General features: G+C 30.6%; 53 protein-coding genes, 7 tRNA genes and 1 riboswitch (1 of these 61 running past the window's edge). Of the genes, 56 read left to right on the top strand and 4 right to left on the bottom strand.

The window, feature by feature from the left end; translation table 11 throughout:
- From spoIIR to rho, 5 genes are all read left to right on the top strand, one after another.
- Nucleotides 1-21: the end of a stage II sporulation protein R gene (spoIIR, locus tag CLCHR_RS06710; RefSeq protein ID WP_079438927.1), read on the top strand. The gene continues 714 nt to the left of window position 1, outside the view; 21 of the gene's 735 nt are visible here — the last part of the coding sequence; its start codon lies off the left edge, out of view; the stop codon is at nucleotides 19-21.
- Between the two features lie 167 nt (nucleotides 22-188).
- The gene (locus CLCHR_RS06705) at nucleotides 189-605 is read left to right on the top strand and encodes a YwiB family protein (protein ID WP_079438926.1); all 417 of its coding nucleotides are present in this window, start codon (nucleotides 189-191) and stop codon (nucleotides 603-605) included.
- A 103-nt stretch (nucleotides 606-708) separates the two neighbouring features.
- Nucleotides 709-1,014, top strand: coding sequence for a hypothetical protein (locus tag CLCHR_RS06700; RefSeq protein WP_079438925.1), 306 nt, complete (start codon nucleotides 709-711; stop codon nucleotides 1,012-1,014).
- Between the two features lie 165 nt (nucleotides 1,015-1,179).
- Nucleotides 1,180-2,790 carry a CTP synthase gene (locus CLCHR_RS06695; protein WP_079438924.1) on the top strand — a complete coding sequence of 537 codons (1,611 nt, stop codon included), beginning with the start codon at nucleotides 1,180-1,182 and terminating at the stop codon, nucleotides 2,788-2,790.
- Between the two features lie 304 nt (nucleotides 2,791-3,094).
- Nucleotides 3,095-4,534, top strand: a complete 1,440-nt coding sequence (rho, locus tag CLCHR_RS06690) for a transcription termination factor Rho (RefSeq protein WP_079438923.1) — start codon at nucleotides 3,095-3,097, stop codon at nucleotides 4,532-4,534.
- A 46-nt stretch (nucleotides 4,535-4,580) separates the two neighbouring features.
- On the opposite strand, the gene CLCHR_RS06685 is transcribed toward rho, so the two are convergent.
- Together CLCHR_RS06685 and rpmE are read right to left on the bottom strand one after the other, a co-directional pair.
- Nucleotides 4,581-5,687, bottom strand: coding sequence for an MGDG synthase family glycosyltransferase (locus CLCHR_RS06685; protein ID WP_079438922.1), 1,107 nt, complete (start codon nucleotides 5,685-5,687; stop codon nucleotides 4,581-4,583).
- A gap of 211 nt (nucleotides 5,688-5,898) precedes the next feature.
- On the bottom strand, nucleotides 5,899-6,108 hold the full coding sequence (gene rpmE / locus CLCHR_RS06680) for a 50S ribosomal protein L31 (RefSeq protein WP_079438921.1): 210 nt from the start codon (nucleotides 6,106-6,108) through the stop codon (nucleotides 5,899-5,901).
- 330 nt (nucleotides 6,109-6,438) lie between these two features.
- Here rpmE and CLCHR_RS06675 point away from each other — a divergent pair, with 330 nt between their 5' ends.
- From CLCHR_RS06675 to mreB, 25 genes are all read left to right on the top strand, one after another.
- On the top strand, nucleotides 6,439-7,023 hold the full coding sequence (locus tag CLCHR_RS06675; protein WP_079438920.1) for a thymidine kinase: 585 nt from the start codon (nucleotides 6,439-6,441) through the stop codon (nucleotides 7,021-7,023).
- A gap of 25 nt (nucleotides 7,024-7,048) precedes the next feature.
- Nucleotides 7,049-8,809: a peptide chain release factor N(5)-glutamine methyltransferase gene (gene prmC / locus CLCHR_RS06670; RefSeq protein ID WP_079438919.1), complete on the top strand. Its 1,761-nt coding sequence runs from the start codon at nucleotides 7,049-7,051 to the stop codon at nucleotides 8,807-8,809.
- Between the two features lie 99 nt (nucleotides 8,810-8,908).
- Nucleotides 8,909-9,991 (top strand): peptide chain release factor 1, encoded by a 1,083-nt coding sequence (prfA, locus tag CLCHR_RS06665; protein WP_079438918.1) that lies wholly within the window; start codon nucleotides 8,909-8,911, stop codon nucleotides 9,989-9,991.
- Between the two features lie 64 nt (nucleotides 9,992-10,055).
- The gene (locus CLCHR_RS06660; RefSeq protein ID WP_079438917.1) at nucleotides 10,056-10,643 is read left to right on the top strand and encodes a hypothetical protein; all 588 of its coding nucleotides are present in this window, start codon (nucleotides 10,056-10,058) and stop codon (nucleotides 10,641-10,643) included.
- Between the two features lie 39 nt (nucleotides 10,644-10,682).
- A complete protein-coding gene (locus CLCHR_RS06655) occupies nucleotides 10,683-11,732 on the top strand; it encodes an L-threonylcarbamoyladenylate synthase (RefSeq protein WP_079438916.1) in 1,050 nt (349 codons plus the stop codon).
- Nucleotides 11,733-11,801: 69 nt separating this feature from the next.
- Entirely contained in the window at nucleotides 11,802-12,251 is a 450-nt protein-coding gene (gene rpiB, locus CLCHR_RS06650; RefSeq protein ID WP_079438915.1) for a ribose 5-phosphate isomerase B, read from the top strand.
- A 175-nt stretch (nucleotides 12,252-12,426) separates the two neighbouring features.
- Complete coding sequence (upp, locus tag CLCHR_RS06645) at nucleotides 12,427-13,056, top strand: uracil phosphoribosyltransferase (protein WP_079438914.1); 630 nt, start codon at nucleotides 12,427-12,429, stop codon at nucleotides 13,054-13,056.
- Between the two features lie 154 nt (nucleotides 13,057-13,210).
- The gene (locus CLCHR_RS06640) at nucleotides 13,211-13,705 is read left to right on the top strand and encodes a deaminase (RefSeq protein WP_079438913.1); all 495 of its coding nucleotides are present in this window, start codon (nucleotides 13,211-13,213) and stop codon (nucleotides 13,703-13,705) included.
- A gap of 156 nt (nucleotides 13,706-13,861) precedes the next feature.
- Nucleotides 13,862-15,010, top strand: a complete 1,149-nt coding sequence (wecB, locus tag CLCHR_RS06635) for a non-hydrolyzing UDP-N-acetylglucosamine 2-epimerase (RefSeq protein ID WP_079438912.1) — start codon at nucleotides 13,862-13,864, stop codon at nucleotides 15,008-15,010.
- 119 nt (nucleotides 15,011-15,129) lie between these two features.
- Nucleotides 15,130-16,311 carry an acetyl-CoA C-acetyltransferase gene (locus tag CLCHR_RS06630; protein WP_079438911.1) on the top strand — a complete coding sequence of 394 codons (1,182 nt, stop codon included), beginning with the start codon at nucleotides 15,130-15,132 and terminating at the stop codon, nucleotides 16,309-16,311.
- Between the two features lie 724 nt (nucleotides 16,312-17,035).
- Complete coding sequence (locus CLCHR_RS06625; RefSeq protein ID WP_079438910.1) at nucleotides 17,036-17,401, top strand: hypothetical protein; 366 nt, start codon at nucleotides 17,036-17,038, stop codon at nucleotides 17,399-17,401.
- A gap of 1 nt (nucleotide 17,402) precedes the next feature.
- A complete protein-coding gene (locus tag CLCHR_RS06620; protein ID WP_182629443.1) occupies nucleotides 17,403-18,083 on the top strand; it encodes a F0F1 ATP synthase subunit A in 681 nt (226 codons plus the stop codon).
- A gap of 38 nt (nucleotides 18,084-18,121) precedes the next feature.
- A complete protein-coding gene (atpE, locus tag CLCHR_RS06615) occupies nucleotides 18,122-18,337 on the top strand; it encodes an ATP synthase F0 subunit C (protein ID WP_079438908.1) in 216 nt (71 codons plus the stop codon).
- Between the two features lie 52 nt (nucleotides 18,338-18,389).
- Nucleotides 18,390-18,869, top strand: coding sequence for a F0F1 ATP synthase subunit B (locus CLCHR_RS06610; protein WP_079438907.1), 480 nt, complete (start codon nucleotides 18,390-18,392; stop codon nucleotides 18,867-18,869).
- A gap of 2 nt (nucleotides 18,870-18,871) precedes the next feature.
- Complete coding sequence (locus CLCHR_RS06605; RefSeq protein ID WP_079438906.1) at nucleotides 18,872-19,411, top strand: F0F1 ATP synthase subunit delta; 540 nt, start codon at nucleotides 18,872-18,874, stop codon at nucleotides 19,409-19,411.
- 10 nt (nucleotides 19,412-19,421) lie between these two features.
- Nucleotides 19,422-20,936, top strand: coding sequence for a F0F1 ATP synthase subunit alpha (gene atpA / locus CLCHR_RS06600; protein WP_079438905.1), 1,515 nt, complete (start codon nucleotides 19,422-19,424; stop codon nucleotides 20,934-20,936).
- 39 nt (nucleotides 20,937-20,975) lie between these two features.
- A complete protein-coding gene (gene atpG, locus CLCHR_RS06595) occupies nucleotides 20,976-21,830 on the top strand; it encodes an ATP synthase F1 subunit gamma (RefSeq protein WP_079438904.1) in 855 nt (284 codons plus the stop codon).
- A gap of 11 nt (nucleotides 21,831-21,841) precedes the next feature.
- Nucleotides 21,842-23,233 carry a F0F1 ATP synthase subunit beta gene (gene atpD, locus CLCHR_RS06590; RefSeq protein WP_079438903.1) on the top strand — a complete coding sequence of 464 codons (1,392 nt, stop codon included), beginning with the start codon at nucleotides 21,842-21,844 and terminating at the stop codon, nucleotides 23,231-23,233.
- Nucleotides 23,234-23,248: 15 nt separating this feature from the next.
- A complete protein-coding gene (atpC, locus tag CLCHR_RS06585) occupies nucleotides 23,249-23,656 on the top strand; it encodes an ATP synthase F1 subunit epsilon (protein WP_079438902.1) in 408 nt (135 codons plus the stop codon).
- 311 nt (nucleotides 23,657-23,967) lie between these two features.
- The gene (locus CLCHR_RS06580; protein ID WP_079438901.1) at nucleotides 23,968-24,618 is read left to right on the top strand and encodes a hypothetical protein; all 651 of its coding nucleotides are present in this window, start codon (nucleotides 23,968-23,970) and stop codon (nucleotides 24,616-24,618) included.
- A gap of 168 nt (nucleotides 24,619-24,786) precedes the next feature.
- Entirely contained in the window at nucleotides 24,787-26,049 is a 1,263-nt protein-coding gene (gene murA, locus CLCHR_RS06575; protein WP_079438900.1) for a UDP-N-acetylglucosamine 1-carboxyvinyltransferase, read from the top strand.
- Nucleotides 26,050-26,192: 143 nt separating this feature from the next.
- Nucleotides 26,193-27,251 (top strand): stage II sporulation protein D, encoded by a 1,059-nt coding sequence (gene spoIID / locus CLCHR_RS06570; RefSeq protein WP_079438899.1) that lies wholly within the window; start codon nucleotides 26,193-26,195, stop codon nucleotides 27,249-27,251.
- Between the two features lie 420 nt (nucleotides 27,252-27,671).
- The gene (locus CLCHR_RS06565; protein WP_079438898.1) at nucleotides 27,672-28,403 is read left to right on the top strand and encodes a M23 family metallopeptidase; all 732 of its coding nucleotides are present in this window, start codon (nucleotides 27,672-27,674) and stop codon (nucleotides 28,401-28,403) included.
- A gap of 109 nt (nucleotides 28,404-28,512) precedes the next feature.
- On the top strand, nucleotides 28,513-28,767 hold the full coding sequence (gene spoIIID / locus CLCHR_RS06560) for a sporulation transcriptional regulator SpoIIID (protein ID WP_079438897.1): 255 nt from the start codon (nucleotides 28,513-28,515) through the stop codon (nucleotides 28,765-28,767).
- Between the two features lie 79 nt (nucleotides 28,768-28,846).
- A complete protein-coding gene (gene mreB, locus CLCHR_RS06555; RefSeq protein ID WP_079438896.1) occupies nucleotides 28,847-29,881 on the top strand; it encodes a rod shape-determining protein in 1,035 nt (344 codons plus the stop codon).
- A 53-nt stretch (nucleotides 29,882-29,934) separates the two neighbouring features.
- Here the strand turns inward: mreB and yyaC are convergent, their stop codons facing one another.
- Nucleotides 29,935-30,465, bottom strand: coding sequence for a spore protease YyaC (gene yyaC, locus CLCHR_RS06550; protein WP_079438895.1), 531 nt, complete (start codon nucleotides 30,463-30,465; stop codon nucleotides 29,935-29,937).
- Nucleotides 30,466-30,561: 96 nt separating this feature from the next.
- Between yyaC and CLCHR_RS06545 the strand changes: the two genes are divergently transcribed.
- The 26 genes from CLCHR_RS06545 to CLCHR_RS06420 all read left to right on the top strand — a co-directional run bounded on the left by CLCHR_RS06545 (nucleotide 30,562) and on the right by CLCHR_RS06420 (nucleotide 54,949).
- Nucleotides 30,562-30,963 (top strand): hypothetical protein, encoded by a 402-nt coding sequence (locus tag CLCHR_RS06545; RefSeq protein ID WP_079438894.1) that lies wholly within the window; start codon nucleotides 30,562-30,564, stop codon nucleotides 30,961-30,963.
- A gap of 161 nt (nucleotides 30,964-31,124) precedes the next feature.
- Nucleotides 31,125-31,209, top strand: a tRNA-Tyr gene (locus CLCHR_RS06540).
- A 7-nt stretch (nucleotides 31,210-31,216) separates the two neighbouring features.
- A tRNA-Val gene (locus tag CLCHR_RS06535) sits at nucleotides 31,217-31,292 on the top strand.
- 27 nt (nucleotides 31,293-31,319) lie between these two features.
- A tRNA-Thr gene (locus CLCHR_RS06530) sits at nucleotides 31,320-31,394 on the top strand.
- A gap of 12 nt (nucleotides 31,395-31,406) precedes the next feature.
- Nucleotides 31,407-31,491, top strand: a tRNA-Tyr gene (locus CLCHR_RS06525).
- Nucleotides 31,492-31,498: 7 nt separating this feature from the next.
- A tRNA-Val gene (locus CLCHR_RS06520) sits at nucleotides 31,499-31,574 on the top strand.
- A gap of 28 nt (nucleotides 31,575-31,602) precedes the next feature.
- Nucleotides 31,603-31,677 (top strand) — tRNA-Thr (locus tag CLCHR_RS06515).
- A gap of 12 nt (nucleotides 31,678-31,689) precedes the next feature.
- Nucleotides 31,690-31,774, top strand: a tRNA-Tyr gene (locus CLCHR_RS06510).
- A 117-nt stretch (nucleotides 31,775-31,891) separates the two neighbouring features.
- Nucleotides 31,892-31,990: riboswitch (SAM riboswitch) on the top strand.
- A 378-nt stretch (nucleotides 31,991-32,368) separates the two neighbouring features.
- Complete coding sequence (gene metK / locus CLCHR_RS06505) at nucleotides 32,369-33,544, top strand: methionine adenosyltransferase (protein ID WP_079438893.1); 1,176 nt, start codon at nucleotides 32,369-32,371, stop codon at nucleotides 33,542-33,544.
- Between the two features lie 351 nt (nucleotides 33,545-33,895).
- On the top strand, nucleotides 33,896-36,124 hold the full coding sequence (gene recD2 / locus CLCHR_RS06500) for an SF1B family DNA helicase RecD2 (RefSeq protein WP_079438892.1): 2,229 nt from the start codon (nucleotides 33,896-33,898) through the stop codon (nucleotides 36,122-36,124).
- Between the two features lie 18 nt (nucleotides 36,125-36,142).
- Entirely contained in the window at nucleotides 36,143-37,159 is a 1,017-nt protein-coding gene (locus tag CLCHR_RS06495; RefSeq protein ID WP_079438891.1) for a hypothetical protein, read from the top strand.
- Entirely contained in the window at nucleotides 37,132-37,788 is a 657-nt protein-coding gene (locus tag CLCHR_RS06490) for a ComF family protein (RefSeq protein ID WP_079438890.1), read from the top strand. The genes CLCHR_RS06495 and CLCHR_RS06490 overlap by 28 nt, the downstream gene beginning before the upstream one ends.
- 415 nt (nucleotides 37,789-38,203) lie before the next feature.
- A complete protein-coding gene (hpf, locus tag CLCHR_RS06485) occupies nucleotides 38,204-38,737 on the top strand; it encodes a ribosome hibernation-promoting factor, HPF/YfiA family (protein WP_079438889.1) in 534 nt (177 codons plus the stop codon).
- Nucleotides 38,738-39,075: 338 nt separating this feature from the next.
- Nucleotides 39,076-41,634 carry a preprotein translocase subunit SecA gene (gene secA, locus CLCHR_RS06480; RefSeq protein ID WP_079438888.1) on the top strand — a complete coding sequence of 853 codons (2,559 nt, stop codon included), beginning with the start codon at nucleotides 39,076-39,078 and terminating at the stop codon, nucleotides 41,632-41,634.
- Between the two features lie 204 nt (nucleotides 41,635-41,838).
- A protein-coding gene (gene prfB / locus CLCHR_RS06475) for a peptide chain release factor 2 (RefSeq protein ID WP_119367975.1) occupies nucleotides 41,839-42,934 on the top strand; the annotation gives its coding sequence in 2 pieces (ribosomal slippage) (nucleotides 41,839-41,916 and nucleotides 41,918-42,934; 1,095 coding nt in all).
- Between the two features lie 807 nt (nucleotides 42,935-43,741).
- Entirely contained in the window at nucleotides 43,742-43,918 is a 177-nt protein-coding gene (locus CLCHR_RS25085; RefSeq protein WP_202117334.1) for a hypothetical protein, read from the top strand.
- 303 nt (nucleotides 43,919-44,221) lie between these two features.
- Nucleotides 44,222-44,917 (top strand): response regulator transcription factor, encoded by a 696-nt coding sequence (locus tag CLCHR_RS06465; protein ID WP_079438885.1) that lies wholly within the window; start codon nucleotides 44,222-44,224, stop codon nucleotides 44,915-44,917.
- On the top strand, nucleotides 44,907-46,406 hold the full coding sequence (locus CLCHR_RS06460) for a sensor histidine kinase (RefSeq protein ID WP_079438884.1): 1,500 nt from the start codon (nucleotides 44,907-44,909) through the stop codon (nucleotides 46,404-46,406). The genes CLCHR_RS06465 and CLCHR_RS06460 overlap by 11 nt, the downstream gene beginning before the upstream one ends.
- A gap of 201 nt (nucleotides 46,407-46,607) precedes the next feature.
- Nucleotides 46,608-47,465, top strand: coding sequence for a CPBP family intramembrane glutamic endopeptidase (locus tag CLCHR_RS06455; protein ID WP_079438950.1), 858 nt, complete (start codon nucleotides 46,608-46,610; stop codon nucleotides 47,463-47,465).
- Between the two features lie 52 nt (nucleotides 47,466-47,517).
- Complete coding sequence (locus CLCHR_RS06450) at nucleotides 47,518-48,444, top strand: site-2 protease family protein (protein ID WP_079438883.1); 927 nt, start codon at nucleotides 47,518-47,520, stop codon at nucleotides 48,442-48,444.
- Nucleotides 48,445-48,462: 18 nt separating this feature from the next.
- The gene (locus CLCHR_RS06445) at nucleotides 48,463-48,798 is read left to right on the top strand and encodes a hypothetical protein (protein WP_079438882.1); all 336 of its coding nucleotides are present in this window, start codon (nucleotides 48,463-48,465) and stop codon (nucleotides 48,796-48,798) included.
- A 157-nt stretch (nucleotides 48,799-48,955) separates the two neighbouring features.
- Complete coding sequence (locus CLCHR_RS06440; protein WP_079438881.1) at nucleotides 48,956-51,133, top strand: Tex family protein; 2,178 nt, start codon at nucleotides 48,956-48,958, stop codon at nucleotides 51,131-51,133.
- A gap of 241 nt (nucleotides 51,134-51,374) precedes the next feature.
- Entirely contained in the window at nucleotides 51,375-52,337 is a 963-nt protein-coding gene (locus CLCHR_RS06435; RefSeq protein WP_079438880.1) for a Gfo/Idh/MocA family protein, read from the top strand.
- A gap of 48 nt (nucleotides 52,338-52,385) precedes the next feature.
- Nucleotides 52,386-53,309: a DMT family transporter gene (locus tag CLCHR_RS06430; RefSeq protein ID WP_079438879.1), complete on the top strand. Its 924-nt coding sequence runs from the start codon at nucleotides 52,386-52,388 to the stop codon at nucleotides 53,307-53,309.
- 221 nt (nucleotides 53,310-53,530) lie between these two features.
- Complete coding sequence (locus CLCHR_RS06425) at nucleotides 53,531-53,836, top strand: hypothetical protein (protein WP_079438878.1); 306 nt, start codon at nucleotides 53,531-53,533, stop codon at nucleotides 53,834-53,836.
- A 222-nt stretch (nucleotides 53,837-54,058) separates the two neighbouring features.
- Nucleotides 54,059-54,949, top strand: a complete 891-nt coding sequence (locus CLCHR_RS06420; RefSeq protein WP_079438877.1) for an ROK family protein — start codon at nucleotides 54,059-54,061, stop codon at nucleotides 54,947-54,949.
- A gap of 386 nt (nucleotides 54,950-55,335) precedes the next feature.
- On the opposite strand, the gene CLCHR_RS06415 is transcribed toward CLCHR_RS06420, so the two are convergent.
- Nucleotides 55,336-57,429, bottom strand: coding sequence for a glutamine synthetase III family protein (locus CLCHR_RS06415; RefSeq protein ID WP_079438876.1), 2,094 nt, complete (start codon nucleotides 57,427-57,429; stop codon nucleotides 55,336-55,338).
- Between the last annotated feature and the right edge of the window lie 242 nt (nucleotides 57,430-57,671).

Here is a 57,671-nt window from a genome sequence, read left to right as displayed (position 1 = left end):
CTTAAAGAGATATTTAATTAAATGGAATAAGAAGACGAAAGAGTTCAATATAAAAAACTGGACAAGTTTTTGTACTATGTGTAATAGTACAAAATAAATTAATAGAATAATGTGAAATAAGATTGAAATGTCAGTTTAAGTATTATGCTAATGAAAAATATATGTATAAAAAATCGGAGGCCGAGTATATGAATAAAAAAGCAATTATAACTGTTGATAGTGCTGTTTTAAATGATGAAGAAGATTTAATAGGAGTAGTGACGCCTGGGGAATTTTATGAAACAGAAGACGGATTTAGAGTAGAATATGAGGAGACAAAATTATCAGGTATGGAAGGTACCAAAACTATTATAATAATAAGAGAAGATTCCTTCGATTTAATAAGAGAAGGGACGACAGAAACTAAGATGGAATTTAAAGATAGGCAAAAGACTGTATCTTTATACAAAACACCTTATGGGGTAATGGAAATAAAAATAGATACTAAAAAATTAGAGATTAATGTTGATGAAGAAGGTGGAATAATAAATACAATGTATGCCTTAGAAATTGGTGGACAACCTGCATTAAAGACTAATTTATCAATTGAAATAAAAGTACAGTAAATTATAGGATACTTAATAACCTCCTTTTCAATATAATAAAAAGATATATTTAAACTGATTAGTTTACAACTATAAGGATATAATTTGAAATGGAGGGATAATTATGGAAAATAGATTGAAATATTTAAGTATTTTAAGAAATATATGCAATTACTATGAAATTAGTGAAGAAAAGTTTATAGAACTGTTAAAGGATAGAGATAATAAATATATATTACTTTTATTATTAAAAAATAATAATTGCTTAGAAACTAGTAGGATAAAAGAAATGCTTAAGATCAAAACATCTAGAAGCATAAATAGTAATTTGAAAATAGCAGAGGAAAAATTACTTGTGAATAGATTTTTTAGAGAAAAGTATTTTGAACTGGAGAATACTATAGAAAAGAGTGACATAACGAATTTATAAAAAAAGACTAGATATTGATATAAATATGTGATATTATAATACCTATGTTATTAAGCAACACAAATACCCCATAGTATATTTTATGGGGTGATTTACATTATAGCATTACTTTACGAATAAGTCAACATCAAGTTGTTGGCATATTTTAACATAGGGAGGATAAAAATGAATACAAAATACATTTTTGTTACAGGTGGAGTTGTTTCAGGTATTGGAAAAGGAATAACGGCAGCATCTCTTGGGAGATTGTTAAAGAATAGAGGAGTGAAAATTTCTATTCAAAAATTTGATCCATATTTAAATGTAGATCCAGGAACAATGAGTCCATATCAACACGGAGAAGTTTTTGTAACGGATGATGGTGCTGAAACGGATTTGGATCTAGGTCATTATGAAAGATTTATAGATGAGAACTTGACTTTAAACTCAAATGTTACAACTGGTAAAATATACAGTTCGGTTATAGAAAAGGAAAGAAGAGGAGAATATCTTGGAGCTACAGTTCAAGTAATTCCTCATATAACAAATGCAATAAAGGATAAGGTTTATCAAGTAGCAAATGAAAGAGATGTTGATGTAGTAATAACTGAAATTGGTGGAACTGTTGGTGATATAGAATCTCAACCATTTTTAGAAGCTATTAGACAAATAAAAAGTGAAGTTGGAGCTGAAAATGTTTGTTACATCCACGTTACCTTAGTACCATACTTAGGAAAAGCAGGAGAATTGAAAACAAAACCAACTCAGCACTCTGTAAAAGAATTAAGAATGATAGGTATTCAACCAGATATAATAGTTTGTAGAGCTGAAAAAGAATTGACAGATGATATTAAAGCTAAAATAGGTTTGTTCTGTAATATAGATGGAAGATCAGTAATTCAAAATCTTGATGCAGAGCATTTATATGAAGTACCATTAATGTTACATTCAGAAGGATTAGATAACCTTGTATGTGAGAAATTACATTTAGGATGTAGAGACATAGATAATTCTGAATGGATCGAAATGGTAGATAGGATAAAGAATCTTAAGAATAACGTAAGAATAGCTTTAGTTGGTAAATATGTTGAATTACATGATGCATACATATCAGTAGTTGAAGCATTAAGTCATGGTGGATTTGCTAATGATTCTAAGGTAGAAATAAAATGGGTCAATGCTGAAAATATTGAAAGCAGCAGTGCTGATGAAATGCTTAATGATGTTGATGGTGTTCTAGTACCAGGCGGATTCGGAGATAGAGGAATAGAAGGAAAGATTGAAGCTATAAAGTGGGCAAGAGAGAACAAGAAACCTTTCCTAGGGATTTGTTTAGGAATGCAATGTGCTGTTATTGAATATTCAAGAAATGTACTAGGATTTGAAGATGCTAATAGCTCAGAAATAAATCCGGATACAAAACATCCTGTTATAGATCTTATGCTAGATCAAAAGGATATAGAGAATCTTGGAGGTACAATGAGATTAGGTCAATACCCTTGTAAATTAGATGAAAATAGTAATTCTTATAAAGTTTATAAGAAGGAAACTATAAATGAAAGACACAGACATAGATATGAATTCAATAATGAATTTAGAAAACAAATAACTGAAGCAGGAATGAAAATTGTGGGAACTAGTCCTGATGAAAGGTTAGTTGAAATTGTTGAGGTTGAAGATCATCCTTGGTATGTTGCAGTTCAATTCCATCCAGAATTGAAATCAAGACCAAATAAACCACATAAATTATTTGTAGGCTTTATTGAAGCGGCAGTAAAAGAAAAATTAGTAAAGTAAATTTGTTTTATATGCATGTTTAATATATAATAATTTTAGGCATAATAATTATATGAACTGGTAAACTTATTTTATAGCTTACCAGTTCAAAATTATATATAATATATTTAACTTAATAAAGTTATAACATTAGTAAATTTATAGAACATCAAAAATGATATCGTATAATATTTAATATTATTCTAAAATATTTCTAAAGCGTTGTATCACATCTGATTATCTTATTATTAAATTTTCCAATACAACTATAATTAAAATGAATTGATTTTTATAGATTAATAATCTATAAATTGGAGGTGCGAATTTGACAAAACAAGATTATGAAAGCATGACTTTAACTAGTTTAAAAGAAATTGCTAAAGATTTAGGTGTTAAAAATATATCTAAATATAAAAAGAATGAACTTATAGAGGAAATATTAAAGAGTTCTAATAATTTTATAAAAAAAGATGGAACAATATTAAGAGAGAATATAGCTCCTAAAGTTGGAGAAAAAACTCAAGATAATACTGAAAAAAATAGCGCTAGGGAAGTTGAAAAAGTTAATAGAATTTCAGAATCAAGAGAAGAAGTAAATAAAATTGAAGCTGCAGAGAAAAAAGAAAATTTGAAAGAGATGATAGATGAATCTAATGTGGCAAAAGGGATTTTGGAAATTTTAGAAAATAATAGTTTTGGTTTCTTAAGATGCAAAAATTATTTGACCAGTAGTGATGATATTTATGTATCTCCATCTCAAATTAGAAGATTTAATCTAAGAACAGGGGATGAAGTTGAAGGAAAAGTAAGAGAAGCTAAAGAAACTGAAAAATTTAAAGCACTTTTGTTTGTTCAAAAGGTTAATGGGGAGCATCCAGAGAAGGCAATAGGTAGAAAATCGTTTGAAACTTTAACTCCTATATATCCAAAAGAAAGATTGAGATTAGAGACTTCCGACAAAAATGATTTGTCATCTAGATTAATGGATATAATTTGCCCAATAGGTAAAGGGCAAAGAGGAATAATAGTAGCACCACCTAAAGCAGGAAAGACTACTTTGCTAAAAAAGGTGGCGCAAAACATATCTAAAAATTATCCGGAAGTTAAACTGATAGTACTACTTATAGATGAAAGACCAGAAGAGGTTACGGATATGAAGCGGTCTATAAATGGAGATGTCGTTTATTCAACTTTTGATGAAGAACCACAAAATCATGCAAAAGTAGCTCAAATGGTTCTGGAAAGAGCAAAGAGGATGGTTGAGCAAGGAAAAGATGTTGTCATACTTATGGATAGTATAACTAGATTATCAAGAGCTTATAATTTGACAATAAATCCTACTGGTAGAACTTTGTCGGGTGGTCTTGATCCAGGGGCTCTTATAATGCCTAAGAAATTCTTTGGAGCTGCAAGAAAAATTGAAGAGGGAGGAAGCTTGACAATACTTGCAACTGCGCTTGTTGAGACAGGTTCTAGAATGGATGATATGATTTTTGAAGAGTTTAAAGGTACAGGAAATATGGAAGTTCATCTTGATAGAAGATTACAAGAAAGAAGAATTTTCCCTGCTATTGATATATATAAATCAGGAACTAGGAAAGAAGATTTAATTTTATCCAAAGAGGAGTTAGATGTAGCATTTTCTATAAGAAAGACAATGTATAAGGATGGTAATTCGGACGGTGTTACAGAAAATCTTATCAATATGTTATCTAAGACTAATGATAATAAAGAATTTGTAAATGTTTTTCAAAAGAAGAGTTAATAACATAATGAAAAAGGATGACCAGTTAGATTTACGGTCACCCTTTTTATTTATTTGAAATTAAATCGTTTGCTATGTCGACTATTTTGGTTAAAGAATATGTTGAAGATAATTCTTTTAATTTAAGTCTTAAGTTAATTAATTCGTCTGGATTATCTATTAAGCGATTCACTGTATCGTTAATTTTATTTAAATCTTTTATATAAATTGAATATCCCTCGGTTGTAAGAAAATCTATATTCTCACTTTCTTGTCCGGGTATAGCAAAAGGAATCACTAATGGTATATTTTTAACTATAGATTCTGTAACTGTTAAACCACCAGGTTTTGATACAATTATATCGCAATAATCCATAAGGTAAGAAATATCTTGAGTAAAACCTAGTATATGAAGTTTTTTATTCGTAAAATTATTTTCCTGACAGTATTTAACCAACTTATTCTTTAGGTGATTATTTTTGCCACAGACAACAGTAATTCTTAATTTCTTTGGATTCTTTAATAATTCTTTTAGCACTTTAAATATGGTATTTAGCCCGAGGCTACCACCCATAAGTAATATATTAAAATATTCATCATCCTTTAGAGTGTCGGCAGAAGTAACTTCTGTGTAAAACCTATTGCTTATTGGAATACCTATAGGATAAATCTTGTTAGGACTCACAGTTCTATTCATTAATGATTGCTTTGTATAGTTACTGCCAGTTATATAAGCATCAACACAGGAATCTACATATAGATAATGAGCTTTAAAATCTGTAACCACTAAAATGAATGGAGTTTTTAATCCTTGTTTTTTTAAGTCTGAGATAACACTGATGTTTATAGAGTGAGTGGCTATAATTATATCAGGCCGTATCTCATCTATTACTTTTGAAACTTTCTTTCTAGTCATAAAGAAAATAATTTTTAAAAAATTATTAATATATTTGTTGTCGGTTAAGTTGTAAAATAAGCCATAAGTTCTAGGGAATTTTGCGGCGGAAATTTCATATGCCATTACAATAATATCATTAAGAAATTTACTATTCTTAGCTAGAAAATCAAGTTTTGTAATTTCGTAACCAGCATTTTTAAAAGATTCTGCTACAGAAGTGGCAGCCTGATTATGTCCTTGGCCCGTAGATGTTGTTAAAATTAAAACTTTTTTCACGAAAGTCACTCATTTCAATAGTATTATATTACATAGTTTACCATATCTATTGTGCAATTTAAATACTAAATTATACATGGTAATATATTAAAAGTTAGTTAATTAACCTAATTAATGCAAAAGTTCAGGTTTTAATTAGCCTTATTTAAATTTTTTACATATTTATAAAATGCAACAAAAAAAGGAAAGACATTGTCTTTCCGTAAGGATATTACTTGCTGCCAAGGTTGAATCTCTTGTTGAATTTATCAACTCTTCCACCAACGTCAACAATTTTTTGTTTACCAGTGAAGAATGGGTGGCATTTAGAGCATATTTCAACTTTTAGTTCTTCTTTAACAGAACCAGTAGTGAAAGTGTTTCCACATGCACACTTAACCACTGTTTCGTGGTGGTATTCTGGATGTATGCCTTCTCTCATTATTTTTCACCTCTTTCAATTATATAAACTTATGTTAATTATTCAATAACAACCATTAGATTATAGCATAGTGGAAATTTAGCGTCAATAATAAAGTGAAACTTTTCAGATGGAGTCTTAACTCCAGCTGAATTTAGTTGAGCTTATACCCTCGGAGGGCACCTTGTCCAGGAGTTTGTAGCTGTTATTTCCTACTTGAAAAAGAGTAATTGTTTCAGGTGCTATCTATAGGATAAAATATAGATGCAAATAATATAAAAATGTCTTTTTATGATGAGTATTAAATGATATAATCGTGTATGATACCTTTAAAAGGAGAGTACTTTAAAGATGAGCAAATTATATTTTAGATACGGAGCTATGAATTCAGGTAAGTCAACCCATTTAATGCAAGTTGCTTATAATTATGAAGAACGCGGGATGAAAGTGATTATTATAAAACCTAAAGTTGACAATAAGGGTGGAAATACACTTGTATCTAGACTTGGGGTAAATAGACAAGTTGATTTATTGATTTCGGAGAACGACAATATTTTAGAGATAATACATAAGTATTTAAACGAAGGTGAAAACATAGATTGTATATTAGTAGATGAAGTTCAATTTATGAAACATGAACAAATAGACCAATTATTTGAAATAGCAGTGAGAATTAATATACCTATAATATGCTATGGACTTAGGACGGATTTCAAAATGGATGGGTTTGAGGGGAGTAAAAGATTGCTATTATTAGCACACAGCATAGAAGAAATGAAAACAATATGTGCGTGTGGAAAGAAAGCTATATTTAATGGTAGAAAGGTAAGTAATAGATTTGTGTTTGAAGGTGAACAGATTGCTATAGATGAACAAAATAATGTTGAATATGAATCATTATGTGGAGAATGTTATTATAAATATAAAGAAAAATAATAAAAGAGAGTAAGTGATTTTATTAATGAGAAGATGTGATGTTGGAGGTCAAGCTGTTATAGAAGGCGTTATGATGAGAGGTAGTAAAAGCTTAGCAACAGCTGTTAGAACTCCTAATGGAAAGATAGAAATAGATTTTAAAGATAATAGGCCAGTAACAAAGAAATATCCGTTTTTAAATATACCATTTCTTAGAGGTTTTTTTGTGCTAATAGAATCTATGAAAGTGGGTATGGAATCTTTAAATTATTCTGCCACATTTTTAGAAGATGAAAATGAGGAGCCATCAAAATTTGAAAAGTGGTTAGAGAATAAATTAGGGAAAAGTGCTAACGACGTATTAATGGGAATAACGATGTTTATTTCATTCATTTTTGCTATAGGACTTTTTGTTGCGTTACCAACAGGGATTGCATCATTTTTTAAAGAAACAGGAATTTCAAATATAATGCTTCATTTAATAGAAGCAGGCATAAGAATTACTATTCTTTTGCTATATATGTTTTTTATCAGTAAACTTAGTGATATTTATAGGGTATTTCAGTATCATGGAGCAGAACATAAAACTATATTCTGCTATGAAGCAATGGAAGAATTAACAGTTGAAAATGTTAGAAAACAGCCAAGGCTGCATCCAAGATGTGGAACTAATTTCTTGTTCTTAGTAATGCTTGTTAGTATAATAGTCTTTTCATTTACAGGATGGGGAGGTATTGTTGAAAGATTATTATTTAGAATTGTGCTTATACCGGTTGTTACGGGAATTAGTTATGAACTAATAAAATGGCTTGGTAAAGATGATGGTCTTTTATCGAAGATAATAGCTTATCCTGGTCTTAAATTACAGTTGCTAACGACTAAGGAACCTGATGATTCTCAAATAGAAGTCGCTATAGCGTCTTTAAAAGCGGCAGAAGGAATTAAAGATCCAAATAAAAGTATAGAGGAATTAATAAATGCTGGAGCCTCTACTCTAAAGGAAAGTGGAATTGATACAGCAAGATTAGATACTGAACTGCTATTAGGTAACATAATAGAAGAGAGCAGAATTTATTTAATTACCCACAAAGAAGAAGAAGTTAGTGCAGATAAGGCGGAAAGATATTTTAAATTTATAGAAAAACGTAGAAATAAAATGCCTGTTAAATATATTTTAAATAAGTGTGAGTTTATGGGGATTGACTATCATGTTGAGGAAGGTGTTCTAATTCCAAGAGATGATACAGAGATACTAGTTGATGAGGTGTTAAAAAGTATAGGAGAAAATGAAGAAAAGCAAGTGTGTGATTTGTGTTGTGGATCAGGGGCAATTGGTATAGCATTAGCTCATTATAGACAAAATATAAAGGTGGATTTAATTGATTACTATCCAATTCCGGAAAAAGTATCATTAATAAATATAAAGAAAAACAAAATGGAAGATAGAGCAGCGTTTATAAAGAGTGATCTGTTAGAAAAACCTATAGAAGATAAAAAGATGTATGATATCATAGTCTCTAATCCCCCATATATAGAGGCAGAAGAGATTGATAAACTTATGGATGATGTTAAAAATTATGAGCCTCATACTGCTTTGGATGGTGGAACAGATGGGTTAGATTTTTATAGGAAGATAATTGACCAAAGTCAATATGTACTGAAACAATCTGGAATATTAGCATTTGAAATAGGATATAATCAAGGAGAAGCAGTAAAATTATTAATGGAAGAACATAACTTCGAGGATATAAAAGTTATTAAAGATTTTGCGAGCCTTGATAGAATAGTAATTGGAATTAGAATATAATTAAATATAAAAACTCAAATTAAAAAAATGGCTAGTTGGTTAACCACATAAAATATGATATAATGTAGAAATGTGAAAAAAAAAGTACGGAGTGATTAAATGTTATTAGATAGATTAGACTTTATAGAAAATAAATATGATGAATTATCAGTTAAAATTAGTGATCCATCAATTATGCAAAACCAAAATGAATGGAGAAAACTTTGTAAGGAACATGCAGATTTAGAGATTATCGTAAATGCCTACAGAGATTATAAAAAAGTAACTGAAGATTTAAAAGCTAACAAGGAAATGCTAAGTGGTGAAAGTGATAAAGAAATGAGAGAGATGTTAAATGAAGAAATATCTGATCTCACAAATAGGGAATCTGAATTAGAAAGAGAAATTCAAATTTTATTACTTCCAAAAGACCCTAACGATGATAAAAATGTATTTGTTGAAATCAGAGGGGGCGCAGGTGGAGAAGAGGCCGCACTATTTGCATATAACTTATTTAGAATGTACACTAGATATGCGGAAACTCAAAGATGGTCTACAGAAATTATGAGTTTAAACGAAACAGATCTTGGTGGGTTTAAAGAAGTTGTATTTATGATTAAAGGTAACGGAGCGTACTCTAAATTGAAATATGAAAGTGGCGTTCATAGAGTACAAAGAGTTCCAGATACTGAATCAAGTGGAAGAATTCATACATCAACTGCTACAGTAGCAGTTCTGCCAGAAGTAGATGATGTTGAAATAGAAGTAGCAGATAAAGATGTTAGAATTGACGTGTTCAGAGCTTCGGGAAATGGGGGACAGTGCGTTAATACTACAGATTCAGCTGTAAGAATTACTCACTTACCAACAGGTCTTGTAGTTTCATGCCAAGATGAAAAATCACAATTGAAAAATAAAGAAAAGGCTATGAAGGTTTTAAAATCAAGGCTTTATGAACAAGCAGAGAGAGAAAGAGCAGAAGGAATAGCTGAAGATAGAAAAAGTCAAGTTGGTACAGGGGATAGAAGTGAAAGAATAAGGACATATAATTATCCACAAGGAAGAGTTACTGACCACAGAATAGGATTAACTTTATATAAATTAGACGCATTCTTAAGTGGAGATCTTGACGAAATGATAAATGCACTTATTACAGAAGATCAGGCTGAGAAAATGAAGTTAATGGGAAATACACAAATGTAATAATTACTCAATAAAGCCTTGCATTGTATATGTAGGGCTTTAAAAGTAATTTGGGGGACTAAATATGGATATATATAAAGCTATAAAAAAGGAAAGATTACATTTGAAGATGTTTTTAATTATTATGGTTATTATTGGGAGTGTTCTTCCGCTAATATTAATAGTGACTGGATTAACTACTATATTTTACACAAGTTATGTTGTTTTTATTGAAATTTTGATTATTATATCTATCATAATTAAAATGAATGCTTACAAAGTGGAATATAGATATTCTAGTAATAGATTGATTTTTAAAGTTGGAATTTTATCTAAGGAATCATTAATTATATGTGATAAAGTTATTTTAGTACATACAAACAAATCAGACTATGATTTAGAAATTGTTTTGGTAACAAGTGTAAAGTTTAAAAACAGAGGGTTGAGGTTAATTGACCCGAATGTCCTTAAAAGATACCCACAAATTGCAGAAGAGTACAATGTCGTTAAACAAATTAATCCTCAGAGAGATTATTATTTGCAGGTAATCAAGAGAGGTGGATTGAAGAAGTATTTACTATTGGATTCTATATACAGGAATTGTGTTAAAGCTACTTATACTGATGATAGTATACAAAATATAAAAATAGCCAGGGGACAGCTCATAGTTTAAGAAATAAGACATATAAAAAGAAGAAAGGAGGTAGAAAAGGTGGAAACTAAGTTTAGTATAATTAAGGATGTTAAGGAAGATGAGGAAAAGATAAGAGAAGCGGCAGAATTTATTAAAAATGGAGGGACAGTCGTTTTTCCGACAGAAACAGTTTATGGGCTAGGGGCAGATGCTCTTAATGAAACTGCGGTTGAAAAGATATTTAAAGCAAAAGGTAGGCCTCAAGATAATCCGTTAATAATCCATGTGGCATCAAAAAATATAGAGCCATATGTTATGGAAATTCCAGAAGTGGCTAATAAACTTATAAATAAGTTTTGGCCAGGACCGCTTACAATAATTTTAAGAAAAAAGGGCATAATACCCAATGTGACTAGTGCAGATTTGAATTCTATTGGTATCAGAATGCCGGATAATGAAATAGCTAGAAAGCTAATTGAATTATCAAATACCACAATTGCCGCTCCTTCAGCTAATATAAGTGGAAGACCAAGTCCTACAGATTTTCAAAGATGTGTTGAGGATTTAGATGGAAAAGTAGACTGTATTCTAGGAGGAGCGCAAAGTGATGTAGGAGTAGAGTCTACAATTGTTGATTGCACTGTGGTCCCTCCTATAGTTCTGCGTCCGGGCGGTATTACGTTGGAAATGCTTAAAGAAATAGATTCATCAATTGAAATAGATAAAGCTATAATGGAGAAACCCAGGGAGGGATTGAAACCGAAGGCCCCAGGAATGAAATATAAACATTATGCACCAAATGCCAAAGTGACAATAATTTCCGGAGAAAGAAAAAAAACTATTGAAAAAATAAAAGAAATGGTACACTATAATATAGAAAAAGGTAAAAATGTTTGTATTCTTACTGTCGAAGAAAATGTGAATGAATATACAGAGGGTGATTGCATAGTTATGGGAAGTATATTTAATTTAGCGACAGTTGCTAAAAGTCTATTTGAAGCTTTAAGAAAATGTGATGATTTAAATGCGGATTTAATTCTAGCAGAAGGATATAAAGAAGAAGGTTTAGGTATAGCTATTATGAATAGATTAAATAAGGCTGCAGGATTTGATATCATAGATGTATAGTTATATATAATCAATATATTTGACATAAACTAAATTTAAGATTAAATATTAATGGGAGATGGTTTGATTATGAAAATTGCAATTGGATGTGACCATGGTGGATTTGAATTAAAAAACGAGATTATCAAGTTTTTAGAAAGTGAAAATCATGAAGTGAAAGATTTTGGGACTCACTCTACTAATTCTTGCGATTACCCTGACATTGCATTACCTGTAGCAGAAGCAGTCGTATCAAAAGAGTTCGAATTTGGTATATTAATTTGTGGTACTGGAATAGGAATTAGCATTGCAGCGAATAAAGTTCCAGGAATTAGAGCAGCGTTATGTTCTGATACTTTTAGCGCACATGCAACAAGAGAACATAATAATGCAAATATTTTAACAATGGGCCAAAGAGTAGTCGGAGCTGGTCTTGCTTTAGATATAGTAAAGACTTTTATTACAGCTAAATTTGAAGGGGATAGACACCAAAATAGAATAGATAAAATTTCAGAAATTGAAAAAAAATATACACATTAGAAAAAAGCAGCTATGCTGCAATTAAGATCATTTATATTAGAAAAAAGCAGCTATGCTGCAATTAAGATCATTTATATTAGAAAAAAGCAGCTATGCTGCAATTAGGATCATTTAATTAGAAAAAATCACATAATGTGAGAGAATAAATATGAAAGTTAAACGTGGAGGAATAAAGATGAGTAAAGTTACAGAAATAAATCACCCGCTAATATTACATAAATTAGCAATTTTAAGAAATGAAGAAACAGGGTCGAAAGATTTTAGAAAATTAGTTGAAGAAATTTCTATGTTAATGGCCTATGAAGTTACGAGAGATTTAAATATGGAAGAAGTAGATGTAAAAACGCCGGTGGCTATAGCAAGATGTAAAATGCTTGCAGGTAAGAAGATTGCAGTTGTTCCCATTCTAAGAGCTGGTCTTGGTATGGTAGATGGAATAATTAACTTGATTCCAGCAGCAAAGGTTGGACATATCGGATTATATAGAGATGAAGAAACACTTCAACCAGTAGAATACTTCTGTAAGTTGCCGCAAGATATTGCTGAAAGAGATATAATAGTTGTTGATCCAATGCTTGCAACAGGAGGATCATCAATAGATGCTCTAACGATGCTAAAAAATAGAGGTGCTAAAAATATGAAACTCATGTGTTTAGTGGGAGCTCCAGAAGGAATTGAAGCAATACAAAAAGCTCATGATGATGTTGATATTTACTTAGCTTCTATAGACGAGAAATTGAATGAAAATGGATATATTGTACCAGGTCTTGGTGATGCAGGAGATAGATTATTTGGAACTAAGTAGTGGTACTAAATCTATGTTCATTTTAAGAATAATATTTAAGAGGTCTTTAGACTTATAAATATATTAGATTTATTTACTGTTAAATTAATTAACAAAGAGCTTTGCTCTTTGTTCTTTAAGTAACCTGGCACAACTTGATTTTGGGGATGGTAAAATGGAGAGACGTGATAAACAGAATTATTATTTAGATATTGCTGAAACAGTCTTAGAAAGAGGAACTTGTTTAAGAAGAAATTATGGTTCAATAATTGTTAAAAATGATGAAATAATTTCTACTGGATATACAGGTGCTCCTAGAGGTAGAAAGAATTGCATTGATTTAAACAGTTGCATAAGAGAAGAACACAAAATTCCAAGAGGAAAACAGTATGAACTTTGTAGAAGTGTACATAGTGAAGCTAATGCAATTATAAGTGCTTCTAGAAAAGATATGATAGGAGCTACTTTATATTTAGTTGGAAAAGATGCAAATACAAAAGAATATGTTAAAGATGCTAATTCCTGTTCAATGTGCAAGCGATTAATAATTAATTCGGGAATTGCTTATGTTATTATAAGAGATTCTAAAGATGAATGTAGAGAAATAAGTGTGAATTCATGGATAGAAAATGATGATTCTTTAAAAATTATGAAGGATGCAGGTTACTAGAGTTTATTAGGATTTTAGCATTTATATTATCCAACAAGCATATGCGAGTTGGGTTTATTTTTAGGATTTGAAAATTCTAGGTAGATTCGTGTCAAATTTAAATATATGCACAAGGTGATTAAAATCTATAATAGCTTATATATAGGAGGAAATAAATTGAGTAGAAAGAAGATTATTACTATTTTTGGAACAAGGCCCGAAGCTATAAAAATGGCACCTTTAGTAAAGGAATTAGAAAGAAGAGAAGAAATAGAATCAAAGGTTTGTGTAACAGCTCAGCATAGAGAAATGTTGGATCAAGTTCTAGAATTATTTGATATTAAACCTGATTTTGATTTAAACATAATGAAAACAAAGCAAACGTTAACTGGAATTACAGGTAGAGTTTTGGAAGGCTTAGAGGAAGTGTTTAAAGAAGAAAGACCTGACATGATACTAGTTCATGGAGATACAACAACTACATTCGCAGGCTCTCTAGCTGCATTTTATCAGCAAATTAAGGTTGGGCATGTTGAAGCTGGACTTAGAACATTTAATAAGTATTTTCCGTTTCCAGAAGAAATGAATAGGAAATTAACAGGAAGTTTAGCAGACTTACATTTTGCACCAACAAAAGGTTCGAAAGAGAATTTGCTAAAAGAAGGAATAAATGAAAGTGATATATATATTACCGGAAATACAGTAATCGATGCTATGAGGCATACTGTTGAGGAAGATTACATTTTTGAAACTGAAGAATTGAATAATATTGATTTTAGTAAAAAAGTGATAATGATTACTGCCCATAGGAGAGAAAATTGGGGAGAAGGAATTCAAAATATTTGTATTGCGTTAAATAAAATAGTTGAACAAAATAGTGACGTAGAATTAGTATACTTAGTTCATTTAAATCCTGTAGTTAAGGATGTTGTATTTGAAAGACTTGGAGGAAAAGAACGAATTCATTTACTACCACCGTTAGATACAAAAGAAACCCATAATCTAATGAATAAGTCTTTTATGGTAATGACAGATTCAGGAGGATTGCAAGAAGAAGCACCTCATTTAGCAAAGCCAGTACTTGTATTAAGGGATGTTACAGAAAGACCTGAAGCAGTAGATGCCGGAACTGTTAAATTAGTTGGAACGGATGTAGACCCGATAGTAGAGGCAGCAAATGAGTTACTTAGAAATTCGGATTCGTACTCTAAAATGAGTAAATCAATTAATCCATATGGCGATGGTATAGCATCAAGAAGAATTGCAGATGCTATATTGAAATACTTTAATTTAAGTTCAAAAGAAGTAGAAGAATTTAAAAGATAAAGTTTGTCTAAAATTTAACAATTTATACTTGATAAAAGAAATGATAGCAGGTATAATTTAATTATGTTAATAATTTAACGAGAATTAATAAAATATTATAAGATTTTAGGAGGTCAAACATGAGAGACGTAGTTATTGTAAGTGCAGTAAGAACAGCATTAGGTACTTTTGGTGGAGCATTAAAAGATGTATCAGCAGCAGACTTGGGAGCTTTAGTAATTAAAGAAGCAGTAAGTAGAGCTGGAGTTAAACCAGAATTAATTGAAGAAGTTATTATGGGAAATGTAATTCAAGCGGGACTTGGACAAAACACTGCAAGACAATCAACAATTAAAGCAGGATTACCACAAGAAGTTTCAGCTATGACAATAAATAAAGTTTGCGGATCAGGTCTTAGAGCAGTTAGCTTAGCAGCTCAAATGATTAAAGCAGGAGATGCTGAAGTTATCATTGCTGGTGGTATGGAAAACATGTCACAAGCTCCATACTTAATGAAAAATGCTAGATGGGGTCAAAGAATGGGCGATGGAAAAATGGTAGACTCAATGATAAATGATGCATTATGGGATGCATTTAACAACTATCATATGGGTGTTACAGCAGAAAACATTGCAAAAGAATGGGGATTAACTAGAGAAGAGCAAGATGCTTTTGCAGCAGCATCTCAACAAAAAGCTGAAGCAGCAATTAAATCTGGAAGATTTAAAGATGAAATAGTTCCAGTTGTTATTCCACAAAGAAAAGGAGAACCAAAAGTATTTGATACAGATGAGTTCCCAAGATTCGGAACAACTGCTGATTCTTTAGGAAAATTGAAACCAGCATTTGCTAAAGAAGGAACAGTAACTGCAGGAAATGCTTCTGGAATTAATGATGGAGCAGCAGCATTTGTTGTTATGAGTGCAGAAAAAGCGGCAGAATTAGGTCTTAAGCCATTAGCTAAAATTGTTTCTTATGGATCAAAAGGATTAGATCCAGCAATTATGGGATATGGACCATTCCATGCAACTAAAAAAGCTTTAGAAAAGGCTAACTTAACAATAGAAGATTTAGACTTAATTGAAGCTAATGAAGCTTTCGCAGCTCAAAGTTTAGCAGTTGCTAAAGACTTGAATTTTGATATGTCTAAGGTAAATGTAAATGGTGGAGCTATAGCTTTAGGTCATCCAGTTGGAGCGTCAGGAGCTAGAATTTTAGTTACTCTTCTTCATGAAATGGAAAAGAGAGATGCTAAGAGAGGGCTTGCAACACTTTGTATTGGTGGAGGACTTGGAACAGCTCTTATTGTTGAAAGAGTTTAGTTAGAGTTTAAATTAATTGAGAAAGGTTACTATGTAGTCTAACATAGTAACCTTTTTTATTATGATAAAATTATTGATTGGAATTATGTATAAAAAATAAAACCGAGAGAAAAATAAAAACAATATTTAAAAAAATATGTTTAATTATATGTATTATAGCTAGTTTGAATTTAAAGTTTTAAGAAAGTTTAAGTTGCACTAGCTCGGAGTGCAAGTTAAGAGGGGAGGAAACGTCATAATAAAGTTTTTAATACTTTGTAATACTGACTAAATAAGAAGTTCTTATGTTAATTTAATATCACATAGTGTAACTATGAAGCCTAAAAAAAATAAATATTGCATAACAATAAGGTTATATATTCACTAATCAAGATGAAAAAATTATAGCCCTATAATCCTAAAATTAGAAAAAAGTAGATATATCTCCGAATTTAAAGGTGTTTTTGAATAATAAAAAATACATAAAATGGAATGAAAATGTTAACAAAAATAAAAAATAAATTATTCATATTACAGAAAATTCTGAAAAAAGATGTTAAAAAAAAACAAACATTCATAAAATGAGGAAGATGAAGTAAAACCTAATATTGACTAAGCATTTTAGAGCAAATACGACATAAACTGATTTTATACGGAAAATAAGCAAATTTTACTTTAAAACAGTGTTTTATTAAAGAAAGATATAAAGATATAATTACTGATATTGAGGTTAAGGGGGTTATGTATGAATAAAGAAGTGAATAAACTGCTTCTGCACACGCTAAAATATAGTCTTGGAAGCGGATTATTGATATCTTTAGTAATAATCTTAATTTCCACCTTTATAAATGCAGGAATCTATATGATAGGCATTTGTGTTTCCTTAATAAATTTTCTAGCTAGTGGTTATGTCATTGGAAAATTTCTGAAGAAGAATAAAGCATGGATTATAATTCCAACGTATTTCGTGAGAATGGCATTTATAATTGCTACAGTGTCACCTTTTCTGAAAAATATGGAATACGTAATATATTATATGATGGGCTTTATTTCGCATTATGTTCTACTTATAGTTTTTCGTATTAAAGAAAATAGGAAAGGAAGTGTTTAGATTGGAGCCGGTTATACCTATATTTTCTCCTGAAATTTTTGGCTTTACAGTAGATATTACCGCAGGGATAATAATCGAATGGATTGTCATTTTGATTTTAGGAATAGGTGCTTTTCTATTAACAAGAAATCTAAAGTTAAGACCTAATAAAACTCAATCAGCGTTAGAAAATATTTATCAAACAATAAGGGATTTCATGGTTAATACTATGGATGAAGAATATGAATCATTTTTGCCTTATATAGGAACGTTAATGATTTATTTACTAACACTGAACCTTGTTGGATTATTAGGCTTTAGACCGCCAACAAGTGATTTGAGTATAACAGCATCCTTTGCAATATCCACATTTTTAGTTGTAAATATAAACGCTATTAGGAAACATGGAATCCTTGGTTTTGGTAAGGGATTATTACATCCATTTGCGCCTATGTTACCACTAAATATATTGGAAAGATTTATATTACCAATGTCTTTAGCTCTGAGACTTTTTGGGAATATGATTGCGGCGGTAATATTGTTAGAGCTTGTGTATGAGAAATTAGGTGAAATATCAATATTTGCCCAATTGGGTATACCAATTATAGTACATGGATATTTTGATATATTTGATGGATTGATTCAAATGATAGTATTTACCATGTTAACTATGATCAATATCAAACAAACAGCAGAGCATTAAAAGAAAAACAAATCAACTATAATTTAGGAGGAATAATAATGAGTTTAGGAGTTCTAGCAGCTGGTATAGCTGTATTATCTGGTATTGGAGCAGGAATAGGTATTGGAGTAGCAACTGGTAAAGCAGTTGAAGCAGTTTCAAGACAACCAGAAGCACAAGGAAAAATAATGACATTCTTAATATTAGGTGCAGCACTTTGTGAAACAACTGCAATATACGGATTAGTAATGGCATTTATGTTAATGAACAAATAATGAATTCGCATGAGTTAATTACATTGACTCCGAAGGGAGGATATAGGTAAAAATGGAGATTAAAATATCAACACTGATAATGAACTGGATTAATTTTGGTATAATAATTTTAATCTTAAGACATTTCTTTTGGAATAAAATCAAAGGAATAATTGAAGAGAGACAAAATCTTATAGACCAAAAAATAAGCAAGGCTGATGAAGATGCTGAAAAAGCAAGAATGTATTTAGTAAAGAATGAACAAATTTTACAATCAGCTAAAGAAGAAGGTAAAAAAATCACTGAAGGACAAAGAGAAAAAGGTGATAAACTTTATGCAGAAATTGTTCAAAATGCTAAAACAGAAGCAAATTCATTAAAAGAAAGAGCAAGTTTAGAAATTGAAAGAGAAAAAGAAAAAGCAGAATACGAAATTAAAAAACAAGCAGTAGATTTAGCAATAGAACTTTCAGTTAAAGCTTTAGGACAACAAATTGATGAAGATACACATAGAAAACTTATTGGTGATTTTATTGCTAAGGTAGGTATGTAAGTATGTATGAATATTTAGATCGAAGGTATGCCTTAGCTTTATATGAAATTGCTGAAAGAAACAACAAAGTGGATGAATACATACAAGACTTAAAGGAAATTTGTGACCTAATTGAAAATAACACAGACTTTTATGAAATTGTTAAACATCCAGAAATTAATACAACAAAAAAGAAACAACTTTTTACTGACTTATTTAAAGGGAAAATTGATAATGAATTACTTTCTTTTATGGCTGTATTAATTGAAAAAAATAGAATACTTGACTTAAGAGGAAAGCTAAATCAATTAATTAATATCGATTTAGAAAGAAAAAATATCCTTAGAGGTATAGTGAAAACAGCTGTACCGATTTTACAAGAGGAATTAGAAAAGTTAACGGTAATTTTTGAGAAAAAGTATGAAAAGAAAATATTGTTTGAAACTGAAATAGATAAAAGCGTTTTAGGTGGAGTTTATTTAAGAATTGGAAATGATGTTATCGATGGTACTGTAAAATCAAAAATACAAGAAATGAAAGATTTAATGCTTAAGAAAGAATAGAGGTGAATCCATGAATATTAAACCAGAAGAAATAACTTCTATTATTAAAAAAGAAATAGAAAAATACGAAAAACAAATCAAAACGGTAGATTCTGGTACTATAATCCAAGTTGGAGATGGTGTTTCAAGAGTTTATGGATTAGATAATTGTATGGGAGGGGAATTATTGGAATTCCCTAATGATGTATACGGAATGGCTTTAAACCTTGAACAAGATAACGTTGGTTGCGTTCTTTTAGGAGATGAAAAGGGAATAAAAGAAGGTGACATTGTTAAAGGAACGGGTAAAGTAGTTGAAATTCCTGTTGGAGAGTCTCTAATAGGTAGAGTTGTTAATGCTTTAGGGTTACCGATAGATGGAAAAGGCCCAGCTGTTACAACTGAAACTAGACCTATAGAAGTTGCAGCTCCTAGCATAATTGACAGAAGCTCAGTTAATGAACCATTACAAACTGGGATAAAAGCTATAGATTCAATGATTCCAATTGGTAGAGGTCAAAGAGAGCTTATAATAGGGGACAGACAAACAGGTAAAACTGCAATAGGTATAGATACTATTATTAACCAAAAAGGTAAAGACGTTATTTGTATATATGTAGCCATTGGACAAAAGCAATCTACAGTTGCTCATTTAGTAAATACATTTACTGAAACTGGAGCTATGGATTATACTATAGTTGTAAGTGCTACAGCATCAGAATCAGCTCCATTACAATATCTAGCTCCATACGCAGGATGTACAATAGGAGAATATTTTATGCATAAGGGGAAAGATGTATTGATTATATACGATGATCTTTCTAAGCATGCAGTAGCTTATAGAGCTATGTCATTATTACTTAAGAGACCGCCAGGTAGAGAAGCTTATCCAGGGGATGTTTTCTATATCCATTCAAGATTGCTTGAAAGAGCAGCAAAATTATCTAAGGAATTAGGTGGAGGATCATTAACAGCTCTTCCAATAATAGAAACACAAGCTGGAGACGTTACTGCGTACATACCAACAAATGTTATATCAATAACAGATGGGCAAATATTCTTAGAATCTGATTTGTTTAATGCAGGTCAAAGACCAGCAGTAAATGCAGGTATATCAGTATCAAGAGTTGGTGGTAATGCGCAAATTAAAGCAATGAAACAAGTTAGTGGTACGTTAAGACTTGAACTTGCACAATATAGAGAATTAGAAGCTTTTGCTCAATTTGGATCTGATTTAGATAGTGATTCTAGTAGAAGACTTGAAAAAGGTAAGAGATTGGTTGAAGTGTTAAAGCAAGATCAATATAGTCCAATAGAAGTTGGAAAGCAAATTGTAATATTATATGCTGCAGTTAATGATTTCTTATCAGACATTAAAGTTAGTGATATAAGAAGATTTGAAAAAGAATTCTTAGAATATATTGATACTCATCATAGAGAAATAGAACAATCAATTGTTGCGGGAAAAACTTTAACTGATGAAATAAAATCTATGTTAGAGGAAGCAATAGTTGAGTTTAAAAAGATATTTTTAAAGGAAGCATAGCTTAAATTAAGCTATGCCCTTCTTTAGGAGGTGGAAATCATGGGTGCAGCTGGACTTCTAGATATTAAAAAGAGACTTAAATCAGTAGAAAATACCAGAAAAATCACAAATGCCATGGGGCTTGTTGCCACTTCTAAGCTGAGAAAATCCAAAAATGAATTAACAGTGAATAATGGATTTATTGACGCAACTGAACCAATAATAAAAAATCTTGCAAGTACTGTGTCTGGATACGGTAATAATATTTACATTAATGGAAACAAGAGTGAGAATAAATTATACGTAGTAATAACTTCAGATTCAGGCTTATGTGGTGGATTCAATAGTAATGTAGTTTCTTACTTAGAATCTATAACTAGAGAAAAGCGAAAAAATGCTAAGATTATTTTAGTTGGTGCTAAAGGTGGTAGTTACCTTAGAAGAGCAAAACTTGAACCTATAGCAGAGTATGTTGGTATTTCAGATTTACCGACAGTAAGTGATGCAAAAATGATATTTGATAAAGCCCTTGATATGTATTTGAATGAAGAAGTTTCGGAAATTAATATTGTATATTCTAATTTTGTGTCAGCAGTTAAACAGGAGCCGAAGGCTGTTAAAATATTACCGATAGAGAAATCTGAAGGTAATACAAATTCTGCTATTATACAACCAGATTTAGAAACAATATTAGAGGATGCTCTTAATATTTATATAAAGGGAAAGATTAGAAGTATTTTATTAAGTTCTAAATGTAGTGAGCAAAGTTCAAGAATGCAAGCTATGGATGGGGCTACAAAAAATGCTGATGATTTATTATCAGATTTAAAACTTAAGTTTAATAGAATTAGACAAGGCGTAATTACGCAAGAAATAAGTGAAATTGTTGGAGGAGCAGCAGCTCAAAATACGTAAGGAGGTATCTTATGCCTGGAAAGATAGGGAAAATAGTTCAAGTAATTGGACCGGTAATAGATATAAAATTTGATTCGGATTCTCTTCCAAATCTATATAATGCGATTAATATTAATATGGGAGATCACGAATTAGTAGCTGAAGTAGAGCAACACGTTGGAGATGATATAGTTAGAACAATCGCTATGTCAGCTACAGAAGGTTTAAAAAGAGGAATGGATGCTGTTGATACAGGAGCACCAATCTCTGTACCAGTAGGTGAAGTGGTATTAGGTAGATTATTCAATGTTTTAGGAGAAACTATCGATAAAGCTGGAGATATTGAAATAAATGAAAAATATCCAATTCATAGAGCAGCACCAAGCTTCAAAGATCAATCAGTTGAACCTGAAATGTTCGAAACAGGAATTAAGGTTGTTGACTTACTTGCACCATATCAAAAAGGTGGTAAGATAGGTCTATTCGGAGGAGCCGGAGTTGGTAAAACAGTATTAATACAAGAATTAATAAATAATATTGCGACTCAACATGGTGGATTATCAGTATTTACTGGAGTTGGTGAAAGATCAAGAGAAGGTAACGATTTATACCATGAAATGAAAGATTCGGGAGTTATTAGTAAGACTGCTTTGGTATTTGGTCAAATGAATGAACCGCCAGGTGCTAGAATGAGAGTTGCTTTAACAGGACTTACTATGGCAGAGTATTTTAGAGATAAGGGTCAAGATGTGTTACTATTTATTGATAACATATTTAGATATACTCAAGCAGGTTCTGAGGTTTCGGCATTACTTGGAAGAATACCTTCAGCGGTTGGATACCAACCAACACTTGCGACTGAAATGGGTGCCCTTCAAGAAAGAATTACATCAACTGTCAATGGATCTATTACATCAGTTCAAGCGGTATATGTTCCTGCCGATGATTTAACAGACCCAGCACCAGCGACCACATTCTCGCATCTAGATGCAACAACAGTTTTATCTAGAGGTATAGCTGAGCTTGGTATATATCCAGCGGTTGATCCTTTAGAATCTACATCAAGAATTCTTGATCCAAGAATAGTTGGAGAAGAACACTATGATGTAGCTGCTGGTGTTAAGCGTGTTCTTGCAAAATACAAAGAGCTACAAGATATTATAGCAATCTTAGGTGTTGATGAATTATCTGATGAAGATAAGGCAGTTGTAGCAAGAGCAAGAAGAATACAAAGATTCTTATCACAACCATTTACAGTTGCTGAGCAATTTACTGGAATGCAAGGGAAATATGTTCCGGTAAAGGAAACTGTAAAAGGATTTAGAGAAATTCTTGAGGGTAAATATGATGATTTACCAGAATCTGCATTCTTATTTGCAGGTTCTATAGAAGAAGTTATAGAAAAAGCAAAAAGTATAGGATAAAGGGGATGAGCAATTATGGCTAATACCTTTTTACTAAAAATCATTACGCCTGACCGTGAAGTTTACAGTGGAGAAATTGAGAAAGTTTCTTTAAAAAGTGCAGACGGTGGCTTTGAAGTTTATGCTAATCATGCAAGTATGATAGCAAGTACTATACCTTGTATTGCAAGATTTAAAGATGCTCAAGGCGTTGATAATGAGTTATTCATTTCAAAGGCACTTGCTCAAGTTAGCAATAATCAAATGATAATTTGCAGTGATGCTGCTGAATTCGAGGAAGATATTGATACAGCAAGAGCAGAAGATGCCAAGGTAAGAGCAGAAAATAGATTGAGAGAAGCTGGTTTATACAACAAGGAGAGAGCAGAATCAGCTTTGCTTAGAGCAAAACAAAGATTAATATTAACAAACACTAAGAAATAGGTTTGTGAATTTAAAGTGCAACATGTGCAGTGTGGATGAAAATCTATATTAAACATGTGCACTTTATTTTTTTATTCTATATATTGACAATCTATCACAAAATTTTAATAAGTTTATATTATATATATATAGCTGGATAGAAAAGGGAATAAAAATTAGAAGATTGGCCATAATTTAAGAAAGATAAAGTGAAGCTTTTTAGGTGGAGTTTTACACTCCTACTGAATTTAGTTGAACTAATTCAGGACCGTGCAACCGTTATTAAAGAGTATTACGGATGCTAGCTATTGGATAAATGAGGGGGATTAGATATGAATATAAGACTAAGTATAATCGCTTTTATATTATTATCTTTTTTAAATATAGGAGCTATTTCTAAGAATATGAGTGATACGGATAATTCATTTAGCATTATAGAAAATAATATTTCATGTGTAAGTGAATTTGAAGAAAATGGTGTGAAATTTCAATATAAAACTAAAGAAACAATTGATATAGAGCGCTTTAGAATAAAAGAATGCCTAACTAAAGACATAAAGGGATTATATAAGGAACTTGGAGAAAATGAATTTGAAATTATTAATGAAGATTTAAGCGCAAGTGTGAAGTTGTGGAGTGATACTCAATACAATTTTGTCGAGATTATATTGATAAATAAAAATTCTAAGTATTCAGCCACTGATTTGAAAAATATTGTTCATAAATTAGATGATCACAAATTAAAGGATATACAATATTTTTTATATTATGAAGGAAAAATCGATGATATAGATAATGAAAATTTAATAAGTAAGTTCATTAGTGAGAATAACCTACAAGATATAAAAACTACAAATATTAATAATGGTTATGTAGGAACCGGATATCTAAATAATAAAGATAGAATTAATTTTGCACAAGTCAAATATAATACTGGTTCACATATAATAATTGGTACGCCAATAATATTTGCAACATATTAAGACATATTGAGAACTTTTCAATATGATTGTTTATTTTGTTTCATTTAATGTAAGTAAGTTTTAATTACAATTTGATGTAAGGAAAATATCTTAATGCGTTAATGATACAAAGTATAAATCATTTGGATAGTCATTTCAAATGCTTAACAATTCATTATGGAGGATAATATGGAGAAAATAGTGGTTAAAGGTGTAAAGGAACTTAAGGGTGAAGTGAATATAAGCTGTGCTAAAAATTCAATTTTACCTATAATTGCAGCAACTATATTGTGCCCAGAGCCTATAGTTATTGAGGATACACCTAAATTAGAAGATGTTGATGTTATATGTAAACTATTAAGTGAATTAAATTGTGATGTTAATATTTCAAATGTAAACAATAGATTAACTATAGATACAAAGAATATAGTAGAGATGGATGCAAATACAGAACTTATGAGGAAGATGAGAGCATCATTCTTGATTATGGGGCCTATGCTTGCCAGATTTGGATATTGCAAGCTATCACTACCAGGTGGATGTAACATAGGAAGTAGACCAATCGATTTACATCTTAAGGGGTTTAAGTTACTTGGAGCTGACATTATAATGGGGCATGGTTTTGTAGAAGTGAAGGCGAAAAAAATGATTGGAAGCAGAATATATCTAGATTTTCCTTCAGTTGGTGCAACAGAAAATATCATGATGGCATCGGTGTTTGCCGAGGGTACCACTATAATAGAAAATGCAGCAGAAGAGCCGGAAATTTGGGATTTAGCACAATTCTTAAATAAAATGGGTGCTAAAATAAAGGGAGCTGGATTTGGAAAAATAACTATAGAAGGAATAAAAAGCTTGAAGGGAATAAGCTATAGGCCTATATGTGATCGAATAGAAGCAGGAACTTTTATGATAGCTGCTGCTATTACAAATAGTAAGCTAAAGATTAATGGAGTAAATGAAGAACATTTAAGACCTGTGATAGAAAAACTAAAAGAATGCGGAGTTAAGTTTAGTGAATATATAAATAATTCAGTAATTGTGGATGGAAGAGCCACTAAGAAACCTCTAGACATAAAAACACTTCCATACCCTGGATTTCCAACTGACATGCAGGCACAGATGATGAGCTTATTATCAATTGTTGAAGGTGTAAGTGTTATTACAGAAACAGTTTTTGAAAATAGATTTATGCATGTAGCAGAACTTCAAAGAATGGGGGCTAATATAAAAATCGATGGGAGGACAGCTATAATTGAAGGAGCACAAAAATTGACAGGATGTGAGGTTAAGGCAACGGACTTAAGAGCAGGGGCAGCATTGATTTTAGGAGGTTTGGTAGCGGAAGGAGAAACTGAAATAAGTGATATCTACCATATTGACAGAGGATATGTTGAAATTGAAGAAAAATTTAGAAGACTAGGAGCAGAAATTTACAGGATAAATGTTTAAATATGAAAGATTGCAAGAGACTATCTTATTTTTAGATAGTCTTTTTTATGTTTAAATTTAGGGTGAAGTGGAATGCATAAAAGTTAACATAATTATAAAAGTTAAACATATACTTTATAGTGCAGGCTTTAGGAGGATAAGTTATGAAAATAATTAATGTAAAAACTAAAAATATTAAGATAGATAGCAGTGTGAAGACAATCGGTGTCATGACCGTGTTTATTGTTATTATATTAGTAGTACTGCCTTTAATTTTTCTGGGCACTGGAAAGGGAATTAACAGTGAATTTAGTTTGGACAATAATGATATAGTAAAGAATTCAAACATAGTTTTTCCTGTTGATGGGAAAGTTAAGCTTTACCGTAAGTCGGAAGATAGAGTTGAGGAATTAGATTTGGAAGATTATATAATGGGAGTTGTAGCAAGTGAAGTCCCAGCTAGCTTTGAAGAAGAAGCGTTAAAGGCTCAGGCAGTTGCAGCAAGAACATTTTATATGAATAAAAGGAATAATCCAGATAAAGACTCTAAAGCAAAAGGAGCAGAAGTTTGTGATACTATAAATTGTCAAGTTTACATGAGTAAAGAAGAAAGAGTATCTAAATGGGGGAAAAGTCAAGCAGAGAGCAACTGGGAAAGGATAAGAGAGTCAGTTTTAGATACAAAGGGTCAAGTTCTTACTTATGATGGGAAAGTGTTAGAATATCCTCAATTTTTTGCAACCAGTTCAGGTAAAACAGAAGATGCTAAAGATGTATTCTCAGTTGATGTACCATATTTAAAATCTGAAGAAAGCAAAGGTGAGGAAATTGCTCCAAAGTATAAAACAACTATAAAAATTCCGGTGAGTGAATTTGTAAATAAAGTAACTGGAAGATATACAAACTCAAATATTAAGAAAGATAATTTATTATCTCAAATTAAGATAGAAAGTTATACTGAGGGTGGTAGCGTAAAGGAAATAAAGGTGGGGAACACTACCATAAAAGGGACTGAGTTTAGGGAGCTATTTAATTTAAATTCAACAAATTTTAAGCTGAGTTTTGAGAATAATGTAGTATCTGTGAATTGTACAGGCTATGGTCATGGCGTTGGTATGAGTCAGTGGGGAGCAAATGTCATGGCTAAAAATGGTTCTGCATATGAGGAAATTCTTAAGCATTACTATAATGGAGTAAAAATTCAAGAAATAGAATATAAATGACATGGAATTATTTCAAGATACAGTGAACTAAGTTTGGAAAATATTAATATGGAAGAAATATTTGTAATTAATTTTAAATATTACAAATATTTCTTCTTTTTTTGTTTAAAGAATAAGAAGAAGGACATAATCTAGCTAACACTAAATTTTATTGGAAATTATAATGGAGTGCTATATGAAGCAGCGAATAATAATCCCTATAAATTTAGTTGAACTTATACATGAAAGAGGTGAAAGTCTAGGATTTGGTAGTTATAAATTATAGCTTATGAGTTATGAGTTCATAATTATTAGTACTAGGTAAATGTTCGCGGTTTATTATTGAAAATTTTAAAAAATGAAAAATAAAATGTAATAAAAGTGCTTGGTTATGTATTATTTTTCATAAAAAGGGAACTATAACAATAGGAGGTGTTCATATTGAACAAAAATTTAAAAGAGAAATTCAGAAATTTGATTAGGAAGGAGGGATTTTACATCGCTTTATTCCTTTGTCTTTGCATAATAGTTACAGTTGGAACTATTTCTTATAAAATGCTGAGCAATAGAAGTGAAGTTAATAAGACTGAAGATATTAATAAAGAATTAACATTGAACTCAGACGACAGTGGAAAAACAGTTAATGAAGTTCAGAATGCTGAGAGAGTTGATAATTCTTCAAGTAATAAAAATACAACTGATAAGACAAAGACAGAAAAAGCAGCTACGGTAGCTACAAATAATACAGTGAGTTTTGTGAATCCTTTAGATGGTGTTGAGAGCAGAAAATATACTTATCCAGCACCGGTAAAAGTAGAAGAAGGTATTTTTAGAACTATTAGAGGTGTAAACTTAGAAGCTAAAATAGGCACAGATGTTAAAGCGGCAGCCGATGGAGTAGTAGAGCTTGTAGATAATTCAGGAGTAGAAGAAGGTGTAGTTGTAGAAATTAAACATGCAAATGGATTGAGAACAAGATATGGTAATCTTGATGCCAATGTTTTAGTAAAAAAAGGTAGTAAGGTTACAGCAAATCAAGTCATCGCTAAAGTCGGAGAAACTGCAAAGGTATTTAGTAAAGATTCATTTGGAGAGTTTTTAAATTTACAAGTAATTGATGCTAATGGAGAACAAGTTAATCCAGAAAAATATTTTAAATTAAAATCTAAATAATATTTTATGAAAACAAAATATTAGTCATTCATTAATTCAAAATGAATGACTAATACAAAATGTGAGATTATGTAATTTATAAAAGTATTTAATTAAAGGAAGTGGTATTTTGAAAGATTATATTGAGGAAAGAGTCTTAGATGTAGCAAAGTATATTATTGATTCAAAAGCTACAATAAGAAAAACTGCCAAAGTTTTTGGAGTAAGTAAAAGTACGATTCATAAAGATATGACAGAAAGACTTTTAAAAATTAATCCAGAAATAGCACAAGAAACTCATTCAATTCTAGAATTGAATAAAGCTGAGAGACATATTAGAGGTGGAAAAGCCACTCAAATGAAATATAAAATTATTGAATCTTAATAAGATTAAGTCTATAATATATTATTAGTAGAATTATGTAAACATAGGTATTAATATGTATTATAGGAGTGAATAAGAGATGTGCTTTTGGAGAACAGGGATAGACCTTGCGATTGACTTAGGAACAGCAACTGTACTAGTTTATGTAAAGGGTAAAGGGGTGATATTAAAAGAGCCTTCTGTTGTAGCTATAAATAAAAATAATAATAAATTGTTGGCTATTGGTGAAGAAGCTAGAAAAATGATAGGAAGAACCCCCGGAAATATAGTTGCAGTAAGACCGTTAAGAGATGGTGTTATTTCAGATTATGACATAACACAAAAGATGCTAAAAGAATTTATTAGGAAAGCATGTGGAAAAAGAGGTATTAGGGCTCCTAAAGTAATTGTTTGCGTACCATCTCAAGCTACAGAAGTAGAGAAGAGAGCTGTAATTGATGCAGCTATGAATTCAGGAGCAAAAACAGTTCATTTAATAGAGGAACCGTTAGCAGCTGCTATTGGAGCAGGGCTAGATATTACAAAGCCTAATGGATGCATGGTAGTAGATATTGGAGGAGGGACTTGCGATATCGCTGTAATTTCACTGGGTGGAGTAGTAGAAAGAGAATCAATAAAAGTGGCTGGAGATAAATTTGATGATGCTATAATAAAGTATGTGCGAAATGAATATAAGTTAATGATAGGTGAAAAGACAGCCGAGGATTTAAAAATTAATATTGGTTCAGCATTTAAGAATTCTAGAAATCTATCATGTATGATGAAAGGTAGAAATCTTATCACAGGATTACCAGACGAAGTAGAAATTACAACAGAAGAGATAAGAAATGCAATAAAAGAACCTGTAGAAATAATAGTTGACACAGTAAAAAAAGTGTTAGAAAAAACACCACCTGAATTGGCTTCAGATATAATCGAACGAGGAATATTAATGACCGGTGGAGGTGCGTTAATACACGGATTAGATAAGCTTATAGAATTTAAGACAGGAGTAGCGGCAATGGTTGCTGAAGATTCTGTAGAGTGTGTCGCTAAAGGAACTGGTAAAGTACTTAGTTACATAGACAAGTTGGATGGAGATGTAAACTCTCAGCAAATAGTGCTTATAGAATAGCAGAAAAATAACAGTCAAAATAAGTAATTTTGGCTGTTATTTTTTATGAAATTTTAAATGGTTGGGAATTGCCCGCGATTTAAGTTATAGGCTTCCATAAAAATTCTGGATATAATCTTAGCCATATCCATAATAAAAGAAAGTCTTATACTGCGAGAAAAGAAGAATTCGGCATTGTCGCTAGAGTCAACAATACCAATAACTGATGCAATTCCGACTTCTGGAAGCTCCTTGCCCACGCCTTTACCTGGATGTATTGCGTAATTTCTTATGCGAATTTCACCTATGTCGTCTTCATCACCCAAACAAGCATCAACACCAATAATAGATGCATCAGGATGATTGGATTGTATTTCACTTAAGCGTTCATCTATATTTAAGGCGTGAATTGGAGAAGATAAGGTACCATAAACAGGTAGGGGGAAGAAATTCTCAGTTAGTATAGTTCCAACTAATGGACCAAGACAATCTCCAATGCATTTATCAGTACCAATGCAAACTATTACCGTATTTTCGGTGATATAATTTTTAATTTCTAAAGTTAGATTGTAATTAAATTTAAGATTAATATCTGGTTTCATCAAGAATATATACCCCCTTTATAGATATATATGAGGAATAGAAAGAAGATAGTATAAAAAAAATATAAATGGTAATTAATAGTAATAAAGGAGGTATTTATGAAGAAGTATTTAATAGGTTTATTTTTATTTATCACAGTAATAATGAATATTTATTTAGTATTTTACTGGGAACCACAGGGTCAAATGAGTGCAAAAAAAGAAGATGTTGAAACGGTGGTGTCATATACAAAATCAATATATAAAGTAAATAAAGGAAAAATATTGGAACAATTATCACCTGAAAATAAGAAAGAATTAGAACAAATAATGAAAAAACTATCAGCACTAGATATGGGAAGAATAAAAGAATATTATGAAGAACCTGATGAGGAAAAAGGAGTAATAAATGCTTTTAAGCTTTTAAAGAAGAGACTTTCGAGTGAGGATTACAATAAACTGGAACAACTAAGCTCTTCATTTTTAGATATAAAGAGAATAAATGAAAAAATAAGAAAATAATTAGATTACTATGTTAAATGGAAGTATGATGTAGAAATATGAAGTAATCCGGGGATAATTTCGCTAAAAAGAGTAATTATAGAGTTGAAATAAAATCACTTTGCAGATATACTAATCATTGTTGATTAGCAATACGACAAGTGCAACAAACAAAACAATATGGAGGAATTCCCGAGTGGCCAAAGGGGGCAGACTGTAAATCTGTTACGTTTCGTTTCGATGGTTCGAATCCATCTTCCTCCACCATTAAGATGGGCGCATAGCTCAGCTGGGAGAGCACCTGCCTTACAAGCAGGGGGTCACAGGTTCGAGCCCTGTTGTGCCCACCATCTTAAAAAAAATAATCAAATAAACATGCTGGCATGGCTCAACGGTAGAGCAGCTGACTTGTAATCAGCAGGTTGTAGGTTCGATTCCTATTGCCAGCTCCAACAAAATAATATGGAGGAATTCCCGAGTGGCCAAAGGGGGCAGACTGTAAATCTGTTACGTTTCGTTTCGATGGTTCGAATCCATCTTCCTCCACCATTAAGATGGGCGCATAGCTCAGCTGGGAGAGCACCTGCCTTACAAGCAGGGGGTCACAGGTTCGAGCCCTGTTGTGCCCACCATCTTAAAAAAATATAATTAAATAAATATGCTGGCATGGCTCAACGGTAGAGCAGCTGACTTGTAATCAGCAGGTTGTAGGTTCGATTCCTATTGCCAGCTCCAACAAAATAATATGGAGGAATTCCCGAGTGGCCAAAGGGGGCAGACTGTAAATCTGTTACGTTTCGTTTCGATGGTTCGAATCCATCTTCCTCCACCAAAAAGAATAAACATAGTTTATTCTTTTTTATTGAATATTAGCATAATAATAGATAGTTATAATATTGACTAATTATGGATGCTGTGATAAAATATTTTTGAAAATTAAATTATGTAACTCTTATCAAGAGAGGTGGAGGGATAGGGCCCTGTGAAACCCGGCAACCTGTATTAATATAAGGTGCCAATTCCTGTAGATATTTCTACAAGATAAGAAAATGATTGTTAAAATCGCGCTCTTCTTATCGAAGAGCTTTTTTTATTTATCTGATGTCGAGCAACTGTAATGCTCCTAATCCCTATTAAGATTGTTGCTAACAGTGGAACGACTCTAGACGAGGCACCCCTTGAAGGTATAACTTCAACTAAGATTCAGATGAAGAATAAGCTCCACCTGAATCAAGTTTCACTTGATATCATTAAGTTTACGCGTGCTTAATTATTAAAGTAAAAAATATTAGAAATCAATGGAGAAGAGTAATTTAATTTGGTTTATATTGTATTTAAAATATAATAAGTAGATATAAGTTTTTTAAAATAAAATAATATATGTATAAAATAAAATGATACATATATAAGTGAAGGAGAGAACAAAATGAGAAGATTATTTACTTCAGAATCAGTTACAGAAGGGCATCCAGATAAAATGTGTGACCAAATCTCTGATGCTATATTAGATGCTATTTTGACACAAGATCCACTTGCTAGAGTTGCTTGTGAAACATGCACTACTACAGGTATGGTTATGGTAATGGGAGAAATAACAACAAATTGTTATGTTGATATTCCAAAGGTAGTTAGACAAACAGTAAGAGAAATTGGATATGATAGAGCAAAATTCGGATTTGACTGTGATACTTGCTCAGTTATCACATCAATAGATGAACAATCAGCCGATATTGCAATGGGTGTTGATGAAGCTTTTGAATCAAGAAAAGGTGAAAAAGATGCAGTAGAGGCAGTTGGAGCTGGAGACCAAGGTATGATGTTTGGTTTTGCGACTAATGAAACAGAGGATTTTATGCCGCTTCCAGTATACATGGCTCATAAATTATCAAGAAGACTTACAGAAGTAAGAAAAGATGGTACTTTAAATTATTTAAGACCAGATGGTAAAACTCAAGTTACTGTTGAATATGAAGATAATGTACCTAAGAGAATAGATACTATAGTTATATCAACACAACATGATGAGAAAGTAACTTTAGAACAAATTCAAGAAGATCTTAAAAAGTATGTTATAGACGCTGTTGTTCCAGCAGAGTTATTAGATAGTGAAACTAGATATTTCATTAACCCAACAGGTAGATTTGTTGTTGGAGGCCCTCAAGGAGATTCAGGGTTAACAGGAAGAAAGATAATAGTTGATACATACGGTGGTTATGGTAGACACGGTGGCGGAGCTTTCTCTGGAAAAGATCCAACTAAGGTAGACAGATCAGCTGCTTATGCTGCAAGATGGGTAGCTAAGAATTTAGTTGCTGCAGGTGTTGCTGATAAACTTGAAATTCAATTAGCTTATGCAATTGGTGTTGCTAAACCAGTTTCAATTGAAGTGGAAACTTTTGGAACGGGAAAGATTGATGAAGATAAGATTGTTGAAATAGTGGAAAAAGTTTTTGATTTAAGACCAGGAGCTATAATTAGAGATCTTGACTTAAGAAGACCTATTTATAGACAAACAGCTGCTTATGGACATTTCGGTAGAAATGATCTTAATCTACCATGGGAACAATTAAATAAAGCTGAAGAAATAAAAAAATATATCTAAGCTTTAATTGTTACTAATTAAAGCGTAATTTAAATCACTAGAGTAACTTAAAAATAGTATAGATGTATTTATTAGCTGTCTTAAATTTATTTAGGACAGCTTTATTGCGTAATGAATTTTTAATTTTATCAAGAATTAGTTAATGTATGCTGTTGTTAGATATCTTTGAGACCGTCACTTTCAAATAAGTCTAATATTCATAAGAAATTATTATATTAGAATAATATTAACAAATTAATAGTGTTAAACTATTGTGCAATTTATTTGTGATATAATAAAAAAAGAAATAAATCTAAAGTTAAATTTTATTCTTAGCAGTTTAAATAAACATAAAAAGTTTGGAGAGATTCTATGGAAGTTCTAAATGGTTTTGTAGAAAGCATTGTATTTAAAAGTGAGGATACTGGTTATGTAGTTTGTAGGATTAGGAATGAGAAAAATTTAATTAATGCTGTTGGAACTGTTCCGTTTTTGAAGGAAGGACAGAATGTAAAATTAACAGGATACTGGACAGTGCATAAGCAGTTTGGTAATCAATTTAATATTCAAGATTATGAAGAACTTCTTCCAAACTCATTAGATGGAATAGAGAAATACTTGAGTGCTGGAATAATACATGGAATTGGACCTGTAACAGCTAAGAAGATAATAGAAAAGTTTGGTGAAGAAACTTTAGATATCATGGAAAATCATATCGAAAGGCTTACGGAAATAGAAGGCATAGGCGAAAAAAAATTTCAAATAATATATGAATCTTATATAGAACAACAAGGCTTAAAAGATATAATACTATATTTTCATAAACATGGCGTTACTAATAACCAATGCATGAAGATTTATAAGAAATTTGGACCAAATGCAAGACATATAGTAGAAGATAATCCTTATATACTATGTGATGAAATATCCGGTATTGGATTTAAGACGGCAGATAGAATTGCAATGAGTATAGGAATTGAAGGCAGTTCAGATTTTAGAATACAAAGCTGCATTAAATATGTAATGAATCAATTTTGTGGTGCAGGTAACACATTTATGCCGAAGGATAATATAATAGAGGAATGTGAAAGAAATTTATTAATATCTAAGGAAGTAATCGAGAAGAACATATATGATATGTCGGCGCAGCAAAAAATTATTGTTGAAAATGTAAATGGAATTGAAGTGGGTTTTTTACTCCAGTACTATTATTGTGAGCTAGGTGTGACAAGTAAAATAATTACTTTAGGGTTGCAACAAATACAAACTATAAATTCTGACATTGATTTTGAAATTGATGTATTTGAAAAGGAACAAAATATAAAATTTGCAGAGTCACAGAGGGAAGCGATTAGTGGAGCTTTTAATAACGGTATAGAAATAATAACAGGAGGTCCTGGAACCGGTAAGACAACAATAATAAAAGCTATAATACATATTTATGAGAATAATGGGATGAAGGTAATACTTGGAGCACCCACAGGAAGAGCTGCTAAAAGAATGACTGAATCAACAGGAAGGGAAGCTAAAACAATACATAGATTATTAGAAATGGGGATCGCGGAAGATGATGAATCGGTCTTTGAGAAAGGAGAATCATCACCTCTAGATTGCGATGTGATAATCATTGATGAGGCATCTATGATTGATATAATGCTAATGCAAAATTTACTAAAAGCTATTAATTTAGGAACAAGATTAATAATTGTAGGAGATGTAGATCAATTGCCGTCTGTTGGGCCAGGAAACGTATTAAAGGATCTTATAGAAAGTGAATATATAAAGGTTGTAAGATTAAAAGAAATCTTTAGGCAGGGGTCAGAAAGTCTGATTGTAGTAAATGCACATAGGATAAATCAAGGTGAGATGCCATTATTAAATCAAAAGGATAAAGATTTTTTCTTTATTAATGAAGAAAATCAAGAAAGAATAGCTAATACAATAATGGATTTAATGAATAGGAGACTTCCTAAGTTTAATAAATCATGGGATAAATTAAAAGATATGCAGGTATTAACTCCTATGAGAAAAGGGGTGCTCGGAGTAACTAACTTAAATACTATTCTTCAAGAAATGTTTAATTCACCATCAAAAGATAAAAAAGAAAAGACTTCTCGAGATATAATTTTTAGAGAAGGAGATAAAGTTATGCAGACTAAGAACAACTATACTTTAAAATGGGTTAGAGTTAGTGGTTATGGTGAAAGTGAAGGTGTTGGTGTATTTAATGGTGATTTGGGATTTATAGAGAGTATAGATGATGAGAGAAAAACTCTTACCATTATATTTGATGAGGAAAGAAAAGTAATTTACGATTTTAATTTTTTAGATGAATTAGATTTAGCATATGCAACTACAATACATAAAAGTCAGGGAAGCGAATTTAAAGTTGTAATAATGCCAGTGTTTATGGGTTCACCTTTTTTGATGAACCGTAATTTACTCTATACGGGGATCACAAGAGCTAAACAATTAGTAGTTGTTGTTGGATTTCAAAAAGCATTAATGTATATGATTAATAATACAAATAGCATAGAAAGATATTCGGCATTAAAACATAGAATTAAAGATATAATAACTAAAGATGAGTTTGAAAATTAATTGAAGGGAGATAGGTGTATGAGGAATGTATCTAAAGTAACAGAAGAAGATTTGAAATACGCATTTGATAAAATAGAGTATTGGTATAAGAAAAATATCAAATTTCTAACAATTGTTACAGTCCCGTTTAATACATCATGTATTTTTTCAAATATAATATGTAAGCTTGCCCAAAACAATAATAAAGTATTATATGTTTGGGGAAAGAATGGAGAGAATAGAGAACTTGTTAACATTGTAAGAGAACTTAATTCAAATATAACTCATTCTTATATTGAAAAGGGGCATTCGAACTCAGATTTTACATTTATTCATTATAGCAACTTGATGAAGGTTAAAGAACATTATGATTTGGTGATTTTTGATGACATTACATACTTTTCTAATTTAAGTAATGTAACTGTAAGAGATATGCTTGAAATTTGTGCAAGTTTGGGCAAAAGAGTGCTGATATATAGTATAGAAAAATTGGCTCTAGTTGGTGAGAAGCTTGAGCTTGTAGCATATAACTACAAAAAACCTTTTGTGGAACCCAGAATATTAACAACTAGAATAGATCTGAATTTAGATATTCCATTTACTCTTTATGACTATTTTAAGTGGTTCAGAGAAAGCAATCATAAAGTAGTTATTTATGTACCAAACAGAGAAAAACTTAGCATAGTATATGATTATTTTTCTAATAAATTAAAGCTTCAAGACGTGAAGGTAATAAAAGTATCAGAAAAAGATGAAATGAAGAGATGTGAAAAGGTATCAAAATATAAAGATAAGGCAATATTTGTAATAACCAATAAAATAGAGGAGTTACTTGAATATTGCTATATGGATGATGCAGTAATATTATTTTCTGATAATGAGAGATATACGTATAAGAAACTACTATATGTATGTGGACAAATAAGAAATGTTAATCTTAAATTACCTGAGGTTTTATTAGTTTCAAATGAGGTATCAGATGATATGGAAAGAGCAAAAAGTATGGCAAGAGATTTCAATAAAAAAGTATGGGAGAAACGCTTAATAGAATTATAAGAAATTTGTGGGAAGGACTAATTGAAGTAATATATCCAAGAGAAAATTATTGCATTATATGTAGAGATGATGATTGTTTTGGAATTTGTGAAAATTGTAGAAAAGATATAAAAAGAATAAAGAATTTATATCAAGATAAAATAATAAGCTACGGTTATTATGGTGGAGTATTAAAGGAGTTAATATTAAAGTTTAAATATAAGAACAATTTTACGGCGGGGGATATACTAACAGAGCTGCTTGAAGAATATATTATTAATAATTTTAACTACAAGGAATACATAATAACATATATACCTCTATCAAAAAAATCAAAAAAGGTAAGAGGATTTAATCAATGCGAATATATGGCTAAAAAGATATCTAGAGATTTATCAATTAGAAGTTTAGAGATATTAATTAAAAGTAAGGAAACAAAAGAACAGAAAACATTAAAAAAGGAAGAAAGATACGAAAATATAAAAAATGCTTTTAATATAAAAAGAGGAATAAAATTAAAGGGATGTAATATTATACTAATAGATGATGTAATTACTACCGGTGCAACCATTAATGAAGCGTATAAATTATTAAAAAAATATCAAGTAAACGATATAAAACTATTGACCTTAGCCAAAAGTCATATATAATATTAATGTAAAGCTAGGTTTGTGGTTGAAAGTCGAAGCTAGTCGCAGGCAAAACGATCCACGTAATTTAGGCAAAATGTCTAAGGAGCATGGTGCGGTATAGAAGTAAGTCCTGCCAGTTATATTCTGAGAGGGTTAGTAGTGAGGGATTAAATTCTATTAGCAAAAGCTCCAGCAGGCGAGTGTGGGGTCAAAAACCAGGTCAACTAGCTTTACTTTTATTTATATTTGAATTATTGCTAACGGACCAAATGAGAAATCTATTCTGAAATTTACAGTTAGATTTATTTTTTGCGCTTAATTTTCAGAATAAACTGATAATTGTCTTGTTAAGTTAGTAAAAAGATGATAAAATAATAATAACTTAAAGATATTAAGTTTAAAAAACTTTTTCATATGAGAGGGGCTGGAATTAATGAAAGTCACAGTTATAGCAAAAAATATAGAACTAACAGATGCACTAAGAGAAATAGTGCAAAAAAAGATAAGCAAATTGGAAAAGTATTTTGAAGTGGGCGTAGAAGCTAAGGTTACACTAAGTGTTCAAAAAAATAGACATAAAATAGAAGTTATGATTCCGTTTAATGGGGTAGTATTAAGAGGTGAGGAATCGACTTCTGATATGTACAAGTCATTAGACTTGGTAGAAGATAAATTGGAAAGACAAATTAGAAAGCAAAAAACTAGATTGTCTAGAAAACATAGTGGATCATTGAAATTTGCAGAAATAAATAATATAGATATCAATCCATCAGATGAGGAGTCTGGAAATTTAGTTAGAGTAAAGAAATTTGGAGTAAAACCAATGAATTCTGAAGAGGCAATTCTTCAAATGGATTTATTGGGACATAATTTCTTTGTATATCAAGATGCTGATAGCAGTAAGGTGAATGTAATTTATAAAAGAAAAGATGGAGATTATGGTTTGTTAGAACCAGAATTTATATAAAATTCATGAATATGACTGTTCGAAATGTGAGTTTAACTCACATTTCGAACAGTTTTTATATTGCGTGTGAGTAGAGAAAATCTTGTAATAAATCAACCTGCATAATATGGAATTTTTAATTCCAATATTCACATTTATTATTAATAAAATGTGAGCAAAATATTAAAAAAGAATTAAAATTAGATGTTTTATATAGGATTTAATACAAAAATCATGAGTTTTATTGAAAAGAAGATAAATAAAATGCTATAATTATAGAATACGTGATTTATAAATTGAATTTATCAAATATATTTTAGAAATTAGTGTGAAATATAGAATTTCGAAAGGATGACATTATGGGACTATTAGATGCCGTATTTGGAACATATAGTGAAAGAGAAGTTAAGAGGCTTAGACCTAGTATACAAAAAATAAATGATTTAGACGAGGCAATGCAAAAACTTTCAGATGAAGAATTAAAAGCAAAGACTTTTGAATTCAAAGAAAGATTAGCAAATGGAGAGACTTTAGATGATATTCTATCAGAAGCATTTGCGGTTGTAAGAGAAGCATCTGCAAGGGTTTTAGGAATGAAACATTATGATGAACAACTTATGGGAGGTATGATACTTCACCAAGGAAGAATATCAGAAATGAAAACAGGTGAAGGTAAAACTTTAGTTGCAACATTACCAGCATATTTGAACGGATTAAGTGGAAATGGAGTTCACATAGTAACAGTTAATGACTACCTTGCTAAAAGAGATGCTGAACAGATGGGTCAATTATATGGTTTCTTAGGATTGACTACAGGTGTTATTGTACATGAATTAAATAATGATCAAAGAAGAGAATCATATGGATCAGATATAACTTATGGAACTAATAATGAATTTGGATTTGACTATTTAAGAGACAACATGGTTATTTACAAAGAAGAAAGAGTTCAAAAACCATTAAATTTTGCAATAGTCGATGAGGTTGACTCTATTTTAATCGATGAAGCTAGAACTCCACTTATAATTTCAGGTCAAGGTGAAAAATCTACTGAATTTTATAAGGTTGCTGATTACTTCGCAAAGAAATTACTTGAAGAAAGAGACTTCACTAGAGATGAAAAAGCTAATGCAGTAATGTTAACTGATGAAGGTGTTAGAAAAGCAGAAGCTACATTTAATGTTAAGAATTATGCTGATGCTGAAAATATTGAATTACAACATTATGTAACTCAAGCTTTAAAAGCAAACTTTGCCATGAGAAGAGATAAAGACTACATGGTTAAAGATGGAGAAGTAATAATCGTTGATGAATTTACAGGAAGACTCATGGAAGGTAGAAGATATTCAGATGGTCTTCATCAAGCAATAGAAGCAAAAGAAGGTGTCAAGATTGCAAGAGAATCAAAAACGTTAGCTACTATTACATTCCAAAATTACTTCAGAATGTATAAAAAATTAGCAGGTATGACTGGTACTGCATTAACTGAAGAAAATGAATTCAGAGAAATTTACGGATTAGATGTTATTGTTATACCAACACATAGACCAATCGCAAGAAAAGATAATCCGGATTTAGTATTCAGTACTGAGCTTGGAAAAATTAAAGCAGTTGCTTCAGAGGTAGAAAAAGCTCATGCTAAAGGTCAACCGGTACTGGTTGGTACAGTAAGTATCGAAAAATCAGAACTTGTTTCAAGCATGCTTAAGAAAAAGGGAGTGCCACATCAAGTATTAAATGCTAAATTTCATGAACAAGAAGCTGAAATAATAAGTCACGCAGGTGAAAAGGGTATGGTTACTATAGCTACTAATATGGCTGGTAGAGGTACTGATATTAAGCTTGGTGAAGGAGTAGTTGAACTTGGAGGTCTTAAGATAATAGGTACTGAAAGACATGAATCAAGAAGAATAGATAACCAATTAAGAGGACGTTCAGGAAGACAAGGGGACCCTGGTGAATCAACATTCTTTATTTCATTAGAAGATGATTTAATGAGAATATTTGGATCAGAAAAGATTCAAGGAGTTGTTGAAAAATTAGGACTTCAAGAAGAAGAAGCTATTGAAAGTAAAATGGTTTCAAAGGCTATTGAAAATGCTCAGAAGAAGGTTGAAGGTAACAACTTTGATATTAGAAAGCAATTATTAGGATACGATGATGTAATGAATATTCAAAGAGAAGTTATCTATAAACAAAGATCAGAGGTTCTTGAAGGTGAAGATGTAAAAGAAGAAGTATTATCAATGACAAAAGATATTATTGCAGAAGCTGTTAATATTCATATTACAGGTGAAACAGAAGATTATAGAGAAGAATTTTTAAACTTAATGGTATACTTACAAGAAATATGTATTCCAGCAGGTTTGGTTAACTTACCAAGTTTAGAGAATCTATCAAATGAAGAAATAATTGAAAATCTTTATGAAGTTGCACGTAAATTCTATGAGGCAAAAGAAGAAGAATTTACACCAGAAAGATTAAGAGAAGTTGAAAGAGTTGTTCTTTTAAGATCAGTTGATACTAAATGGATGAGTCATATAGATAACATGGATCACCTAAAACAAGGTATTGGACTTCAATCGTTTAAGCAAATTGATCCAGTTCAAGCTTACCAAATGGAAGGTAGTGAAATGTTTAATGAAATGATTAGATCAATCAAGGAAGAAACAGTTAAACTATTATTCCGTGTGAAAATAGAAGTGGCTCCAGAAAGGGTAAGAGTTGCTCAAGAAACAGCAGCAATTCATGCAGAGGCATCAAGTGCTGCGGCACCAGGACCAGGACAAAATCAACCAGGTGGACCAGGTTCAGGACCGGCAGCTCCTGTTAGAAATCTTGATAAGCATGGAAGAAATGAATTGTGTCCATGTGGCAGTGGAAAGAAATTTAAGAATTGTTGTGGAAGAGAAGCTTAAAGTAAGGTTACAATTCTTGATAACAGTTGAGTAAAAACTTCAGAGGTTTTTAAAGAATAAGTATGATATAATAAATTCCGTAGAGATTTCAAAGAATTGTTGTTTTATTGTTAAGTAGCAATTTAAATTGAAATTACTACGGAATTTTTATCAAAGTAAACTGTTACTTGCTAACCGTTAACTGATTAAAAGGGGTGAAAATAGATGATTATTGAGCTTGAAAAGGAATTAATAAAGCTTCCTAATATAAAAAAATCTATAGAGGAAATGGGGGCTTCACTTTGACAGAGAAGGTCTTGAAAAGGAACTTCATGAATTGGAATGTCAAATGCAAGAGCCAGGTTTCTGGGATGATGTTAAAAGAGCAGAGGAAGTTACAAAGAAGAGTAAGTCAATAAAGAACAAAATTGATAATTATGATAGACTAAAATCTCAAGTTGATGATATTGAAGTATTGAAAGAAATTATGGAAGATGACGATGAAGAGTCTGCAAATGAAATAATACAAACTATACGAGAAGTGGAAAATCAGATAGATGATTATAATATGAAAGTGCTCTTGTCTGGTGATTATGATAAGAATAATGCCATTTTGACACTACATGTTGGTGTGGGTGGTACCGATGCGAATGATTGGACTGAAATGCTTCTGAGAATGTACACAAGATGGTGCGAAAAACAAGGCTATAGTATTGAAACCATAGACTTACTTCCAGGAGATGAAGCGGGGATTAAGAGTGTAACATTAAAAGTTACAGGAGAATATGCATATGGATATTTAAAAGCTGAAAAGGGAATTCATAGATTGGTTAGAATATCGCCTTTTAATGCTAATGGTAAAAGACAAACTTCATTTGCGTCCATGGAAGTACTGCCAGAGCTTACAAAAGAGCAGGATATAGACATAAAGTCTGACGATTTGAGAATTGATACCTATAGATCAGGAGGTGCTGGAGGACAGCATGTAAATAAGACTGATTCAGCAGTTAGAATCACGCATTTACCTACTGGTATAGTTGTACAATGTCAGAACGAAAGAAGCCAATTTTCTAATAAGGATACAGCTATGGAAATGCTTAAGTCCAAATTGGTTGAATTGAAAGAAAGAGCGCATAAGGAAAAAATTGAAGATCTAACTGGAGAATTAAAAGATATGGGTTGGGGAAGTCAAATAAGGTCATATGTGTTCCATCCATACAGTATGGTTAAAGACCATAGAACAAATGTTGAAACTTCAAATGTCTCAGCGGTGATGGATGGGGAAATAGATATTTTTATAAATGCGTATTTAAAGCAGTAATTAGTATGGCTTACTAAGATAGTAAATATCTATAATAAAAAGAGTTGAGAAGTAAATAAAGCTTCTTAACTCTTTTTATTATTATATATGAATCTATTTATTTAATTTTTTGTTTTCGGGCAATTAATAAGTTAATATAGTCCCCAAAAGAAAATTCTCGATAAGTAGTTCGAAGAAATGCCCAAATCTTACACCAGAAGGCATAAAATCATTTGGTGCAAATAAAGGCGTTGCTAGAGGGATACTTAAAAGCAATTCCATTAAAATATATCTTTCTATTTTATTATTTACAGATAAACCTTTCAGTAATAGATAGCCTATGATAGTCCATAAGAATCCCCTAAGTATTTGAAATACGATTAAGAATGCATATTGATCAAATTATATCCACTATATTTTGGGAACTTCAATATTGTTATCTTTGAAGTATTTAAATAATGCTTGTTCTAAAAAATCGTCAATCAGACCAGAATCTTCACGACTAAAAGATGTTTTTATTTTGTTGAAGAAATCAGTCAGTAACATTCATTTTAGATGCTAGTTCTCCTACAGTCATTAAATTTTCACTGTTCATAGTTTTTTATTACCTCAATTGAATAATAGCATATGACGTTACGTCATGAGCAATACTCTAAATAAAAATATTTTAAATTTCTATTAAAAAAACTTCTGCTAGAAACAGAAGTTTTTATGAAATATTGACAGACCAAGTTTTGAAAATTATTTAGAAATAAAAATTTAAATACGTAAATAAAAAAATTATATTAAGCAGCTTTATAAAAAATATCTATTAATGAATATATTGCAATGAGTATTACGCAAACATATAAGGAGATATTTAATCCGGGTTTAAGTATGGACATAACGCCACCAGCTACTAAAGCGGCAATTATTAATACACTAACAAATTTAAAGAAACCTGACTTATTTGTTAGAAGTGTTGTAACAGATGAAAACATAATTAAAATTAATGTTATAAAGTAAAATATATTTTTTAGGTTGCCTGAATAACTCATTATCTGAAATTCATTTAAAGCAATAATTGAAAGTAAAAATAATAAAGAAAAAGAACATATTCTACTAATATTTTTAACCATAACCCCACCACCTTGGAAATATTTACATAATAATTATACAGTTGAATTTTTGTCTGGGCAATAAGAATTTAATATAAAATAGCATTTTCAATTAAACGAATAGTAAAGAAATTAAAAATTGAAATTAATTCCTATAAATAGTATAAATGTATGATAAAATATACTCAGAATTAATTGAGGAGTTGAATATATGAATATTCTAATAGTTGAAGATGAAAAAGATATTAGAAATCTTATTTCTTTACATATGAGAAAAGAAAATTACGAGGTTTATGAGGCATGTGACGGAAGAGAAGCCTTAACGATATTTGAAAATGAAAAGATTGACTTGATTTTATTAGATATAATGATGCCTGATATCGATGGGATTTCAGTAATACAAAGAGTACGAGCTGTCTCTACTATTCCAATAATTTGTATTACAGCAATGGGTAATGATTCCGATAAAGTTTTGGCTTTAGGACTTGGAGCAGATGACTATTTAGTAAAACCTATAAGTCCAATTGAATTATCTGCTAGAGTGGCTTCTAACCTTAGAAGATGTTATAAATATGCTGAACATAAAGATATAATTTATTCAACAGGTGATTTGAAGTTATTTACTGAGACATTTGAAGTTTATAAGGGAAATAAAAAGATAGATTTAAATCCAAAAGAATTTAAAATACTCAAGTTATTGGTTTCAAATTTAGGGAAAGTATTTACTAAGAAACAAATCTATGAAGAAGTATGGGAAGATGCGTATTTTGGGGATTCAAATAATATTATGGTTCATTTAAGTCATATTAGAGAGAAGATAGAAGATGATCCTAAGAATCCCGTTTATATAAAAACTATAAGAGGAATAGGGTATAAAATTGAAAGGGTAAATGTTAATGAGGGCTAAAAGGATAAAAAGAAGTGTTACGACAGAGCTATTTTTTATATATTTTATAGGATATATAGCTATTAATTTGATATTACTAGCAGCTGTTATTGGTTCTATTGCAGCATATGAAATTTTATGTAACCCTCGTACATACACATCTTATTTCAAGGAATTAGAAGATAAATTAAAAAATGATTATAACGATATAACCGATGAAGATCTAGATGAGATAGATGGATTTATGATAAAAATAAATAATCGGAATATAGTGTTCTACTCCAGAGGGCATGTTATTGAAGAATTTAAACATATAAATTTACAAAGTTATATGTATCTATTTGGACTAACAAAGGACAATGAGAACTCACTAAATGATGATCTTAGAACTATGTTTGCATTATCAGAATTTAATAATTCAATAATTGATACAAGCAATAATGTTAAGTATTCTTTGTATAGCAGATACATAAAAGAAGAAGATTCATTAGTTGTGGTTGGATTTCCATATTCACAAGTTACAAAACCGAATAAGATCACAAATATAATTCCACATAATTTATTAATAAAGATAATGAGTTTTTTTAATATAATGTTAATTTTGTCAGTTGTATATGCTCTGGCTAAGGCTACTTCAACAGCATTCATAAATCCAATAAGAACATTATTAAGCGGGGTTATGGAAATATCTCATGGTAACTATAATGTAAGACTTGATATTGATAAGAAAAATGAATTTCTTGAGTTAGCTAATGGATTTAATATGATGGCAGAAACAATACAAAATGAGAAAAGTCAGAGAGAAAAGTTAGAAAAGGCCAAAGAGGATTTAATATTAGACATATCTCATGATTTGAAAAATCCCCTTGCATCTATTTTGGGTTATAGCGAAACTTTAGTTAATAATAGAGATTTAAAAGAAGATGAAAAGTTGGAATACTTAAATATAATAAATAATAACTCACAGAGGGCAAATAAATTAATAACAGATTTATTTGAGTTCTCTTTATATGATAATTCTGATTATAAAATGGTTACTGTAAAGGCTGATATATCAGAATTTATAAGGCAAACTATTGCTAATTATATTCCTGAATTTGATCATAAAAAATTTGAATATGATTTTGATATAACGGAAGAGCCTTATTATGTAATGATAAATGAAGAAAAATTATCAAGAGCAATCAATAATGTATTGGATAATAAAATTAAATATACGCAAGCAGGTGGGAAAATTGGTATAAAGACTGAGATCAGAGATAATAGTTTTTACATTATTTTATCTGACAATGGTGATAGTATTCCTATAAGGTATCGAGAAAATATATTTAATCCATTTGTTAGAGTTGATAAATCAAGGAATTCTAAAACCGGTGGAACTGGGCTTGGATTATCAATCACAAAAAAAATTCTAAATAAGCACGATGGTGATATTAGAATTATAGATAGTGGCATCGGAACAACTTTTGAAATAATGTTACCGCTTGTTGTATTTAAGAATAAGATCTAAACCTAAAGACTTAGCGCAACAACTTATTTTTTATATAGTATTTTAAGGTTAATTTAATATTATTGTAAGTAGTATTTAACAGGATATATTTATACTAAGTATAGTGGGTTATATTGGAATAGGATTCTGATGCATTATGCTCTTAGTATAAACTATAGAGAGGCATTGCTATAGAAAATGGTTAGGAAAGGTGTTGAAATTTTGAAATTTGATAGCGATTTTAATGAAGTTAAAATTAGGAATGTCGTGGTTATATATTTAATTACAATTGTAACTTTAATAATAGCATCGTTTTTTATATTATCAAGTGCAGATGGAGAAATTAGTAATAGTGATATGAATAAATTATGTATGCAATCAGGTATTATATTATTTTCCATGCTAATTTACAAGGTTAAGCCGTCTAAAGAAAAAATAATTAATTTATATAATGATTTTAAAATTAAATTAAATGTCAAAGAAATTATTTGTATTATATCATTTTTCACATGCCTAAATGTAGGAGGAAGTAAACTAATAATTGATTTACTATATTTAATTGACCCAAGTTTCGCAAATGATTTTATAAATGATATCCCTTTGACTATAAATTCTACGACCGATTATTGGATGTGTTTTATAATAGTAGTCATCTTATCACCAGTTATTGATGAATTAACATTTAGATATGTTTTATTCAAAAGGATTTCAAAGAAACTTAACATTTATGCTGGATTGATTGTATCTTCTATAATTTTTTCTGCTATTAATCTCTGCCCAGAAATGATAGGCAATTTAGCATTAGGAGTTATTAATTGTATTTTATATATAAAATACGAAAATATTCTTATGCCTATGTTAATTTGTACTATAAATGGTTTGTTATATATGTTAGTATTAATTCCTTTTCAAGGATTTAAAACTGAATATGTTACTTTGACATCGGACTACATTATTATGAATGCAATATCAGGAACTGTGTTGTTTTCTATTGGAATTATTTTTTTTATTAGATTCATAACTAAAAATAAAATTTGCTTAAGAGAAAGTTTTGATAAAGATATCAATTTGAGAATTTAATTTTAAACAAGACTCTAATTAAAAAATTATAAGCATATAATAAGGAGCCAGTATGGATAATTTTGAGAGTGAAATGAAAGATATTAATTCAAATGTAAATAAAGAAATAAATAATGGTCTATATGAAGAGAAAGAGATAACTAACTTAAATGTATTAGATACAAAAGAAAAAGATAATCTAATAACAAAACTAAAAAATAAAAAAGGTTTTTGGGGTGTTTTAGGAGCAGTCCTCTTAATTCTTATAAAATTTAAATCAGCAATTATATTTATTTTAGTGAAATTTAAATTTATATTTATATTCTTGAAGTTAGGAAAATTTATATCTACTATTGCATCCATGTTATTAATGATTGTAATATATGCTAAGACATATGGATGGACATTTGCAAGTGGTTTTGTGTTATTGTTATTTATCCATGAAATGGGCCATTACTTAACTGCGAAAGCTATTAAATTAGATGTAGGTGTACCTATATTTATTCCTTTTGTAGGGGCTTTAATCAGTCTAAAGGAAGAACCAAAAAATGCAGTGACAGAGGCAAAGGTTGCAATTGGGGGACCGTTAGTTGGAAGTCTTGGCTCATTAATTTGTTTGTTGTTATATTATATTTTAAAAGAAGACGTTTTAATGGCGTTAGCTTATACAGGATTTATGTTAAATTTGTTTAACCTTATACCTGTTCATCCACTTGACGGGGGGAGAATTGTATCAGCAATATCACCTAAGTTATGGTTAATGGGAATACCAATAGGTATAATCGCTCTTTTTAAAGCATTTAATCCTATTATATTAATGTTACTAGTACTTGGGATTGTGAAAGTTATTGAGCAATATAGAAATCCAGACAAATTGTATTATGAAGTAAAGGCAACGATGAGGTGGATGTTTGCTCTAGGTTATTTCGGATTAATATTGCTTTTGGGCCTTGGAATAACATATATCCATGGTATTCATTCTTCTATACTGATTCAATAAAAATTGGAGGGATTAAATATGTATTTTAATATACCAGGCGCAAAAGATATTCTTATTAAAAACATGACCGGTGAGGACTTAGAAGACATATACTTAAGTTTTGAGGGGATAGAAAAGCACCCTTTAAAAATATCAAATATAAGAAAAGATGGGCAAGTAGCTAAAACTTTGATTTTAAGTTATTTGCATAAAACAACAGAGCTTAAGTTACATTATTTTATGGATAATGAAAAACAAGAAATAGCAGTATATGATAATTTAAATAAAAATGATTTGAGAAAATTAATAATAACAATATATAAAAAAGGTGAACAGCTTGATGTAAAAACTACTGTTGATGAAAAAAATATTTAATTCTTGCCTTGAATTTAAATAAGTTTATAATATTAATATATATAAGATTATTGCCATTGCTAAAAATAGTAATGGCAATAATAATTTGTATGGTAAAATAGTATTATGATGGCAATAATTATTTTAGTAATAAGTCTATATTAAGATGGAGGAAGTTATGAATTCAATTGAAGAAAGAATCGCACAAGAGCTAGAAATAAAACTAAGTCAAGTTCAAAATGTTATTGGACTTTTAGATGATGGAAATACAGTTCCGTTTATTTCAAGATATAGAAAAGAAGCAACAGGAGGGCTTTCGGATGAAGTATTAAGAAAATTATCTGAGAGACTTACATATTTGAGGAATTTAGAAGAAAGAAAAGCTGATGTCACAAGGCTTATACAAGAACAAGAAAAGTTTACAGAAGAGATAGGTAATGCCCTAGAAAGTGCAACGACTTTAACAGAAGTTGAAGATATATACAGACCGTTTAAACCTAAAAAGAGAACAAAAGCAACAATAGCTGCAGAAAAGGGATTAAAACCTCTTGCAGAACTAATTTTAGAAGGAAAATTTAGTGGTAACTTAGATGAAGAGGCAGCTAAATATATAAGTGAAGAAAAAGGCGTAGCAAATAGTGGAGAAGCTATTCAAGGAGCTTTAGATATAATAGCTGAAAACATTTCTGATGAAGCTAAGTATAGAAAGTATATAAGAGAATTTGTTGTTAGAGAAGGTAATATAGAATCAAAGGGAAGCTCAGAAGAGCCAACTCCTTATGAAATGTATTATGAATATTCAGAAGCAGTAAATAAAATACCTCCTCACAGGATATTAGCTATAAACAGAGGAGAAAAAGAAAAGATTCTAAGTGTTAAAATCACAGCTAATGAAGAGAAGATAATTAAATACTTAGAAAATCAAATATTTAAGGGTGATGCAGTTTTAGATGAAAAGCTAAAACTTGCAATTAAAGATTCATTGAAAAGATTAATTTACCCATCAATAGAAAGAGAAATAAGAAGTGAGTTAACTGATATCGGTGAAGAAGGTGCTATTAAGATTTTCAAAGAAAACCTTAAAGCATTATTGCTGCAAGCTCCAATCAAAGGAAAAGTAGTAATGGGATATGACCCTGGATTTAGAACAGGATGTAAAATTGCCATATTAGATGCAACAGGAAAGTTTTTAGAAAATACAGCAGTATATCCAACAGTACCTAAAAGAGATATAGAGGGAACTAAGAGAACCTTGAAAGTTCTTATTGCTAAACATAACGTTGATGTTATTTCGCTCGGAAATGGAACAGCCTCAAGAGAATCTGAAGAAGTTATTGCTGAAATGATTACTGAGATAAAAAAAGAAAATGGTAAGGAATTAGCATATGTTATTGTATCTGAAGCTGGGGCGTCAGTTTATTCAGCATCAGAACTTGCAACCAAAGAATATCCAGATCTAGATGTTACAGTAAGAGGTGCTATATCAATAGGAAGAAGACTTCAGGACCCACTGGCTGAGTTAGTAAAAATAGATCCGAAAGCTATAGGGGTAGGACAGTATCAACACGATGTTACTCCTAAAAAATTAGAAGAATCTTTGGCAGGTGTAGTAGAAGATTCGGTTAATACTGTTGGAGTTGATTTAAACATTGCAACACCATCACTCTTAACACATATTTCAGGAATAAATGCAACTATAGCTAAAAATATTGTTGATTATAGAGAAGAAGTTGGTCATTTTACTTCAAGAAAAGAATTGCTAAAAGTTAAGAGATTAGGTCAAAAAGCATATGAACAATGTGCAGGTTTCTTAAGAGTTGATGAGAGTAAAGAACCTCTAGATAATACCTCAGTTCATCCAGAATCTTATGATATAGCTAAAAAACTAATAGAGATACTTGGCTATAATAAAGAGGATTTAAAAAACAATAAATTAGGCGATATTGATGAAAGAGCAGAAGAACAAGGATTAAAGAAGTTAAGTCAAACTTTAGAAGTTGGAGAACTTACTTTAAAGGATATAATCAAGGAATTAAAGAAACCAGGTAGGGATCCGAGAGAAGGAATGCCAAAGCCAATACTTAAAACAGGAATAATAGAACTTAAGGACTTAAAGCCTGGAATGGTTTTAGCTGGAACTGTTAGAAATGTATCAGATTTTGGTGCTTTTGTAGATATCGGAGTCCATCAAGATGGTCTAGTTCATAAGAGCCAAATGGCAAATAGATTTGTAAAGCATCCTTTAGATATTGTTAAGGTTGGAGATATAGTCAAGGTTGCAATACTAGAAGTTGATGAAAAGAGAAAGAGAATATCGTTAACAATGAAAGATATTGATGAGTCTGTAGAAGTATAATTAATATATTGATTTATGAAAAGTCTTAAGAATAAAAGTATATTTATTCTTAAGACTTTTCTACTTGAGACGAGTCAATAATTATAAAGTGGTACTTTACTTGTGCTTTTCTGTGATTTAGCTGAAAGTTATAGGTATTTTAATATTAAAATATTGGTTAATAACATACGCTTATGAAAAATATGATATAGTTATTATATAGGGTGGTTTATAAAAAAAGTTACAAATAGGAGGGAAAATAATGATTAGATGGGGAATTATTGGACTAGGGAATATAGCTTCACGTTTTGCGAAGAGTTTGTCGTATACAAATGAAGGGAAGCTATATGCTATTGCATCTAAAACTAAAGAAAAACGCGATGCATTTCATAATAAATATAATTGTGAAAAAGTATACGAAGATTATGATCAATTATTAAATGATAATGAGATAGATGCTGTTTATATAGCTTTGCCTCATGGTTCACATAAATATTGGTCTATTGAAGCTTTAAGGCGTAAAAAGGCTGTTTTGTGTGAAAAGCCAGTAGGTTTAAATGCAGAAGAGATGAAAGAAATAAAAACGGAAGCTTTATTAAATAATACATTTTTTATGGAAGCAATGAAAACAAGATTTATTCCATTAGTTCATGAGATTAAAGAGATAATAAAGAATAACGAGATTGGTGAAATTGTAGCTATAGAAGCTAATTTTTGTAATCATGTAGAGAATATTAATCCAGGATCATATTTGCTTGATAAGAAACAAGGCGGGGCGCTACTTGATGTAGGAATTTATCCATTGTCATTTGTTATGGATATGATTGACTCGGAAGTTAATGAGGTTAACTCTTATATGGATATAAATGAGTCGGAAGTTGATGCTTATTTTAAAGCAACAATTACTTTTAAAAATGGAGTAATAGGCACTGTAGAAGGAGCTATTGATAGAAATAAGGAAAGAACTGCTATTATTAAAGGAACAAAAGGTTTCATAGAAATACCAATTTATAATAGACCAAGTATGGTTACAGTCAACATAGATGGTAATCAGCCATATACAATTGAAAAAGAAATAGAATTTGATGATATGTATGCAGAAATTCAAGAGGTACATAATAGTTTAAGAGATTCAAAATTGCAAAGTGATTGCTTACCTCTAGATGAGTCAATTCGTGTTATGGAAGTATTAGATAGAATTAGAATAAATGCAGGACAGAAATAAGTCTGTAATGTTTATTATTACACTAATTAGGAGAGAGAAATATACAAAATGGATAAAACAAAATTTTATACCAATAGAAAAAACATTGTACTTTTGGCAACTTTATGTTGCCTTTTATGGGGAAGTGCCTATCCTTCTATTAAAGTTGGATACTTATTATTTAATATAATTGATATAGGTTCTAAGTTAGTTTTTGCGGGATATAGATTTACACTTGCAGGGATTTTTATACTTATATTTGAGTTTATTACAAAGAAAACTATATTTAGTTTTACAGCAAAACAATTTGGACAAGTAACTTTATTAGGATTAACGCAAACTGCACTTCAATACATATTTTTCTATGTGGGAATGTCATATACTACAGGAGTAAGAGGTTCAATAATAAATGGTATAGGAACTTTTGCGAGTATAATCCTGGCTCATTTCATTTATAAGAATGACAAACTAAATTTCAATAAGATAATAGGATGTATTGTTGGATTTTTAGGGGTAATAATTGTTAATTTAAATGGAGAGTCATTAGGGGGGGCACCTGTAACTTTTAAAGGGGAAGGGTTTATAATGGTCGCCGCGATTATATTTGCTATCTCAGCAATATATGGTAAGAAAATAACGCAGGCTCAAGAACCTTCAATAGTAACAGGTTTTCAGTTATTTATTGGAGGAGTTATATTAACAGTCTTAGGATTTATTTTAGGAGGAAGCCTAGAAGGATTTACAATGAAGTCAACATTACTTTTAGTATACATGGCATTATTATCTTCAATTGCCTTTGTTGTTTGGACTCAATTACTGAAATATAACAAGGTAGGAATAATTTCGATATTTAATTTTTTAATACCAGTATTCGGCACGTTATTATCAGCGTTAATACTAGGAGAAGATATTTTTGATATTAAGATATTAATAGCATTAATATTAGTTTGTTATGGAATATTCTTAGTTTACAGGAATAAAGACATAAGATAATTTCATAAACCTATTGATTTTATAAGATTCAGAATACAAAACAATTACAACTATACAAATTGCCATATAAACTTGAAATATTGACGAATTTGATAAGTGATTGATTTGAAAGAATTGATAATTTAAAGTATCATAGTATTAATAAAATAAGATGAAAATGTGAAAGGTCTAATAATAAATATAGAATTTTTTATTAGTTTTTTGCATAAACGGAGGCAAAAATGAAAGTAAAATGTATTGATAATAATCTTTGTTCAACACTAATTTTAAATAAGGAATACGTAGTAATTGAGGAAGCACCTGAATATTATGTAGTACTAGATGACTTGAATAATGAAACAACTTGTAGAAAGACAAGATTTGTAGTTATAGAAGATGGAGGAATAACCAAGAAAGCCAAAGCTACGATTACAGAATTGAATTATCAACTAGAAAATGAATTTAAGGATATAAAGCAATTCGCAATCAGAAAGAACTCTAAAGGTGAAATGAAAGAAATATCTATAAAATTTAAATACAATATATAAAGTAATTTTATAAAAGAACTAGAGTATATACGAAATATTAGATAAATGTATATATTCTAGTTTATTTTTATGCACTTAATTCAGAGTATGTTTGATTCAATAAATGGATTGTTGTACGAATATATTTATTGAAAATGTTTATTAATTAATTTATGATAAATTTAGGTAAACGATATTATTAATAGAAATATCATTAAAAAATTTAGTAAATGGGGTGGAAAGATGAAATATTTAGTTTTAGATATTGGAGGCAGTGCTATTAAATATGCACTTATGACCAGTGAATTAGAATTTGTTGAGAAGGGAAATGAACCAACACCGCACGATTGTATTGAAAGCTTTATCGAAGTAGTAGGAAAAATATATGATGAGTATAAGAATGAAATAGAAGGAATAGCTATAAGTATGCCTGGAGTTCTAGATAGTGAAAAGGGCTATACCTACACAGGTGGTTCATTGACCTATAACGAAGGAAAAGAAATTGTAAAAATTCTGCAAGAGAGATGTCCTACTAAAATAACAATAGAGAATGATGGTAAATGTGCGGCTTTAGCTGAAGTATGGAAAGGAAGCCTGAAAGATTGTAATGATGGTGTAGTTATTGTTCTCGGAACCGGAGTTGGTGGAGGAATCATAAAAGATAGAAAATTACACAAGGGAAAGAATTTCTTTGCAGGTGAGTTTAGTTTCACCGCTACTGATGTTAATAATATTGAGGGAAACGGAAGCTGGTGGGGACATTTGAGTGGTTCTAAGTCTCTAATTGAAGCTGCCGCAAAATCAAAGAACATGTCAGCAGAAGAACTAGATGGATATAAAGTGTTTGAGTATGCTAATAATTGTGATGAGGATATTCTCAAAGTATTGGATGATTTTACGTATAAACTAGCAGTTCAAATTTTTAACTTACAATGTATTTTAGATCCAGAAGTGTTTGCAATTGGTGGTGGGATAAGTAGCCAGGATATACTAATTGAATATATCAAGAAAAACGTTGATAAATATCATAAGAACTTTATATCTGATGTTCCAAAACCAAATGTTATTCGATGCGAATTTAGAAATGATGCAAATCTTATAGGAGCTTTATATAATTTTATTAATCGAAATTAGAAAACATGATTTGAATAAAGAATTTGGTGTTATGTATTATAGTTTTTAAGACAGAAGTGAGAATGCGACATATTGATTATTGTAGAGAAAAGTAGGAACGATAATGTTCCTACTTTCTTTAGTTTATTGTGATATCCTTAGGGAAAGAGATTTTTATTCCAAAGAGAGATGGCAAAACTCGTTGTTTATTTTATAAAGCTCAAAATAATCCCGTGGCACCAGTGTTTTTAATGTCCATGGTGGACGATTTGTAACAGGGCTTCCTGAAGATGATGATTCAAGGATTGAGAAAATACTAATTAAAATAATATCTAATCAAGCTAAATCCTAAAAAAAGGAGCACTTCATTTAAGAAGTACTCTTTTTTTGTCTTTAGAAATATTATATTAAATGTTGAATAGCATATCGCCATAAGTTGGTATTGGCCAGAAATCTTCATCAACTATAGTTTCAAGCTTATCAGCATATTCTCTTAAAGTATTCATTTGTTCGAATACTTCGTATCTGTATATCATTCCTAAATCGAATATATCACCGTCAAAGTTATCAGCTTTTTCAACTACTTTTTCAAGAAGTGCTACATTTTTATTCAATGAAGACAATAATGATGAAACTTCAGTCAATAATTCACTCTGAACTGATACGTCAACACTTACACCAGTAGCTTTTATAGTGTTTATTGATTCAGCAAGACTTGTAGTATATTGAATTACAGCTGGCATGATTTGACGTTTAGCCATTTCAAGTGTTGTTAATGCTTCAATATTTATAATCTTATTGTAGTTTTCAAGAGTTATTTCATAACGAGATTCTGCTTCTACTTTAGTTAGAACTCCGTGTTTTTCTAAAACTGCTTGATTCTTTTCAGAAATCATAGCTTTAGCAGCTTCTACTGTAGATTTAATGTTTGGAAGTCCTCTTCTTTCAGCTTCTACAACCCATTCATCTGAATATCCGTTACCATTGAAGATTACTCTCTTATGGTTTTTAACGATATCAGTTAAAATTACTTGAATTTCAGCATTTACATCAGTAGCTTTTTCAAGTTTATCTGCAATTTCAGATAAAGTTTCAGCAACTATTGTATTTAAAACAAAGTTACATCCAGCGATTGAAGCTGAAGATGGAACCATTCTAAATTCGAATTTGTTTCCAGTGAATGCAAATGGAGAAGTTCTGTTTCTGTCAGTTGCATCTTTTGGAAGTGGAGGTAATGTATTAACTCCAATAGTTAATTCGCTTGAAGATTTAGAGCTTGTAGCTGGTCCTTTTTCAATTTGTTCTAATACATCTTCTAATTGATCTCCTAAGAATATAGAGATTATAGCTGGAGGAGCTTCATTAGCACCTAATCTGTGATCATTTCCAGCATTAGCAGCTGATACTCTTAACAAGTCTGGATATTCATCAACAGCTTTTACTACAGCACAAAGGAATAAAAGGAATTGTTGATTTTCGTGTGGAGAGTTACCTGGTTCAAGAAGGTTCATTCCGTCATCAGTACCCATTGACCAGTTGTTATGCTTACCTGATCCATTTACTCCAGCAAATGGTTTTTCGTGAAGTAAGCAGTATAAGTCGTGTTTTGCAGCAACTTTCTTCATTATTTCCATTGTAAGTTGGTTGTGGTCAGTTGATATATTTGTTGTACTAAATATAGGAGCTAATTCATGTTGAGCAGGAGCAACTTCGTTATGTTTAGTTTTAGCTAATATTCCAAGCTTCCAAAGTTCTTCGTCTAACTCTTTCATGAAATCAGAAATTCTTTGTTTTAATGTTCCGAAGTAATGATCTTCAAGTTCTTGACCTTTTGAAGGTTTTGCTCCGAATAATGTTCTTCCAGTTAATATAAGGTCTTTACGAGCATCATACATTTTCTTATCGATTAAGAAATATTCTTGTTCAGGACCTACAGTTGTAATAACTTTTTTAGTAGTAGTATTACCTAATGCTTTTAAAACACGTAGAGCTTGTTTATCTAAAGCTTCCATTGATCTTAATAATGGAGTTTTTTTGTCTAAAGCTTCTCCGTTATAAGAGCAGAATGCAGTAGGAATACATAAAGAATCATCTTTAATAAATGCTGGTGAAGTACAATCCCATGCAGTATATCCTCTAGCTTCGAAAGTAGCTCTAAGCCCCCCGTTAGGGAATGAAGATGCATCTGGTTCACCTTTAATTAATTCTTTTCCTGAGAATTCAAGTATTACTTTTCCGTCAGAAGTTGGGTTGATAAAAGAATCATGTTTTTCTGCAGTGATTCCTGTCATTGGTTGGAACCAGTGAGTAAAGTGAGTAGCACCTTTTTCAACAGCCCAATCTTTCATTGCAGAAGCAACAACGTCTGCAACATCTGGTGCAAGAGAAGTTCCTCTTTCAATTGTCTTTTTTAAAGCTTTATAAGTAGCCTTTGGAAGACGTTCTTTCATTACAGCATCGCTAAATACGTTTGAACCAAAAATTTCATTGATTTTGTTCATTAATAAAATCTCCTTTCAGAATACACAACATTTATTTAAAGTGTTATTAACTAACTAAAAAAATTAATAATTTTAAAAAAAGTTTAGATTATAAATGATAAATTGTCAATACAAAAATACAGAATAAGACACAATGTATATCTATAAATATACATATATGGAATAAATTTCAATCTAAAAATAAAAAGCTAAAGAAATATTATAATATTCTCTAGCTCCATTGCTAAAATTCATATTTAATT

The sequence above is a fragment of the Clostridium chromiireducens genome (genome assembly GCF_002029255.1).
In the GTDB taxonomy this organism is placed as follows: Bacteria; Bacillota; Clostridia; order Clostridiales; family Clostridiaceae; genus Clostridium; species Clostridium chromiireducens.
This window is presented reverse-complemented; position numbering and strand designations above follow the sequence as displayed.

Coding starts and splice junctions, on each gene's coding strand:
- atpG (WP_079438904.1), top strand. CDS start 20,976: ATGGGTGCAGCTGGACTTCTAGATATTAAAAAGAGACTTAAATCAGTA.
- atpD (WP_079438903.1), top strand. CDS start 21,842: ATGCCTGGAAAGATAGGGAAAATAGTTCAAGTAATTGGACCGGTAATA.
- upp (WP_079438914.1), top strand. CDS start 12,427: ATGAGTAAAGTTACAGAAATAAATCACCCGCTAATATTACATAAATTA.
- CLCHR_RS06695 (WP_079438924.1), top strand. CDS start 1,180: ATGAATACAAAATACATTTTTGTTACAGGTGGAGTTGTTTCAGGTATT.
- CLCHR_RS06605 (WP_079438906.1), top strand. CDS start 18,872: ATGTATGAATATTTAGATCGAAGGTATGCCTTAGCTTTATATGAAATT.
- CLCHR_RS06630 (WP_079438911.1), top strand. CDS start 15,130: ATGAGAGACGTAGTTATTGTAAGTGCAGTAAGAACAGCATTAGGTACT.
- CLCHR_RS06490 (WP_079438890.1), top strand. CDS start 37,132: ATGGGAGAAACGCTTAATAGAATTATAAGAAATTTGTGGGAAGGACTA.
- rpmE (WP_079438921.1), bottom strand. CDS start 6,108: ATGAGAGAAGGCATACATCCAGAATACCACCACGAAACAGTGGTTAAG.
- CLCHR_RS06545 (WP_079438894.1), top strand. CDS start 30,562: ATGAAGAAGTATTTAATAGGTTTATTTTTATTTATCACAGTAATAATG.
- CLCHR_RS06580 (WP_079438901.1), top strand. CDS start 23,968: ATGAATATAAGACTAAGTATAATCGCTTTTATATTATTATCTTTTTTA.
- CLCHR_RS06420 (WP_079438877.1), top strand. CDS start 54,059: ATGAAATATTTAGTTTTAGATATTGGAGGCAGTGCTATTAAATATGCA.
- atpE (WP_079438908.1), top strand. CDS start 18,122: ATGAGTTTAGGAGTTCTAGCAGCTGGTATAGCTGTATTATCTGGTATT.
- CLCHR_RS06425 (WP_079438878.1), top strand. CDS start 53,531: ATGAAAGTAAAATGTATTGATAATAATCTTTGTTCAACACTAATTTTA.
- CLCHR_RS06440 (WP_079438881.1), top strand. CDS start 48,956: ATGAATTCAATTGAAGAAAGAATCGCACAAGAGCTAGAAATAAAACTA.
- spoIID (WP_079438899.1), top strand. CDS start 26,193: ATGAAAATAATTAATGTAAAAACTAAAAATATTAAGATAGATAGCAGT.
- CLCHR_RS06625 (WP_079438910.1), top strand. CDS start 17,036: ATGAATAAAGAAGTGAATAAACTGCTTCTGCACACGCTAAAATATAGT.
- metK (WP_079438893.1), top strand. CDS start 32,369: ATGAGAAGATTATTTACTTCAGAATCAGTTACAGAAGGGCATCCAGAT.
- CLCHR_RS06675 (WP_079438920.1), top strand. CDS start 6,439: ATGAGCAAATTATATTTTAGATACGGAGCTATGAATTCAGGTAAGTCA.
- rpiB (WP_079438915.1), top strand. CDS start 11,802: ATGAAAATTGCAATTGGATGTGACCATGGTGGATTTGAATTAAAAAAC.
- CLCHR_RS06435 (WP_079438880.1), top strand. CDS start 51,375: ATGATTAGATGGGGAATTATTGGACTAGGGAATATAGCTTCACGTTTT.
- CLCHR_RS06430 (WP_079438879.1), top strand. CDS start 52,386: ATGGATAAAACAAAATTTTATACCAATAGAAAAAACATTGTACTTTTG.
- prmC (WP_079438919.1), top strand. CDS start 7,049: ATGAGAAGATGTGATGTTGGAGGTCAAGCTGTTATAGAAGGCGTTATG.
- recD2 (WP_079438892.1), top strand. CDS start 33,896: ATGGAAGTTCTAAATGGTTTTGTAGAAAGCATTGTATTTAAAAGTGAG.
- CLCHR_RS06610 (WP_079438907.1), top strand. CDS start 18,390: ATGGAGATTAAAATATCAACACTGATAATGAACTGGATTAATTTTGGT.
- prfA (WP_079438918.1), top strand. CDS start 8,909: ATGTTATTAGATAGATTAGACTTTATAGAAAATAAATATGATGAATTA.
- CLCHR_RS25085 (WP_202117334.1), top strand. CDS start 43,742: ATGAGTATTACGCAAACATATAAGGAGATATTTAATCCGGGTTTAAGT.
- CLCHR_RS06705 (WP_079438926.1), top strand. CDS start 189: ATGAATAAAAAAGCAATTATAACTGTTGATAGTGCTGTTTTAAATGAT.
- hpf (WP_079438889.1), top strand. CDS start 38,204: ATGAAAGTCACAGTTATAGCAAAAAATATAGAACTAACAGATGCACTA.
- CLCHR_RS06700 (WP_079438925.1), top strand. CDS start 709: ATGGAAAATAGATTGAAATATTTAAGTATTTTAAGAAATATATGCAAT.
- CLCHR_RS06640 (WP_079438913.1), top strand. CDS start 13,211: ATGGAGAGACGTGATAAACAGAATTATTATTTAGATATTGCTGAAACA.
- CLCHR_RS06465 (WP_079438885.1), top strand. CDS start 44,222: ATGAATATTCTAATAGTTGAAGATGAAAAAGATATTAGAAATCTTATT.
- CLCHR_RS06450 (WP_079438883.1), top strand. CDS start 47,518: ATGGATAATTTTGAGAGTGAAATGAAAGATATTAATTCAAATGTAAAT.
- mreB (WP_079438896.1), top strand. CDS start 28,847: ATGTGCTTTTGGAGAACAGGGATAGACCTTGCGATTGACTTAGGAACA.
- CLCHR_RS06660 (WP_079438917.1), top strand. CDS start 10,056: ATGGATATATATAAAGCTATAAAAAAGGAAAGATTACATTTGAAGATG.
- murA (WP_079438900.1), top strand. CDS start 24,787: ATGGAGAAAATAGTGGTTAAAGGTGTAAAGGAACTTAAGGGTGAAGTG.
- CLCHR_RS06445 (WP_079438882.1), top strand. CDS start 48,463: ATGTATTTTAATATACCAGGCGCAAAAGATATTCTTATTAAAAACATG.
- CLCHR_RS06415 (WP_079438876.1), bottom strand. CDS start 57,429: ATGAACAAAATCAATGAAATTTTTGGTTCAAACGTATTTAGCGATGCT.
- CLCHR_RS06460 (WP_079438884.1), top strand. CDS start 44,907: ATGAGGGCTAAAAGGATAAAAAGAAGTGTTACGACAGAGCTATTTTTT.
- atpC (WP_079438902.1), top strand. CDS start 23,249: ATGGCTAATACCTTTTTACTAAAAATCATTACGCCTGACCGTGAAGTT.
- CLCHR_RS06495 (WP_079438891.1), top strand. CDS start 36,143: ATGAGGAATGTATCTAAAGTAACAGAAGAAGATTTGAAATACGCATTT.
- atpA (WP_079438905.1), top strand. CDS start 19,422: ATGAATATTAAACCAGAAGAAATAACTTCTATTATTAAAAAAGAAATA.
- secA (WP_079438888.1), top strand. CDS start 39,076: ATGGGACTATTAGATGCCGTATTTGGAACATATAGTGAAAGAGAAGTT.